The sequence below is a fragment of the Taklimakanibacter lacteus genome, assembly GCA_003576695.1.
Classification (GTDB): domain Bacteria; phylum Pseudomonadota; class Alphaproteobacteria; order Rhizobiales; family Aestuariivirgaceae; genus Taklimakanibacter; species Taklimakanibacter lacteus.
Window position 1 is genome coordinate 166,577 of record QOZQ01000011.1, and the last position, 52,519, is coordinate 219,095.

The window sequence follows — 52,519 nt, forward strand, 5'->3', positions numbered from 1 at the left end:
AGGCCCCTGTCGATTTCCGTGGGCAGGAAGAAACGCATGCAAGGCAGGAACAGGACGAGGCCAATGATCGAAGCAAGGAGGATGTGGCCAGTGCCATCCAGCAATCCCAGCAAAAGCGCGCCGAGCAGTGAGCCGACCATGGCGCCGATGCTGAATGCCGCATGGAGAAAGGACAGGGTGGCACGCCGCATGGCCTTTTCCACGGCGATGCCATGGGCATTCATGGCGACATCCATGCTGCCGATCGTCGCGCCGAAGACGATGGCGACCAGGATGAAGGTGAAAAGATCCGGGGCCAAAGGCGGCAGGATGAAAGCGAGGCAGAAAGCAATTCCGGTGACGGCGGTGACGCGGGCGCTGCCAAAGCGATTGATCAGTCCGCCCGAAAGCGGCATGGCGACAATGGCACCGGCCGCGATGGCCAGTAGCGCCACGCCAAAAATCCCGGTTCCAACATCAAGGCGATCCTTCGCCAGCGGAATATGCGGAATCCAGCTTCCCACGACAAAGCCGTGAACGAGGAAGGTGAGGGCGATGGCGCCGCGGGCGTGGCGAATGACTGAAGGTGACATGGCGTCGCGCGATTCGATGCTGGTTGAAAAGTTCCCCTATCACTTCGTCCGTGAGCGGCAAAATGCGGATTGCGCGCGCAGACGAATTATAGGAAAACCGGGCCGCGCCGGATGCAGTTCCGCAATGAGACAGCGAACGCCGCGCCACGAACGACAACGACAGATGGGTGAGTGAGGAACAACTGCATGATGCTGCGCAGCTTCGCTGCCGCCGCGATCGTTCTGGCGGCGACGATGTCGGGCCCGTGCATGGCAAGCGACCAGCGGCTTCTGGTGCTGGATGGCTCCTGGGTCAAATGGGGCGCTCCCAAATGGGGCGCGGGGGCCACGGTGACCTATGGCTTCGCCGATGCGGCAGTAAGGTCGCCCACGGCCCGCAATTGCGCTTCCCTGGTGGCGTTCGATGAACTGGCGAGACGGACCGGCCTGGCGGGTCCTCGCCTGCGCGCCGAAGCCGAGGCCGCCTTTGCCGCGTGGTCGCAGGTCACCGGCCTTGCCTTTGTCGAAGCGCCAGTTGCCGCCAGGGCCGACATCCTGATCGGCGCCCAGGGGAAGCCCACGGGCTGGGCCTTCACCAATATCGAGCTCGAGTCCGGACCGCAGGCGCAAGCGCCGGCGACCGAGAGAGGCCTCGCCGAAACACCGGAGCAGGCGACACCCGCCGCGGCACACAGCATAAGGTCGATCCGCCATGCCTCGATCTGCCTCAACCCGCTGGCGAAGTGGAAGATCGGCTTTGACGGGAATCTCAGGACCTATGATGTGCGCTACACTCTCATGCATGAGATCGGCCACGCCATCGGGCTCGATCATCCCGGTGCCGCAGGCGCATTGATGGGATTCCGCTATGACGAGAAGCTCACCGGTCCGACGCGGAGCGACGGCGAAGCTGCGCGGGCGCTCTACGGTCCGCACGTGAAGTGAGCCATTTATTTCTTGCTATGCTCAGCCCATGCCCTTGGTCTTGAGCGCCGTCGTGATCTCATCGAGGATCGCGGGGTCATCGATGGTGGCCGGCATCTTCCAGTCCTCGCGGTCGGCGATCTTGCGCATGGTGGATCTGAGGATCTTGCCCGAGCGCGTCTTGGGCAGGCGTCCGACGATCATCACGGTCTTGAAGCTCGCCACCGGACCGATCTCATCGCGGATCCTGGTGACACATTCGGCTTCGATTTCGGCCGGCGCGCGAGCGACACCCGCCTTCAGCACGACAAAGCCGACCGGCACCTGGCCCTTCAAGGCATCGGCGATGCCGATCACCGCGCATTCGGCGACATTGGGATGGCCCGCCAGGACCTCTTCCATGCTGCCGGTCGAGAGGCGATGGCCCGCCGTGTTGATGATGTCGTCGGTGCGCGCCATGATGTAGAGATAGCCGTCCTCATCCATGTAGCCGGCATCGGCGGTCTCGTAATAGCCGGGGAAATGCTCGAGATAGCTGGCGCGGAAGCGCGCGTCATTCCCCCACAGGGTCGGCAGGCAGCCGGGCGGCAAAGGCGTCTTCACGCAAATGGCGCCGAGATCGCCGCGCTTCACCTCATGGCCCCCTTCATCCAGCACCCGCACGTCGTAGCCCGGCATCGGAACGGTGGGCGAGCCATATTTGACCGGCAGCTGGCCGAGGCCCACCGGATTGGCGACGATCGGCCAGCCGGTTTCCGTCTGCCACCAATGATCGATCACCGGCACGCGCAACCGCTCTTCCGCCCATTTGACCGTGTCGGGATCGGCGCGCTCGCCGGCAAGGAAGAGCGTGCGGAAAGCCGACAGGTCATATTTGCGGATGAAATTGCCGTCCGGGTCTTCCTTCTTGATGGCGCGGAAGGCGGTGGGCGCGGTGAACAGGGCCTTCACGCCATGCTCGGAAATCACGCGCCAGAAGGTGCCGGCATCGGGCGTGCCGACCGGCTTTCCTTCGAACAGGATCGAGGTCGCGCCATGCAGCAGCGGCGCATAGACGATGTAGGAGTGGCCAACGACCCAGCCAACATCGGATGCGGCCCAGAAGGTTTCGCCGGGGGCGATGCCATAGATGTTCGACATCGACCATTTGAGCGCCACCATGTGGCCGCCATTGTCACGCACCACGCCCTTGGGCTGGCCGGTGGTGCCCGAAGTGTAGAGGATATAGAGGGGATCGGTCGCCTTGACGGTCACGCAATCGGCCATGTGTCCCTTCTTGCGGGCGGCGGCAACGAGGCCGGCCCAATCGTGATCGTGACCCTGAGCCAGATCCGCGGCCAGTTGCGGGCGCTGCCAGACGAGCCCCGCTTGCGGCTTGTGGCGGGCCAGCTCGATCGCCTTGTCGACCAGCGGCTTATAGGCGATCACGCGGCCGGGCTCGAGGCCGCAGGAGGCCGACATGATGAGCTTCGGCTTCGCATCATTGATGCGCGTGGCGAGCTCGGCCGGGGCAAAGCCGCCGAACACCACCGAGTGGATGGCGCCGATGCGCGCGCAAGCCAGCATGGCGAAAACCGCCTCGGGGATCATCGGCATGTAGATCAGGACGCGATCGCCCGCGGCGATGCCGAGATCGCTCAGCACCGCGGCAAGCGTGGCGACCTCGTCGCGAAGCTCGGCATAGGTGAAGCGCGTCTTGGCGCCGATAAAGGCGCTGTCATAGATGAGCGCCGTCCTGGCGCCGTTGCCCGCCGCGACGTGACGATCCACGGCATTCCAGCAGGTGTTGCACTCGGCGCCGACAAACCAGCGGTCGAGCCCATCGACTTTCGCATGGACCTGGTCCCAGGGCTTGATCCAGTCGACCTCCCGCGCCGCCGCCGCCCAGAATCCGGCCGGATCCTTCCGCCATGTCTCATAGGTATGGTGATAGTCGCTCATGCCGCCCATCATAGTTAACGCTTCGTGTCCAGTAACCGATATAATCCACGCAAAGCTTAACAGCTTTTCAAGGCCAAGCTGCCAGTCTCCCGATCCTTACGGACGGGATGGGACCATGCGCGATTTTGCGGCTTCAGCCAATGACTGCGAGTACGGGTGCGCCCATGGCTGACCTGGCCCAGGTCGCCCAGCCCGACCGCGAGGCCGTTGCGGCGGTCAAGGCGGCGTTTCGAAGCCTGCCGGGGAGTTTCGGCGCCCATCTCTCCTTCTTCGTCCTGTGCGCGGCATATATCGCGGCGTATCTTTTTGCCGCTTCCACCATCAATCAGGGTGGAATGATCTCGATCGTCAGCATGTTCTCGACCTTCATGCTGGTGTCAGGCCCCATCCTGCTTGCCGCCGCCATCCTCATCGAGCTCGATCGCGTCATCCGCCGCGAGCGGTCGCAACATCCGCTGGCGGATCTCGCAAAAGGGCTGCTGACCTTCTTCACGCGCGACGGCCGCTTCGCCAGGGGATTGCCCCTGTTCCTCATGCTGCCGCCCTTCATGTTCGTCTTCGCGCAAGTGAAGGCGCTGATACCCGTGTTCCAACCCTTCGCCTGGGACCCGGCATTCGATCATCTCGACCGTGTCATGCATTTCGGCAGGCTGCCATGGGAATGGCTGCAGCCCGTGCTCGGTTTTGCCCCCGTCACGCTGGTGCTCAACCTGAACTATAATTTCTGGTTCCTGGCGATGTGGATCTTCCTCGTTCATTTCCTGTGGGTCGAGCGCAGCGGCATCCATCGCACGCGGACATTGCTTGCCTTCTTCCTGACCTGGGTGATCTGCGGCAGCCTGCTGGCGGTGCTCCTGTCTTCGGCCGGGCCTGCCTTCTATGGCCGGCTTGGCCTGTCTCCCGACCCCTATGCCGGTCTCATGGCCTATCTCAGGGCCGCCAATGAGGCGCTGCCGATCTGGGCGGTGCCGGTCCAGGACATGCTGTGGGCCGGCTATACCGGCGAGGGGGGACTCCTGCGCGGCATATCGGCGATGCCGAGCGTTCACAATGCCTCGGCTCTTCTGCTGGTGCTCGCGGTCTGGAACAGGTCGATCTTCGTGCGCAGCGTCGCGATCGCCCATGCGGTGCTCATCTTCATCGGGTCCATCCATCTGGCCTGGCACTATGCCGTCGACAGCTATCTCGCCTGGGCGGTGACGCTGGCGATCTGGTGGGGCGCGGGGGCGGTGGCGCGCCGGTGGGAAGAGACGCCCCTGGCGCGGAATTTCAGCATGAGCCAAGCCGGGCATCGCCAGCCGGCCTAATCTGCGCACTTGGCTCACGGTCAAAGACTTGCTAGGGCGAAGCTCCTTTCCCTCTAGAGCAGGTCCTCATTGTGGCTCAATCGGCTAATCTCACCGTCATGATCAATGCCGTGCGCAAGGCGGCGCGCGGCGTGCAACGCGATTTCGGCGAAATCGCCAATCTCCAGGTCTCGGTCAAGGGGCCGGGAAACTTCGTCACCGCCGCCGACAAGCGCTGCGAGAAGGTCATCCGCGAAGAGCTCGAAAAGGCGCGTCCCGGCTACAGCTTCCTGATGGAGGAATCAGGCAGCGTGACCGGCAGCGATGCCGATCACCGCTGGATCATCGATCCGATCGACGGAACGACGAATTTCATTCATTCGATCCCCTTCTTCGCGCTGTCGGTGGCGCTCGAGCGCAAGGGCGATCTCCTGGCAGCCGTCACCTATAACCCGATCTCGGATGAGCTGTTCACGGCAGAACGCGGGCAGGGCGCCTTCCTCAACAACCGGCGCCTGCGCGTGGCGGCGCGCAAGCTCCTCGCCGACAGCGTGGTGGCCTGGGGCATTCCCTCGATCGGGGATGAGGATCGTCATGCCCAGTTCCAGCGCGAGATGGCTCAACTTCTGCCCAAGGTCGCGGCGATCCGCCAGATGGGCTCGGCGGCGCTCGAGCTCGCTTACGTCGCGGCCGGCCGCATCGATGTGATGCAAGGCCGCGGCCTCGAGCCCTGGGACAGCGCCGCCGGCATCCTGATGGTGCGCGAGGCCGGCGGCGTCACGATGTCGGCGGAAGGCGAGAAGGCGCCGTTCGAGACAGGCACGATCCTTGCCGGCAATGCCGATCTCGTTCCTCTGATCAAGGCGGAGATAGCGGCGGCTCGTAAAGCCGCCTGAGTCGCCCAGCAGGCTCACATGGAAAAGGCCGGGACTTGCCCGGCCTTTTTCGTCTCCGCGCTTGTGGCGCGAATTACGGCTTCACGACCTTCTTGGGGGCCGGCAACAGGCCTTCGCGCTGAAGGCGCTTGCGGGCCAGCTTGCGGGCGCGGCGAACGGCTTCCGCCTTTTCGCGGGCCTTCTTCTCGGAAGGCTTTTCATAGTGGCCGCGGAGCTTCATCTCGCGGAAAATGCCCTCGCGCTGCATCTTCTTCTTGAGGGCCTTGAGCGCCTGATCGACGTTGTTGTCGCGAACGATAACTTGCACGAGATTTGACCTCGGTTCCTTTGTTAACGGTTGTGTCCAGAAGGCGGGTCCGGATAAGCAGACCCATCGAAAGGGTTACCCCTCTCAAGCTGGCGGGCGAAATAGCACAGGGTTTCAGTCCTGTCGAGGGGTCAGCCTGTTCACATGGCCCATTTTCCGGCCGGGTCTCGATTCCGCCTTGCCATAGAGGTGGATAGCGGTCCGGGGCTCCCGGGCAAGATCCTGCCAGCCGGCAGCGTCATCGCCCAGGAGATTGGTCATGACGACGTCGCTATGGCGTTCCGGACCGCCCAGCGGCCAGCCGGCGACGGCCCTGATATGCTGCTCGAACTGCGAGATGAGGCAAGCGTCCATGGTCCAGTGGCCGGAATTATGGACGCGGGGCGCGATCTCATTGACGATCAGCCTCTCGCGACCGGTTTCCCGGGACAGGAACAGTTCGACCCCGATGATGCCGACATAATCGAGCGCCGCGGTGATCCGCCGGGCGATGTCGCGCGCCGCCTCCGCGGTCTCGGGGGCGATCGCCGCCGGCACGATCGACTGATGCAGGATATGATTCGCGTGCCGGTTCTCGGGCACGTCATAGACCGCTACCGCGCCGTCCCAGCCGCGCGCGGCGATGACGGAGACCTCCTTCTCGAAAGCGACAAAGCCCTCGAGAATGGCGGGCCTCCCGCCGGTCTGCGCCCAGGCGGCATCAAGCGCCGTATCGGCCCTGATCGTCGTCTGACCCTTGCCGTCATAGCCGAAGCGGCGGGTCTTCAGGATGGCCGGCCGGCCGATAAGGGCAACCGCCTCGGCAAGCCCTGCCGGATCATCGACAGGGGCGAAGGGCGCGGTTTCGAGACCAATGCGGGTGAGGAAGGTCTTTTCGACCAGTCGGTCCTGGCTGGTGGCGAGCGCTTCCGCGCCCGGCGCCAGGGGCTTCAGGCGGCCGAGGATCGCGGCGGTCTCGGCGGGCACATTCTCGAATTCATAGGTCACGACGTCGACAGCCGAGGCAAAGGCCTCGAGCGCGGCACTGTCGTCATAGGCGGCGCAAATATGGTGGGCGGAGACCTGGAAGGCCGGGCTGTCGGGCTCCGGCGCATAGATATGGCAGCGCAGCCCCAGGCGCGCGGCGGCAAGGGTCAGCATGCGGCCGAGCTGGCCGCCGCCCAGAATGCCGATGACGGAATTGGGCGGCAGAGGCCGCGAGAGCCGCATCAAGTCCCGTCCTTAGGGCGTTCTGCAACGGCAGCGGTCTGCTTTGCCCGCCAGGCCTCCAGCCGCTTGCCCAGCGCCTTGTCATTGAGGGCGAGGATACCGGCGGCGAGCAGGGCGGCGTTGATGGCGCCGGGCTTGCCAATGGCGAGCGTGCCGACGGGGATGCCGGGCGGCATCTGGACGATGGAATAGAGGCTGTCCTGGCCTTTCAGCGCCTGGCTCTCGACCGGCACGCCCAGCACCGGCAAGGTCGTCATCGAGGCGGTCATGCCGGGCAGGTGGGCGGCGCCGCCGGCCCCGGCGATGATGACCTGGAAACCCTCATCCCGGGCGCCCTTGGCGAAAGCGTAGAGCCTTTCCGGGGTGCGATGCGCCGAGACGATGCGGGCCTCGTGCGCAATGCCAAGCTCGGCCAGCGTGTCGGCCGCATGTTTCATGGTCGAGGGCCAATCGGACTGGCTGCCCATGATGATGGCGACCCTGGAGCGCCGTGCCGGCGCTTTAAGGTTTTGTTTCCGCGCATCGGCTTGTCCTGAACCTGCGCGCATTTTTCGGGCCGGTGCCTTGGCGCTCATGCGATGATGTCCGGGATCAGCTTGTCCTCGACCTTCTGGATCTCGTCCTTGATCTGCAGCTTCATCTTCTTGAGCCGGCGCAGCTGGAGCTGGTCGCCGGTGCCGGACGCTTCGAGCGAGGAAATGGCGGCATCCAGGTCGCGATGTTGCTGTCGCAGCGTCATGAGCCTCGTCTGCAGAAGATTCTCTTCAGTCCCGTTGTTCATTCCGGCGCCAGACCCCGTTTTCGCACCGATTTTTCCACACTCCCCTATGCCCTTGCACAGGGTTCGACAAGACCCCAAGTCTGTGTCACACTTATTTGGTCAACACAGAGGAGGCTTTGATGAGCGTTCAAGCGCATCTCGGTGAACTGGCGGCAAAACATAAGGCTCTGGAAGCCGAGCTTGAGGACTGCATGTCCCATCCGGCTTCGTCAGATGCCGAAATTGCCGAGCTGAAGCGCAAGAAACTCCGAATCAAAGACGAGATGAGCAAAATCGCCGTGCAGATGAAGCACTAGCTCTTGCGGCGCTGCCGGTCCGGCAGGCCGTCATGCGGCCCAAGCGGCCGCGGGGGATCGATTTTCCAGTGCCGTGCGCCGATTTCGGCGTTGCGATGCGGGTGGAGTGGATAATGTATCCTGCTCCGCGTGCGTGACGCTTCGCCGACCACCAGGAATCTGACATCCCGATCGGTGTTGTTCAGGATCGTGTGGGCGAGGCCCGTCCCGGCAGGGAAGGAAACGCCATCGCCCGGCTTGAGACGTTTCAGATAGCCGTCGGCCCAAAGATCCGGCTCGCCCTCGAGGACGAAGACGAATTCCTCCTCGTCGGCCTCGGCATGCGGCCACGACACGCGCCGGCCGGGCTGCAATCTCTCGTGATGGATGCCGAGCCGCATCAGCCCGAATTTTTCGCCGAAGGAAGCGCTGATCGATTGGAGCTCGTCGGAGCCCTCGTAATGATTGTCGTCCTCGCCCTCGATATCGCGCCAATGCGCGATGAAAGCCGAGTAATCGACAGGCCCGGTCATGACCAACCTCCCTCACAAGCAGGACGGCCTGCCCGAGGCAGCTGCGTGGCGGCCCTTCAGGCAGGACGGTTCAGCAGACAAGATTCTCAGGCAGCCTTTTCGAGCTTCTGCGACCACTTGCCGGCAGCCGCGAGCGCGTTCATCTCGGCGCGGTGGTTGAATGCCTTCTGGGCGGCGGTGACATTCTCCGCCTTGCCCTTCCAGGTTTTCAGAGCCGCCGCCTGCAGCGCCCGGCCATAGGAGAAGGTGAGCTTCCAGGGCAGGTTGCCGATGGCGTTCATGTAGTGGAGATGCGCGGTTGCGTCCTCGTCCGACTGGCCGCCCGAGAGGAAGGCGATGCCCGGCACCGCGCCCGGCACGCAGCGCTTCAGCACGGCGACGGTCTTCTCCGCCACTTCCTCGCGCGAGGCCTGCCTGGGGCAGTCCTTGCCGGACACGACCATGTTCGGCTTGAGGATCGTGCCTTCGAGCGCGACGCCGGCATAATAGAGCTCGCGGAACAGCTCGCTCAGCGCCCATTCCGAGACCTTCATGCAGCTATCGATGTCGTGATTGCCTTCCATGAGCACTTCCGGCTCGACGATGGGAACGAGGCCGCCTTCCTGGCAGAGTGCCGCATAGCGGGCCAGCGCATGGGCGTTGGCATGGATGGAATTGTGGCTGGGCAGGCCCGGGCCGATATCGATCACCGCGCGCCATTTGGCGAACTGGGCGCCCAGGGCCACATATTCCTTGATGCGGTCACGCAGACCATCGAGGCCCTCGGTCACCGTTTCCTTGGGTGACAGAGCCAGAGGCTTGGCGCCGGCGTCGAGCTTGATGCCGGGAATGGCGCCCGCCGACTTGATGACGTCGACCAGGGGCGTCCCGTTCTTCGCCTTCTGGCGGATCGTCTCGTCGAACAGGATGACGCCCGAAATATACTTCGACATTCCCTCCCTGGCGGAGAACAGCATCTCGCGATAGTCGCGGCGATTTTCCTCCGTGGACGGAAGATTTATCGAGTCGAAGCGCTTCTTGATCGATCCGGTGCTTTCATCGGCGGCAAGTATGCCCTTGCCGGGCGTCACCATCGCTTCGGCCACTTTCGCGAGTTTGTCGGTCATTCTCAAGCTCCTCTCAATGCCGTCACACCTGGCAGCGGTTTGCCTTCCAGCCACTCGAGGAAGGCGCCTCCCGCCGTTGAAATGTAGCTGAAGTCATCGGCCGCGCCCGCATGATTGAGGGCCGCCACGGTGTCGCCGCCGCCGGCGATCGAAACGAGCTTGCCGCGCCTGGTCAGCTCGGCCGCATGGCGCGCCGCCTCATTGGTCGCCTTGTCGAAGGGGGCGATCTCGAAGGCGCCGAGCGGGCCGTTCCACACCACCGTGCCGGCCTTGTCGAAAGCGGCCTTGATGGCGGCGACGCTCTCAGGTCCCGTATCGAGGATCATGTCGTCGGCCGCGACATCGGACACGTCCACCACGCGGCTCGGGCTGCCGGCCTTGAACTCCCTGGCGACGACGCCGTCGACGGGAAGCAGGATCTCGCAGGATTTCGACTTCGCGGTGGCGATGATGTCCCTGGCGGTGTTCGCCAGATCATGCTCGCAGAGCGACTTGCCGACCGGATAGCCGAGCGCCGCCAGGAAGGTGTTGGCCATGCCGCCGCCGATCACGATCACATTGGCGATGCCCGACAGGTTGCCGAGCAATTCGAGCTTGGTCGAGACCTTGGCGCCGCCGACGACGGCAACGAGAGGACGCTTCGGCTTTTCGAGCGCAGCGGCGAGCGCCTTGAGCTCGGCCTCCATGGCGCGCCCGGCAAAGGCCGGGATGACATGGGCAATGCCCTCGGTCGAGGAATGGGCGCGGTGCGCCGCCGAAAAGGCGTCGTTCACATAGGCATCGCCGAGGCTGGCGAAGAGACTGGACAGGCCGGCGTCGTTCTTCTCCTCACCCGCATGATAGCGGGTGTTCTCCATGAGGAGGCACTCACCGGGCCTGGCCGCTTTGGCAGCCGCGACCGCCTTGCCGTCCTGCCAGTCGGTGAACACGAAGGTCACGGGCCGGCCCAGCGCCTTTTCGAGCGCCGGCGCCACGGGCTTCAGCGACATCTCCGGCACGACCTTGCCCTTGGGACGGTCGAAATGGGCGAGCAGGATGACGGCAGCGCCCTTGTCGAGCAGCTCCCTGATGGTCGGCACGATGCGCTCGATGCGGGTCGCATCGCGCACTTCGCCATTCTCGATCGGCACATTGAGATCGACGCGCAGCACGACGCGCTTGCCCTTCGCGTCGAGCTGGTCGAGGGTCCGGAAGGCCGGCATCAGCGCAAGGCCTCCAAGATTTCCCCTTCTCCCGTCCGGAGGATGGGAGAAGGTGCCCGAAGGGCGGATGAGGGCTCTTTCATGAAGCGTGCAAAGAATTCAAAAACAGTTCCTTTTGCGGGCAAAGAGCCCTCACCCGGCCTTCGGCCACCCATTGCTTCGCAACGGGCGAGGGGGGAAGTTGGAGACATTTCCCTTGCAAGTCCAAAGGCAGCCATCAGCGCTTCTTCTTTTTGACCGCTTGCAGCACGTGCTTCGCCGTGATGCCGAAATGCGGATAGAGCTTCTCGATCGGGCCCGATGCGCCGAAGCCGGTCATGCCGATGAAGATGCCGTCGAGGCCGATGAAGCGGTCCCAGTTGTTGCGCAGCGCCGCTTCGATGCCGATGCGGATCTTCTCGGTGCCGAGCACCTTGTCCTTGTAGGCCTTGCTCTGCTTTTCGAAGAGATCCATCGAGGGCACCGAGACGACGCGGGTCGGGATGCCGGCCTTGTCGAGCAGCGCCTTGGCATCGATGGCGATCTCAATCTCCGAACCTGACGCGAAGATGACAGCTTTCGACTTCTTCGCGCTGGCGGCGATCTCATAGGCGCCCTGAGCGCAGAGATTCTTCGCCGAGAAGGTGAGCCGCGCCGGCCTCAGCTTCTGGCGCGTCAAAGCCAGGATGCTCGGGGTCTTCGCGGCCTGCAGCGCCAGCTGCCAGCATTCCGCCGTCTCGACCGCATCGCAGGGACGGAAGACATGGAGATTGGGGATGGCGCGCAAAGCCGCCAGATGCTCGACCGGCTGGTGGGTCGGACCGTCCTCGCCGAGGCCGATCGAATCATGCGTCATCACATAGATCACGCGCACGCCCATCAGCGCCGAGAGGCGGATCGAGGGGCGGCAATAATCGGTGAAGACCAGGAAGGTGCCGCCATAGGGGATGACGCCGCCATGCAGCGCCATGCCGTTCATCGCGGCCGCCATGCCATGCTCGCGGATGCCGTAATAGACATAGCGCCCGCCATAGTCGGCGGCATTGAGGGCCTTGAGATCCCTGGACTTGGTGTTGTTCGAGCCGGTGAGGTCGGCCGAGCCGCCAATGGTCTCAGGCACTGCCGCATTGATGACGTCCAGCGCATTCTGCGAGGAATTGCGCGTGGCGAGCGCCGGCGGCGACTTGGCGAGCTCCTTCTTGTAGCCCGAGACGATCTCGTCGAAATTCGCCGGCAGGGTGCCCGCCCGGGTGCGGTTGAATTCGCTCTTGGCCGAGCTGGCGGCGAGGCGCTTCTCCCAGGCCTCGCGCTCGGCGCGGCCGCGCTTTCCGGCGGCGCGCCAGAAATCCAGGATGTCGCCAGGAATGTCGAAGGGCGGGTGGTCCCAGCCCAGCGTCTTGCGGGCGAGCGCCACTTCGTCAGCACCCAAGGGTGCGCCATGGGTGGCGGCGGTGCCCTGCTTGTTGGGCGCGCCATAGCCGATGATCGTCTTGCAGGCGATGAGCGAGGGCTTGTCGCTTTTCTGCGCGGCCTCGAGCGCCGCGGCGATGGCGTCGGCGTCATGGCCGTCGATGCGGGTCACGTTCCAGCCCGAGGCCTGATAGCGGGTGAGCTGGTCGGTCGAATCCGCCATCGACACCTTGCCGTCGATCGAGATGCCGTTGTCGTCGAAGAGCACGATCAGGTGGTTGAGCTTGAGATGGCCGGCAAGGGTTATCGCCTCTTGCGATATGCCTTCCATGTGGCAGCCGTCGCCCGCCAGCACATAGGTCTTGTGGTTGACGAGATCGCTGCCATAGCGGGCATTGAGATGGCGCTCGGCGATCGCCATGCCGACGGCATTGGCGAGGCCCTGGCCCAAGGGGCCGGTGGTCGTTTCGATACCCTCCGCATGGCCATATTCGGGATGGCCCGCCGTCTTCGACCCGAGCTGGCGGAAATTCTTCAGCTGGTCGAGCGTCATGTCCTTGTAGCCAAGGAGGAAAAGCAGCGAATAGAGCAGCATCGAGCCGTGTCCGGCGGACAAGACGAAGCGGTCGCGGTCGGGCCAGTGCGGGTCGGCGGCGTCGAATTTGAGGAAGCGCGAAAACAGCACGGTCGCGATGTCGGCAGCGCCCATGGGAAGCCCCGGATGGCCGGAATTCGCCTTCTGCACGGCATCCATGCTCAGCGCCCGGATCGCATTGGCGCAGGTCCGGAGCTTCAGGCGCTCTTCATCCGAAGTGAGGGTGGCGCTGAGGGGGAGCGGCATAGGTGCCGCCATATCGGATGTCATGGGCTGCTCGCTTTCCGGTGATGCGGGGGGCCACAGATAGCATCCGAGCCCCCCGAGTCAACCTCCCGGGACGACAGTCGAGGCGGTTGCACGGATGGGCGGCTGCGCCTAATTTACAAGCAGTGCCGGAAGGGATTCGCTGAGGCCGGCCAGCAGTTGGGATGAAATGGCGGACACGCGCAAGCTTGACGAGGCGTTCAACCGGTTCGACGCAGCGCTCAGACAGTTCGAAGCCGCTGTCGAGCGGCAGAACGAACGCAAGTCGCAAGAGGAGTCGCTGGAGGCGGCGGCGGAAGCCTTGCGGCTCGACCGCTCGCGCCTCGCGCAGGAGCTCGATGGCGTGCGTGCCAAGGCCACCGACCTCGTCTCCACCAACCAGAAGGCCGTCGGCAAGATCGACGCGGCCATGTCACGCATCCGCGCCGTCCTCCACAGCAACAGCGGAGGCTCGTGACGGCGATGGCGCAAGTGATCGTCCAGGTCAATGACCGCCCCTATACGATGCAGTGCCCGGATGGCGAGGAAGACCATCTGCGCGAGCTGGCGAAGCTGCTCGACGCGGAAGTCTCGCGCATCAAGAGCAATGTCGGCACGGTGGGCGACATCAGGCTCCTGGTGATGGCGGGGCTCATGGTGGCCGACCGCCTGTCGGAATCGGTCAGGCGCATCGAGGAGCTTGAGGATCAGCTGCGTGGCGCACGCGAGGCGCGCAACGCCACCAGCCAGCAGGCCCGCGAAATGGAAGCCAAGTTCGCCGAACGTCTCGAAATGGCGGCGCAGCGCCTGATGGGCCTCACGCGCAAGATGGGCTAAGTCTTCTGCCGGCGGCGATAGGCCGCCTTCTTCACCTTGTTGCCGCAGCCATTCATGGCGCACCAGCGCCTTCTGCCGGGACGCGAATTGTCGACGAACAGGACCGAGCAATGCGCATCGGCGCATTTGCGCACGCGCGCGAGCGCGCTGCCGGACAGAAGATCGATCGCATCGCGCGCCACGGTGGCGAGAACAGCTTCATGAGGTGCGGCCGAAGACCAGGTGCTGGGCCGGCCAATGGAAGTGAGGGTGGGGACAAGCGGAGGCTTCTCGGCGGCGGCATTGACGAGCGCAAGATCGCTCTCATCCGGGGCTTTGCGGGCGAGGGCATCGGCAACGAGCCGATACAGCGCCTCGCGCAGACGGCGCGCCGCGTCGAGCTCGCCAGCCGATACCGCGACCTCGCGCGCAAGCAGCCGCGCCTCGACATACCAGCGGGCCAGATCGCGCGCGTTGCGCCAGCGGTCGAAGCCCAGATGATCGCGATCGCCCATGGTGGCGATGAAATCGAGGCACAGGCGGCCGGAACGGAAGCGGAAGTTCCAGTCCGACGGGTGGATGTCCTGGCGGGTGCCGTCATCTGCCATGGGTACTTGTATAACCGGTGCCCTCTTGCTAGTCTAGGCACCAGTTTTACCGGTTCCAAATGGAGATTGTCATGCTGCAGGCCTGTCTCAATGGCGCGCGCACGCGCCAGGATCATCCCCGGGTTCCGTTGAGCGCCGAGGAACTGGCGTTGGATGCCGAGCGCGTGGTTGGCGCAGGCGTGACGGAGCTCCATGTTCATCCGCGCGATGCGAAAGGAATCGAGACGCTGGCGCCCGACGATATTGCCGCGGCGGTGCAAGCGATCCGGGCCAAGGTGCCGGGCGTGCCGGTCGGGCTGTCGACGCGCGAAGGCATCCGCACCGACAGATCGCGCGGGTTCGATGCCCTGCGGGCCTGGTCGGTGCTGCCCGACTATGTCTCGGTCAATCTGAGCGAGGCCGATGCTCCCGAGATCATCGCGCTCATGTCGGAAAAGGGCGTTGCCGTCGAAGCGGGCCTCGCCACCGCGGCGGATGCCAGGAGGTTCGTCAAGCTTGCGACGGCGAAACAGGCGCTGCGCGTCCTGGTGGAGATCGACTTCGAAAAAGATGTCGCCGGCGCGCTGAGGCTTGCCGACGAGATCATGGGCATCCTGGAGGACAGCCGCTTCGGCCTGCCGATCCTGCTGCATGGTTTCGACGAGACCATGTGGCCTCTCTATCACCGGTCCCTCGAGCTTGGCGTCGATGCGCGCCTCGGACTCGAGGACGGCGTCACCCTGCCGGATGGCAGCCTTGCCGCCGACAACAGCGATATCATCCGAGCCATCGGCAAGGTGGCTTGAAGTCCTGCACCTCGCCGAAAGTTGCTCAGGCGAGGTTCTGGATTTCAGGATCGCTTGCGCCTAAATAGGGATCGGCGAGCTGCCCGGTGCGTGAGGAGATCTTTTCCCTGGGGCCTATACGATTCTCGCGGGAGCTGTCCCTGGGCTTGGCCGTGGCCTTGCCCACACGGCGCCCACCTACACTTGTAGGTACCCGGGATCGTCACTCTCCCACGGCCATGGCGGCCCGCCACACGATCACGATCATGTCAGATCGAATCGATGAGACATGATAGCTATGAGCATCGGCGTAAGATCGATGTGCACCAAAAGAATTTGAAACGAGGGTCTGACATGCAAGTTGCAAAACGCTCCGGCGATGTTGTCGATCAAAAGCGCCGGGCGAGAACGGCCGCCAATGCGGCGCGCACCCACGCCCACAAGACCCTCGGCGAAAGAGCCGGCCTGATGCTGGCGCAGCACGAGTTGCCGGTCAGCCGCGTGAATGGACAGGCTTCCGTTTCCGGCTTCTATCCCTATCAGGACGAGATCAACGTGCTGCCCCTGCTGGCGCGGCTCGTCAGCGAGGGCTGGCAGACGGCCCTTCCGGTGGTCATGGCGAAGGGGGCACCGCTGACCTTCCGCGCCTGGGCGCCCGGCGAGCCGACGGGGCGTGGCATATGGGACATCCATGTGCCGCTGGAATCGGCGCCCGAGCTCGAACCCGATGTGCTGCTGGTGCCGATGCTGGCCTTCGACCGGCGCGGCTATCGCCTCGGCTATGGCGGCGGCTTCTATGACCGTACGCTGACCGAATTGCGCAAGCTCAAGCCGGTCACCGCGATCGGCGTCGCCTATGCCGAGCAGGAAATCGACGAGGTTCCGGTCGCCTTCTATGACGAGCCGCTCGACTGGATCCTGACCGAGCGCGGCGTCATCGAGCCGAAACGCTGATCCCCCATGCGCCTCCTGTTTCTCGGCGACGTCGTCGGCCGCACCGGCCGTGAGGCGGTGGCGCGCGTGCTGCCGCAATTGCGCGAGCGCCTGGCGCCCGATTTCGTCGTGATCAACGGCGAGAATGCCGCGCATGGATTCGGCATCACCGAGGACATCCATCAGGGCCTCATCGATGCCGGCGCCGATGTGGTGACGCTGGGCAACCATGCCTTCGACCAGCGCGAGGCGCTCGTCTTCATCGAGCGCGTGCCCAATATGCTCCGTCCACTGAATTATCCGCCGGGAGCGCCGGGCAAGGGCGTCGGCGTCTTCACCACGAAGGACGGGCGGCGCGTGCTGGTGATGAACATCATGGGCCGGGTGATGATCGAGCCGCAGCTCGACGATCCGTTCCGCGCCGTCGACCGTGAGCTCGAATTGTGCCCGCTGGGCAAGGCCTGCGATGCGGTGATCATCGATTTCCATGCCGAGGCGACGTCGGAGAAAATGGCCTTCGGCCACTATGTCGACGGACGCGCCAGCCTGGTGGTGGGGACGCACACGCATGTGCCGACCGCCGACCACATGATCCTCAAGGGTGGCACCGCCTATATGAGCGATGCCGGCATGTGCGGCGATTATGATTCGGTGATCGGCATGGCCAAGGAAGAGCCGCTGCAGCGCTTCCTGCGCAAGCTTCCGATCGAGCGCATGCGCCCGGCGGAAGGCGAGGCGACGGTGTCAGGCGTCGCGGTCGAAACCGACGATGCGACCGGCCTTGCGGTCAAGGTCGCGCCGCTGCGTATCGGCGGCCGTCTCTCCGAAGCGCGGATCGATTTCTGGTAGGCGAAAGATCTGAATCAGCGCTTGCGCAGATAGTCCGGCCCGGATGCCGGGCGCGCCATGTGGCCGCCGCGGGCCTCGTGGACCATCTGGTCCATCACCTTGACGGCACGCGCCCATTCATTCTGCGCCTCGCGGCCATCGCCGCGGCTCAGCGCGTCATTTCCGGCCTTGAGATGGTTCTCGGCCGTCTGGGAGCAATCCGCAAGGGTGGCGATGGCCGCGAAAGCCCGCCCTGACGGCGCCGAGCTGGCCAGCGAGCGCACCTTTTTGAGGGCCGCCGCACAGGCGGTGCCGGTTACGCCCTCCGCCGCGAAAACAATGCCGTTTGCCGATCCTGGCTTCACCGTCATGGAACGCTCCTGTTACTCACAATATCGAGTCAAATTGGGCGATCCGCCTTAAGGACGGGTTAAGCCAGCCGGGGCGCTTGTTAATCTTGTCGGATGAGGTTTATAAGGCCTCAAAATTACGGATTTGAGACACTATGGCAGGTCATTCCCAGTTCAAGAATATCATGCACCGGAAGGGCAAGCAGGACGCCATCCGTTCGCGCCTGTTCTCGAAGCTCGCCCGCGAAGTGACGGTGGCGGCGAAGACCGGCCTGCCCGACCCCGAGAAGAATCCAAGGCTCAGGCTCGCGGTGCAGAATGCCCGCGCCGAGAACATGCCGAAGGACAATATCGAGCGCGCCATCAAGAAGGCGCTGGGCGGCGATGCCGATACCTATGAAGCGATCCGTTACGAAGGCTATGGGCCGGGCGGCGTCGCCGTCATCGTCGAGGCGCTCACCGACAACCGCAACCGCTCGGCCAGCAATGTGCGCTCGCTGTTCGCGAAATATGGCGGCAATCTCGGCGAGACGGGCTCGGTCGCCTTCATGTTCAACCGCGCCGGCGAAATCACCTACAAGACGCAAGCGGGCTCTGCCGATCAGATGATGGAAGCGGCGATCGAAGCCGGCGCCGACGATGTCCAGTCGGACGAGAACGGCCATATGATCCTGTGCGCCTTCGAGAGCATCGGCGAAGTGACGTCTGCGCTCTCGGCCAAGCTCGGTGATGCCGAGACGGTGAAGGTCGTGTGGAAGCCGCAGACGATGACGCCGGTCGATGAAGAGACGGCGCAGACCCTGATGAAGCTCATCGATGCGCTCGATGAGGACGACGACGTGCAGAACGTCTTCACCAATTTCGAAGTCTCCGACGAAGTGATGAAGAAGCTCACCGCCGCGTGAGCTATTTCAAGAACTCTAGGACGGCCTGGGTGAAGGCTTTCGGATCCTGCAGCATGGCGAAGTGGCTGACGCCCGGCAGGATGACGAGCCGGGCGCCGGGAATGGCTTTCGACATCTCGACATTGTGCTCCTGGCGGATCGCCTCGTCATGCTCGCCGTCGGCAATCGCTACGGGTGCTGTGATCTTGGCCAGTTGCTCCGGCGTGTAGTTCGGCTGCGTTGCCCACATCTGGCCGATCTGAGTGAGGAAGTCGTTGTACTCCTTGGGCGTCTTGGACAGCCTTTCATAATCCTTGCCGGCATTCTCGATGTATTTCGCGAAGGTCGGGTTCTTGTCGATATCGGGCTTGAGGCCTGAGACATTGGTATTGGCGCCGAAGGCAAAGAGCCGGTCGAGACGGTCGGGATAGTTCATGGCGATGTCGAGGCCGATGATGCCGCCATCGCTCCAGCCGACGATCGAGGCCTTGTCGATCTGGAGATGATCCATGAGGCCGATGACGTCCTTGGCCATGAGGGCATAGCTATAGGGCTCGGCATTGCGCGTCGACTGGCCGTGGCCGCGACTGTCCATGGCGATGACCTGATATTGCTTGGCGAGCTCCGCCACCTGGCCGCCGAAATATTCCATATTGCCCAGCCCGCCATGCAGCAGCAGGAGGGGCGAGCCGTCGCCCCAGACCGCATAATGGATGGTGATGCCATTGACCGGCGCATCGCCGGTTTCGCTGGCGGGCGGCAAGGGGAGCGGCGCGGGCAGCGTCTTCCACAGCTCCTCCGCCCGCGCCGGAAGGATGGCCAAGACAAGCACGGTGATGATGAACGCGAAGGACGGGAGAAATCTGCGCATGATTGATCTCCGTGAAGCTGCGATGATGGGCAAAGGATGCTATGCCTCGCCCCATGGCTCTGTCCACTGTTCGAATCATCGGCATCGATCCGGGCCTCCGGCGCACCGGCTGGGGCATGATCGCCTGCGAGGGCTCGCGTCTTTCGCATATCGCCGACGGGGTGCTGACCAGCGACCAGGCGCTGTCGCTGGCCGAGCGGCTGGTGCAGCTGCGCAGCCAGCTCGCGCAGGTCATTGCCGAATGGCGACCCGACGAGGCGGCGGTCGAGGAGACCTTCGTCAATACCGATGCGCGCGCCACGCTGAAGCTCGGCCAGGCGCGCGGCATAGCCCTGCTGGTTCCGGCGGAAGCGGGCCTCCCGGTCGCCGAATATGCGCCGAACCAGGTGAAGAAGACGGTGGTCGGCGCCGGCCATGCCGAGAAGGAGCAGATCCACCATATGGTGAAGATCCTGCTGCCGCGGGCGCAGCCCAAATCGGCCGATGCCGCCGACGCGCTCGCCATCGCCATCTGCCACGCCCATCACCGGGGTGCCCAAACCTTGGCCAAGCGGCTGGCGCGTTCTTGACTTGTTCCTAAGAACGCGCTATAAATGTAGCTACGTTTCTACATAACGCCCGACGGAGGCGGCATGACCATCACAACCTTGTCCAGCCGGGAATTCAACCAGGATACAAGCCGCGCCAAGAAGGCGGCCCAGAAAGGCCCGGTCTTCATCACTGATCGCGGCAAGCCGGCGCATGTCCTGCTCAGCATCGAGGAGTACCGACGGCTGACCGGCAAGGGGCGCAGCATCGTCGACATGCTTGCAATGCGGCCAGGCGAAGGTGATTTCGAGTTTGATCCGCCGCGCGTGGTCATCGCGGTCAAGCCGGTCGACTTTTCCTGATGTTTATTCTCGATACCAATGCCGTTTCAGAATTGCGTAAAGTCCAATTCGGAAAAGCGAATGCCCGCTTCGTACAATGGGCAGACAATACTTCCCCGTCCGATCTTTATGTCTCGGCCATCACCATCATGGAGATCGAGATCGGCGCTTTGCAGATGGAGCGTCGGGATGCCGTGCAAGGCGCTGCCCTGCGCCGCTGGCTGGAGAACCAAGTCCTGCCGAGCTTTGAAGAAAGGATATTGCCGGTCGATCTGGATGTCGCCCGGCGCTGTGCGAATCTTCATGTTCCCGACCGGAAGAATGAGCGTGATGCGCTCATTGCAGCTACAGCCCTGGTTCATAAAATGACCGTTGTGTCCCGCAATGTCGCTGATTTTGCTTCGACGGGCGTAGCGCTCGTCAATCCGTGGGATCATGCCTCATGATCAGCAAGCTCAAAGGCCGCATCGACGCGTACGGACCAGACTGGGTCGTCATCGATGTGAATGGCGTGGGCTATCACTGCGCCTGCTCGACCAAGACGCTGGCGCATCTGCCGGCGGCGGGCGAGTTCGCCGAGGTCCTGACCGAGATGCTGGTGAGCCAGGACATGATCCGCCTCGTCGGCTTCGCCACCCAGAGCGAGCGCGAATGGTTCAGGCTGCTGCAGACGGTGCAAGGGGTGGGCACCAAGGTGGCGCTGGCGCTGCTCTCGACACTGAGCACGGCCGAGCTCGGCAATGCCATAGCGCTCCAGGACAAGGCGATGGTGTCGCGGGCGCCCGGCGTCGGGCCCAAGGTCGCGCAGCGGATCGTCAGTGAGCTGAAGGACAAGGCGCCGGCCTTCGCGCCCGCCGATCCGGCATTGGCGAAACTGCAGGCCGAGCTTGGCGGACCGAAGCCCACGGCGGCGTCGGATGCGGTGTCGGCGCTGGTCAATCTGGGCTATGGCCAGACTCAGGCCGGGGCCGCGGTGAGCGCCGCGATGCGCAAGGCCGGCGAGGATGCGCAGACCGAGCAGCTGATCCGGCTCGCGCTCAAGGAACTGGCGCTGGCATGAGCGGGGTTGCTGCATCTGGCTCCGCGGGCCGTCCGCTCTGGGCCAGGCTGATCACGACCGTTCTGGTGACGGTCCTCATCGGTCCGCTGCTCGGTACGATCCTTGTTCTCCTCACCAACGCGATCGGCGCGGCGCCGGACGCGATCGTGACGATCCTGCAGGGCAGATCCCTATGGGTCGTGCTGTTCGAGGGCTATGTGGCGGGCGGCGTGCCGGCGTTTATCTGCGGCCTCAGTTTCGCCCTTTGCGGCTGGCTCTCGGGCAGGCTGTCGATATGGGTTCCGATTCTCGTTGCGCTGGCACTGGCATTCCTTTTCAAAATTGTTTTCTATGGCGTGGCGGGCGTCGGCATCGTCTTTAGCGTGATCATCCATATCGCGCCGGCGCTCGCGACCTGGTGGCTGGTGAAAGCCTTTTGGCAGAGAAGAGAAATATGACTGCGGCCTCCGACCGTCTGATAGACCGCGATCTGCGTCCCGAGGATCAACTCGACACGCATCTGCGCCCGCAGTTGCTGAAGGAATTCGTCGGCCAGACGAAGGCCAAGCAGAATCTGCATGTGTTCATCGAGGCGGCGAAGGGGCGCAACGAGGCGCTCGATCATGTGCTTTTTGCCGGCCCGCCCGGGCTCGGCAAAACGACGCTGGCGCAGATCGTGGCGCGCGAGCTCGGCGTCAATTTCCGTGCCACATCAGGACCGGTCATCGCCAAGGCCGGCGACCTCGCGGCCCTTCTCACCAATCTCGAGGAGCGCGACGTCCTCTTCATCGACGAGATCCACCGGCTCAATCCGGCGGTCGAGGAGATTCTCTATCCGGCAATGGAGGATTTCCAGCTCGATCTCATCATCGGCGAGGGTCCGGCGGCGCGCTCGGTGCGCATCGACCTGGCGAAATTCACGCTGATCGGGGCGACGACGCGAACCGGGCTTCTGACCACGCCACTCAGAGACCGTTTCGGCATTCCGGTGCGGCTCGATTTCTACACCGAGGAGGAACTGCTCGACATCATAAGGCGCGGGGCGCGCGTGCTCCAGGTGGCGATGGCGGAAGAAGGCGCGCGCGAGATCGCGCGACGCTCGCGCGGCACGCCGCGCATCGCCGGGAGGCTTCTGCGCCGGGTGCGCGATTTCGCCACCGTCGCCGGCACGGACATGATCGACGCCAGGGCCGCCGACAAGGCGCTGCGCAATCTCGAGGTCGATGCGAAGGGGCTCGATGCGCTCGATCACCGCTACCTCACCTGCATCGCCGTGAATTTCGGCGGCGGGCCGGTCGGCGTCGAGACCATCGCCGCCTCGCTTTCGGAAGCACGCGATGCGATCGAGGAAGTGATCGAGCCCTTCCTCATCCAGCTGGGCTTCGTCAATCGCACACCGCGCGGCCGGCTGCTGACGCCGCATGCCTTCCGGCATCTGGGCCTGGGGGTGCCGCAGCGCCCGGAGATCACGCAAGGAATCCTGCCGCTCGAGAATGGCGATGACTGAGGGAACGGAGATCGCCGGGCGCATCGCGGGCGACCATCACGTGCTGCCGGTGCGCATCTATTACGAGGACACGGATTTCTCCGGCGCCGTCTATCATGCCAACTATCTCAAATTCTGCGAGCGCGGCCGCTCCGATTGCCTGCGGCTCCTCGGCATCCATCATCACGAGATGCACTGGCATGAGACCGAAGGGCGCATGGGCTTCGTGGTGCGCCGGATGGTCTGCGATTTCCTGAAACCTGCCCGGATCGACGACCTGCTCGAGGTCGAGACCCGGTTCCGCGAGATGGCGGGGGCGCGCATGGAACTCGACCAGAGAGTGGTGCGGGGCGGCGAGACGCTGTTTTCGGCCCAGGTGACGGTGGTGCTGGTCGACGCGGCCGGGCGGCCAAAGCGGCTCCCCAAGGCCATGGCGGCGGCGCTCAAGACCTTTTGACGCAACCGATGTCCCGTTTGGGGCGGTGATCGTAACCATACCTTAACCATAGCTTGGTGTTCTCAAGGGTGTCCGGACTTCGGAATTGGCGTGAAAACGCCAGCTACGCCGCAGTTTGGACAGATTTAACCGTATTTACCTCGCTCTCTTCACCCAGAAGATCGGGCGGGGTTCGGGATTCGCCGGCGGTGGGAAAGAAAGCAAAGCATGGAAGTCGAGACGGTACAGAATGTGGCGGCAGGGGCGGGACAGCTCTCGCTCTGGCATCTGATCTGGAATGCGGGCTTTGTCGTCCAGCTGGTGATGATCGGCCTCGCCGCGGCCTCGGTATGGTCGTGGGCGATCATCTTCGAGAAATTCTTCGTCTATCGCCGCACCCAGGCGCAGGCCGAGAAATTCGAGCAGAATTTCTGGTCCGGGCAGTCGCTGGAAGACCTCTATATGGCGCTGGGCTCGCGCAACAATTCGGGGCTGGCGGCGATCTTCATGGCGGCGATGCGCGAATGGAAGCGCAGCCAGGGGGCGGCCACAAGGGCCGGCTTCCAGGGCGTGCAGAAGCGCATCGAGAAGGTGATGGATGTGCAGATCCAGAAGGAGATGGGCTATATCGAATCCAGGCTTTTGTTCCTGGCGACGGTCGGCTCGGCGACCCCCTTCATCGGCCTGTTCGGCACCGTGTGGGGCATCATGACGAGCTTCCAGGCCATCGCCAACTCGCAGAACACCAATCTGGCGGTGGTGGCGCCCGGCATCGCGGAAGCCCTCATCGCCACGGCGCTTGGCCTCCTTGCTGCCATACCGGCGACAATCTTCTACAATAAGTACGCCGCCGACGCGTCGAAGATCGGGGCCAGACTGGAGAACTTCGCCGACGAATTTTCCGCGATCATCTCGCGGCAGCTGGACGAGCGGGTGTAGGCATGGGTGCATCGGCAGGTGGAGCGAACGGAGGATATACGAGGCGCAGCAGCCGGCGGCGCTCCTCCTTCTCGGCCATGAGCGAGATCAATGTGACGCCGTTGGTCGACGTCATGCTGGTGCTGCTCATCGTGTTCATGGTCGCCGCCCCCCTGATGACGGTCGGCGTGCCGATCGAATTGCCGCAGACCAAGGCCAAGCCGCTGCAAGGCGACAGCGAGCCGATCACCGTGTCGGTCGACAAGGAAGGCAAGGTCTTCCTGCAGGAAACCGAGATCGACCCGGAGACGCTGATCGCCAAGCTCGAGGCGATTGCCGCCAACGGATATGACGAACGCATTTTCGTGCGCGGCGACACGGCGGTGAACTATGGCGCGGTGATGAGGGTGATGGGCGCCCTCAATGCCGCGGGCTACAAGAAGATCGGTCTCGTCACGGGCTCCGAGCCCGACAAGAAGGAACAGAAGAAGGCGCAGAAATAGGGAAATGCGGCGCAGCCTCACGATATCGCTCCTGGCGCATGCGGCGATCCTCGCCTGCGCCTTTATCGTGCTGCCCAATCCGGAAGAGTTCAAAGTCGAAGAACAGGAATCGATCCCGATCGATATCGTCTCGATCGAAGATCTGGGCAAGCGCCAGGCGACGGTGAAGACGCCGGAGAAGCCGGTGGAGAAGGCCGCACCCAAGCCGGTGGAACAGGTTCAGTCGGTGAAGCCAGCGCCAGAAGTGGCGCCCGAAGTGAAGACGGCGGCCAAGGAAGTGTCGGCGCCGCCGCCCGAGCCCAAGCCCGAGGTCAAGGAAGAACCGAAGAAGGAAGAGCCGAAGCCGGAGCCCAAGCCGGAAGAGCTTGCCGAGCTCATCAAGAAGACCGACGAGCCCGAGCCCGAGAAGAAAAAGGAAGAGCCGAAGAAGGCGGAAGTGAAGCCGGAAAAGAAGCCGGTCGAGAAGCAGCCGGAGAAGAAGCCCGACAAGAAAGCGAAGCCCAAGAAGGAATTCAACCTGGACGACATCTCCGCCTTCCTCAACAAGACGGATGAGAAGCGCACGGCACCACTGAAGCAACAAGCCGAAGCCGGTACGCCGAAACAGGGTGAATTCAATCTGTCGGGGTTGGATGATGGCGTCGCAGCGACCTTGAAGGATGCCTTGCAACAGCATCTGTATAAATGCTGGGACGTGCCCCCAGGGGCGCGTGAGGCTGAAATTCAGGTGAAGGTCCATTTCTTCCTCAATCCAGACGGCACGGTGAGTGGAGCGCCAGAAGTCGTGAACGGCAGATCAGATCCGCTGTTTGCTGCCACCGCTCAATCCGCCCTATCGGCGGTGATGAGTTGCCAAGCCTATACCTTCTTGCCGCAAGACAAGTATGACATGTGGCGGGAAATAACATTCACATTCAATCCGAACTTGATGAGCTAGATGAGGCGGCATGACCTTGAAGCGCGTTCCTGACCCACGTTTCCTCACGGCTGCCCTCGCTGCCCTCATATGGCTGGCGCTCCTGTCCCCGGCGCGCTCCCAGGGCCTTGAGGTGGACATCAACAAGGGCCAGATCGACCCGTTGCCGATCGCCATCACCGCCTTTGTCGGCACATCGCAGGACAGCGCCCAGGCGGGCGCCGACATCGCCGGCGTCATCGCCAACAATCTCGGCCGCTCGGGCTATTTCCGTCCGCTGCCGCCCGAATCCTTCATCGAGCAGATCAGCAATTTCGACCAGGAGCCGCGCTTCGGCGACTGGCGCCAGATCCAGGCCAAGGCGCTGGTGACCGGGCAGGCGATGATGGAAGGCGGCAGGCTCAAGGCGCAGTTCATCCTGTGGGATGTGGGCTCGCAGCAGAAGCTCGCCGGCTTCGAATTCGCGACCTCGCCCAGTAACTGGCGCCGCTTGGCGCATCTCATCTCCGACAAGATCTATGAGACGATGACCGGCGTGCCGGGCTATTTCGACACGCGCATCGTCTTCGTCTCCGAGTCGGGCCCCAAGGACAAGCGGATCAAGAAGCTCGCGATCATGGATCAGGATGGCTTCAATGTGCGCACGCTCACCGACGGCCGGCAGCTGGTGCTGACGCCGCGTTTCTCGCCCAACTCGCTCGAGATCACCTATATGGATTTCGGCACCGGGGCGCCGCGCGTCTATCTCTACAATATCGAGACCAAACAGCGCGAGATCGTCGGCGAATTTCCCAATATGAGCTTCTCGCCGCGCTTCTCGCCGGACGGCCAGCGCGTCATCATGAGCATGCAGGAAGGCGGCGCCGCCAATATCTTCGTCATGGATCTGCGCTCGCGCCGGATGCAGCAGCTCACCAATAGCGACGCCATCAACACGGCGCCGTCCTATTCGCCGGACGGCAGCCAGATCGCCTTCGAAGTGGGCGGCGACAATTCGCAGCAGATCTATGTCATGAATGCCGACGGCTCGAATCCGCGCCGCATCTCCTCCGGCAGCGGGCGCTATGCGACGCCGGTGTGGTCGCCCGACGGGAAATATATCGCCTTCACCAAGCAGGGCGGCGGCCGCTTCGCCATCGGCGTCATGAATCCGGACGGCAATGGTGAGAGAATATTAACCGAAGGTTTTCATAATGAAGGTCCGACATGGGCGCCGAACAGCCGCGTGATCATGTTTTTCCGCGACGAGCCGGGAGAAAGTGGTGGCCCCAGGCTCTATTCGGTCGACGTCTCGGGCTACAACGAGCAGCTCGTCAAGACGCCGAGCTTCGCGTCGGATCCGGCGTGGTCGCCGTTGTTGAATTGATCTGCCTACGGATTGAATCCTGAAGCAGTAACGAAGTTGGTTTCGGGGCTTGGGGGTCCTGCTTGCACCGGAGGTTTCTCTCGCGCAGGCGCCAGCGACTTAAAGGAGTGGGATAAGTCATGTTGCGTATGAGTGCGGGGTTCAAGGCCTTGGCCTTGTGTTTCTGTTTCCTGGCCCTTGCGGCCTGTTCCAAGAAGAGCACGCCCGATCTCGAGGCCGAGAACGGCCTCGGCCGGGCCGCGGTCGCGGGCTCGGAACAGCAGTTCAAGACCGAAGTGGGCGATACCGTCTTCTATCTGGTCGACCAGTCGACGCTGACGCCGGAAGGCCAGGAGACGCTGCGCAGGCAGGCGGCCTGGCTCAGGCAGTATTCGCACGTCATGATCCAGGTCGAGGGCCATGCGGATGAGCGCGGCACGCGCGAATACAACATCTCGCTGTCGGCGCGGCGCGCCACCACGACCCGTAACTTCCTGATCGCCCAGGGCATCGAAGCGAGCCGCATCTCGACGATCGCCTATGGCAAGGAGCGTCCGGCCGCGCTCTGCGATGCCGAACAGTGCTGGTCGCAGAACCGCCGCACCGTGACCGTCATCACGTCGGGCGCCAAGACGAGCTAGGCGTCTCATACATATCCTTATGAAACAGGGCGAGCATGGTTCCCATGCCCGCCTTTTTTCTGTTATTTCCTAGCCTAATTTCGCCACTGCGGCGGTAATGGTCACAGAATCGCCGCGCTGTTACGGTCATAAGCCAGTCAATCCGTGCTCCCTGGCGCTGCCGGGAAGGGAATTTTAACCCTGCTTGAGCACAGTGCGGTAGCAATTTGGTCCTGTGGTGGGTGAGCGGAGCGGCTCGGCCGGCCGCATGCACAGGGCGGGACATAGGAGTGGGACATCATGTTGCGTCGGTTGGCGGATCTCAAGATCGCTGTGATTTGTTGCTGTTTTCTGGCTTTGGCCGCGTGCTCGAAGAAGAATCAGCCGGATCTCGAAGGCGATGGCGCCGGAACGGCGGTTCCGGGGTCGGAAAAGGATTTCGCCATCAATGTCGGCGACCGCATCTATTTCATCGTCGATACCTCGACGCTGACGCCTGAAGCCCAGGAAACCCTGCGCCGCCAGGCCGCCTGGCTCCGGCAGTATCCCAATGTCACGGTGCAGGTCGAAGGCCATGCCGACGAGCGCGGCACGCGCGAATACAATATTTCCCTGTCCGCCCGGAGAGCCACGGCCACCCGCGAGTTCCTGATCGCCCAGGGCGTCCAGGGCAACCGCATATCCTCGATCGCCTATGGCAAGGAACGGCCGGTGGCATTGTGCGATGCGGAACAATGCTATTCCCAGAACCGGCGCGCCGTCACGGTGATCACCGGCGGGGCGGTTTCCGGATAGTTTACGGCCCGGGACCTGTGGCCTCTCGGCAACAGGTCCCAGATGTTTCGCAAGCCCCCTTGCCAAGCCTCATTTTCACCGCCTTTGAAGACCAAGCCCGTTCACGGGGTGCTGGGGACGGCTCGGCACAGCAGCGGTTTACGCGATGAAGACAGTATTGAAGTTCACGGTTCCGGCAGCCCTCCTGATGGCGTTGGCGGTCGGCGGCGCGCCCCAGTCCCTGGCCCAGTCCGACGGCGAGCTCGCCGACCGGGTGAGCCGGATGGAAGAGCAGATGCAGCAGCTCATGGGCCAGGTGGAGCAGCTGACCTTCGAAGTCAGGCGCCTGCAGGGCCAGCGCAAATCGGGCGATCTCAGCGCGCCGGTCCAGCAGAAGAAGCGCCAGGTCGCCTCACAGGACGCGGTCGAGAGCCAGGGCATCGAGCAGATCGAAGGCGATACCGAATATACCCAGCAGCCCATGCGCACGATCGGCGATGACGACCTGCCGGAAGGCCAGGTGCAGAAGGCGCCCGGCCCCAAGATCCTCGGCACGCTGCCCGGCACCGCCTATCAGCAGCAGAATGATAGCGGTTATCAGCAGGGCGATAATGGCGAATTCCAGGGCCAGGTCCTGGTGCCGCTCGGCCAGAATGACGGCGGCGGCCAGGTGCTGGTGCCGCCCGCCAATGACAATGCCGATGGCGGCAACAGTCTCGTGCCGGAAAAGGTCGAGACGGTGGCGCTGGGTACCGCGGCCTCGGCCGATCCGGAGGTCGTCTATGAGCGCTCCTATGAGAGTCTGCTCAGACGCCAGTTCGGCGATGCCGAGGTCGGCTTTCGCAGCTTCCTCGAGCAGCATCGCGACCACAGCCTGGCCGGCAATGCCCAGTACTGGCTGGGCGAGACCTATTATGTGCAGGGCGACTACAAGCAGGCGGCGCAAGCCTTCCTGTCGGGCTATCGCGATTTCCCGAAGAGCCGCAAGGCGGCCGACAGCCTCCTGAAGCTCGGCCTGTCGCTCAACCGCCTGGGCCAGAAGGAGCAGGCCTGTGCCGCCTATATGCAGGTCGGCACCCAGTTCCCCAAAGCGGCCGAGGCCAAGAAGCGGGCCCAGTCGGAGGTCAGGCGTGCCGGCTGCTGAGGCAGCCCGGCCGATCGATCTCGAAACGTCGAAAGGGTTGTTCGAAACCCTTTCCTTCCATGCCCATGTGGCGCTCGCCGTCTCGGGCGGCGGCGATTCAACGGCGCTCATGTGGCTCGCCGCGCGCTGGGCCGCCGCGCTCACCCATCCGCCCAAGATCAGTGTGCTGACGGTCGACCATGGCTTGCGGCCGCAGGCGGCGCTCGAATGCCGGCGCGTGGCGCAATGGGCCGAGGCACTCGGCCTCGCGGCGCATATCCTCACCTGGAAGGGGCCCAGGCCCGAGAGCGGTATCCAGGCCGGCGCACGGGACATGCGCTATGGGCTGATGCGCGACTGGTGCCGTGCCCATCAGGCCACGCTTCTGGTCACCGCCCATACGCTGGAAGACCAGGCCGAGACGGTGCTCATGCGGCTGGCTCGCGGCAGCGGCATCCGCGGCCTCGCGGCGATGCGGCCGGACAAAACGGGTGACATATTGCTGGAACGGCCGCTGCTGAGGACATCTCGCGCGGCGCTCAGGGCAACCCTCGCCGCCGCCGGCCATCCCTGGATCGAGGATCCGAGCAATGAGGACGAGCGCTTCGAAAGGGTGCGTTGGCGCAAGGCGCTTGCCGAACTGGGCGATCTCGGCCTGACGCCGCAGACCCTGGCGCGCTCGGCCGAGAGGCTTTCACGCGCATTGCTGCCGCTCGATGAGCTGGCGCGGGATTTTCTCGCCCGGCATGTCGATCTGCGGCCGGAAGGCTTCGCCATGATCGAGCGGGCCTCCTTCCACAAGCTCGATGACGAGATCGGCATTTCGGTGCTGGAGCGGCTGCTCGGGCATCTGGGCGGCGGCGGCGAGCCGCCCCGGCTGATGGCGGTGGAGGCGCTTCATCAATGGCTGCGGCGTGGCGAAAGCCAGGCGCGGACATTGGCCGGCTGCCGGATCGCGCAGCGCCAGCGCCAGCTCCTCATCGGGCGCGAGCCCGGCCGGATCAATGCGAGCCCGGTCGCCCTTGTCCCCGGCAAGAGCGTCCTGTGGGACAACCGCTTCCGGATCGCGATCGCCAAGGGCGGCCGACCGTGCCAGATCGTGCCGGTCAAGGCTTTGAAAATGGCCCGCAATCCCCATATCCCGGCTTTCGTTCAGGAGTCTCTGCCCGCCATTCTCCTCGATGGGGAAGTGGCGGCGGTTCCGGGGCTTGGATTCCTTGGAGAAAGAGCCCCGACAGGCTTGCAGGCCCAGGCCGAATTTCACAAACTTGGCCCTTAAATTGCTTCCCGGGAGGCGCTACGCTTGGCAATGACGCTGCGCATCCCTATGTTAGAATTAACTTTTGGGCGTCAGGATTGCCCAGGTTTTGGGCCATGCGCCTTGAGAGAGGAACGAAGTGAATAATTTCCGCAATTTCGCCGTCTGGATCGTCATCGCGATCCTGCTCTTTGCCCTGTTCAGCCTGTTCCAGGGCCAGGCGTCGCGCTCGAATTCCAAGGACATGGATTATTCGCAGTTCCTCGACAAGGTGAATTCGGGCGAGGTGCAGACGGTCACCATCACCGATGCCGGGAATGGCTCGAGCTATATCACCGGCAAGCTCTCGAGCAATGACAGCTTCTCCACCTATGCGCCCTTCGATGGCGACCTGATCAAGCTGCTCAAGGACAAGAACGTCACCTTTAACGCCAAGCCGGCGCAGAACGACTCGTTCCTCTCCAATGCGCTGTTCTACTGGCTGCCGACGCTGCTGCTGATCGGCGTGTGGGTGTTCTTCATCCGCCAGATGCAATCGGGCGGCGGCAAGGCCATGGGCTTCGGAAAGTCCAAAGCCAAGCTCCTAACCGAGCGGCATGGCCGCGTCACTTTCGAGGATGTCGCCGGCGTCGATGAGGCCAAGGAAGACCTGCAGGAGATCGTCGAGTTCCTGAAGGATCCGCACAAGTTCCAGCGCCTCGGCGGCAAGATCCCGAAAGGTGCGCTTCTCGTCGGCCCGCCCGGCACCGGCAAGACGCTCTTGGCGCGCGCCATCGCGGGCGAGGCCAATGTGCCCTTCTTCACCATCTCGGGCTCCGACTTCGTCGAGATGTTCGTCGGCGTCGGCGCGTCGCGCGTGCGCGACATGTTCGAGCAGGCGAAGAAGAACGCGCCCTGCATCATCTTCATCGACGAAATCGACGCGGTCGGCCGTCATCGCGGCGCCGGCCTCGGCGGCGGCAATGACGAGCGCGAGCAGACGCTCAACCAGCTCCTCGTCGAGATGGACGGCTTCGAAGCCAATGAGGGCGTGATCCTGGTCGCGGCCACCAACCGGCCCGACGTGCTTGATCCCGCTCTTCTGCGTCCCGGCCGTTTCGACCGGCAGATCACCGTTCCCAATCCCGACATCGTCGGGCGCGAGCAGATCCTGCGCGTCCATATGCGCAATGTGCCGCTGGCGCCGGATATCGATCCCAAGGTGATTGCGCGCGGCACGCCCGGCTTCTCGGGCGCCGATCTCGCCAATCTGGTCAACGAGGCGGCGCTTCTCGCGGCCCGGCGCAACAAGCGCCTGGTGACGCAGCATGAATTCGAAGACGCCAAGGACAAGGTGATGATGGGCGCCGAGCGCCGCTCGCTCGTGATGAGCGAGGAGGAGCGCCGCAACACCGCCTATCATGAAGCGGGTCACGCCATTGTCGGCCTGTCGGTTCCCTATGATCCGCTGCACAAGGTCACGATCATTCCGCGCGGCCGGGCGCTCGGCGTCACCATGAACCTGCCGGAAGGCGATCGCTATTCACGCACGCGCGAATGGTGCGAGGCGAGGCTCGCCGTCCTGTTCGGCGGCCGCGAGGCCGAGCTCATCCTGGGCGGCGAGAAGAACGTCACCAACGGCGCCACCGGCGATATCCAGATGGCGACCCAGCTGGCGCGCGCCATGATCACCGAATGGGGCATGTCCGACAAGCTCGGACGGGTGCGTTACAATGGCAATGAGCAGGAAATCTTCCTCGGCCATTCGGTGACGCAGACCAAGAATCTTTCCGACGAGACCGCCAAGCTCATCGATGAGGAGATCCGCAAGCTCATCGAGGACGGCGAGAAGAAGGCGCGCGACATCCTGCGCAAGGGCAAGGACAAGCTGCACCTGCTGGCCAAGGCGCTGCTCGAATTCGAGACGCTGTCAGGCGAGGAGGTGAAGCTGGTGCTCAAGGGCGAGAAGATCCAGCGCGACGATCATGGCGGCCACAAGAAGCCGGAGAAATCGGCGTCGTCGGTGCCCGTCACCGGGCGCCCGAAAGGCGGCGCCGCCACTGGCGACATGGAGCCGCAACCGCAAAGCTGAGGCGATGTTGCCCTCGCCCCGCTTCAGCGGGGAGAGGGCTATCTTTAGATGACCTCTTATCTTCGCCCGCTCAGCCTCGTCTATGGACCGGACGCCCGCCAGGCGGTCGCGGCCGGCCGCGGCGGCGCCTTGGGGGGATCCGCCTTCATCGCCTTCACCCAGGCCGAGATCATCGAGCGCCGCGGCGGGCGCATCGCGCGACATGTCATTTCCTACGCGGAAGCCCGAGAGCATCACCCGCTGCTCGATCTCATCGAGCGCAAGCGGCCGGATTTCGCCGGCCTCGCCATGGACCGGCCGAAGCTCATGGGCATCGTCAATGTCACCCCCGATTCCTTCTCCGATGGCGGGCTCCTTGCGGATAGGGATCAGGCGATCGCCCATGGCGTCAGGCTCGCCGCGGAAGGGGCCGACATCCTCGACATTGGCGGGGAATCGACACGGCCGGGCTCGGACGCCGTGCCTGCGTCCCGGGAGCTCGAGCGGATATTGCCGGTCATCGGCGCACTGGCGGGGCAGGGGCATTGCGTCTCGGTCGATACCCGCAAGGCCGCCGTGATGACGGCGGCGGTCGCAGCCGGCGCCGACATCATCAACGACGTCTCGGCGCTGGGCTTCGAGCCGGCGAGCCTCGCCACGGCCGCCCGGCTCGGCCGGCCGGTGGTCCTGATGCATGCCAGGGGCGATCCCAAGACCATGCAGGACAATCCCGCTTATGACGATGTGGCGCTCGATGTGTTCGACATGCTGGCCGGACGCATTGCCCGGTGCGAGGCGGCGGGGATTGCGCGCCAGCATATCGCCATCGATCCCGGCATCGGCTTCGGCAAGACCTTCGCCCATAACCTCGCTTTGCTCAGCCAGCTGACCCTCTTCCATGGGCTGGGCGCCGTGCTCCTGGTCGGCCTGTCGCGCAAGGCCTTCACGGGCGCCCTGACGGGGGAGAAAAGGGCCGGGGACCGGGTGTTCGGATCGGTCGGCGGCGCCGTCCAGGCCGCCCTTAATGGCGCCCAGATCTTGAGGGTTCATGACGTCAGGGCGACCCGGCAAGCGTTAACCGTGGCGCTGGCCGGGGCGGATCCCGAGGGCAGTGGCCTTTAACCCTTGGGCCAGCGAACTGGTGTAGACTGATAGGATTAGAGAGAAGGAAAGCCATGTCCCGCAAATATTTCGGCACAGATGGGGTGCGCGGCATCGCCAACAAGGCGCCCATGTCGCCCGACATGGTGATGAAGATCGGCCTCGCCGCCGGCAGCGTCTATTCCAAGGGCAGCCACCGGCATCGCGCCGTGATCGGCAAGGACACCAGGCTTTCGGGCTACATGATCGAGCAGGCGCTGACCGCGGGGCTCCTCTCGGCCGGCGTCGATGTGTTCCTGTTCGGTCCGCTGCCGACGCCCGCCGTCGCCATGCTCACAAGGTCGCTGCGCGCCGATCTCGGCGTCATGATCTCGGCCTCGCACAATCCCTATCACGACAACGGCATCAAGCTGTTCGGGCCCGATGGCTACAAGCTCTCCGACGCGCAGGAGCTCGCGATCGAGAAGCTCATCGACACGGCCGATGGCGCCAGCCTCGCTGCACCTCAGGACAAGCTCGGCCGCGCCAAGCGCATCGAGGACGCGCAGGCGCGCTATATCGAATTCGCCAAGCGGACCTTTCCCAGGGATCTGCGGCTCGAGGGTCTGCGTGTCGTCATCGACACGGCCAATGGCGGCGCCTACCGGGTCGCCTCCGCCGCCCTGTGGGAGCTCGGCGCCGAGATCATCCCGATCGGCAACGATCCCAATGGCTTCAACATCAACGAGAAATGCGGCTCGACGGCGCCGGAAGCGATGTGCGCCAAGGTGATCGAGACGCGCGCCGATATCGGCATCGCGCTCGATGGCGACGCCGACCGGGTCGTCATCGCCGATGAGCAGGGCAAGCTCGTCGACGGCGACCAGCTGATGGCGCTGATCGCCACGTCCTGGCATCGCCAGCAGCGGCTGGCGGGCGGCGGCCTCGTCGCCACCATCATGTCCAATCTCGGCCTCGAGCGGCATCTGACCGACAGGAAGCTGACGCTGGCGCGCACCAGGGTCGGCGACCGCTATGTGGTCGAGCATATGCGCCAGCACGGCTTCAATATCGGCGGCGAGCAGTCCGGCCATATCGTGATGTCGGATTTCTCGACCACCGGCGACGGGCTGGTGGCGGCGCTGCAGGTGCTGGCCGAAGTGGTGCGCACCGGCAAGCCCGTAAGCCAGGTCTGCCATGTGTTCGAGCCGGTGCCGCAGGTGCTGAAGAATGTGCGCTATGGCGAAGGCAGGCCGCTCGAGACGAAGACGGTCAAGCAGGCGATCGCCGATGCGACCTCGATGCTCGGCGCCTCGGGCCGCCTGGTGATCCGCCCGTCCGGCACCGAGCCTCTGATCCGCGTGATGGCGGAGGGCGACGATGCCGGGCTCGTCACCAAGATCGTCGATGACATCTGCACGGTGATCGCCAAGGCGGCTTAACCACCATTTCGTCACCCCGGCGAAAGCCGGGGCCCATTGAATTGGCGAAGCGCGCGAAGCGCTGCCCGGGTTTTCTTGTTCAGGGGGTCCCGGCTTTCGCTGGGATGATGGGTTTTCTGACGCGGCTGGCGGCGATGCCGGCGAGGATGAGCACGAGGCCGATGCCGACATTCATCGTCAGGGTCTCGCCGAGAATGACGGCGCCGAGGCCCAGCGCATAGACCGGCACCAGATAGTTCGAATAGGCGATGAAGCTCACGCCAGCCGAGCGCACGATGGCATAGACCAGCAAGGTGGCGATCGCGGTGGGCACGATGCCGAGGCCGACGACGCACAAATAAGCGACTGGCGTCGCTTGATCGAGGCCCTGCGGCGCATAGAGGCCCGCAAAGACGAGGCCCATGGCGCCGCCCGTCAGGCAGACGGCGGTTGCCTGCTCGACCGGGCCCTGGAAGGGGATGCGCCGCGCCAGCAGGCTGTGCACCGCATAGCAGATGCAGGCGATGATGATGGCGATCTCGCCGATGAGAGCCATGCCCTGGCCCTCGAAGCGCAGGAGCTTTTCCGGACCGAGGACGATCATGAGGCCGATGAAGCCGGTGATGAAGCCCACGGCTTTCATGCGCGTCAGCTTCTCGTCGGGCAGGAAGAAATGCGCAAGCAGGATGACGAAGAGCGGGATGGAACCCATGAGAACGCCGGACAGCCCCGAGGAGATGAACTGGGTTCCCCAGGAGATGAGGAAGAAAGGTGCCGCATGGCCGATGAGGCCCAGTCCTGCGAACCATCCCCAGAGTTCCCGGCCGCGCGGCCATTGCCGCTTGGTCATGAGCACGATGAGCGAGAGAAAAATCCCGGCGACGGACAGGCGCAACGCCATCACCCAGGCGGGATCGATCGACGCCACGGCAATCTTCGTCATCGCGAATGAGGAACCCCACGTCACGACAAGGGCCGCCAGCGTCAACCAGTCTCTTGCCGTAGGGGAGGAGTTCATGACGGCGCGGTGTAGAGCAAATCCCGCCAAAGTTGAAGACTTTGGCGACAGGGATTTGCTCAATATTTTATTGGCGATTCCTCTTCCGCAAAGTCAGATGACTTTGCGGGGAGACGCGCTTGCGATGGTCAGTGCACGGTCAATGACATGTCCCGTTCGGGCACAAAAAGCGTGATGTTTTTGCAACGGTCCTGAACTGCCTTTTTGCTGCCCGATTCGAGCCCGTGTCTCGTCACAGGTCGCTCCTATCTAGGAACCATCACGAGGGACGTGAGTTACCGGATATTCCGGCAGAGGAGAAGTGCTTATGAAATCTTTGAAGATCGCACTGCTGGCAACGGCGATGACGGCGGGAGTCGCCGCGGTGGCGCAGGCTGCCGATCCGTCGGTGCCGGTGGAAGAGACGCCGCCGGTGCAGCAGGAATACCAGGATTCGGGCTTCTATGTGCGCGGCGATCTCGGCTGGTCGTTCCTGAACTGGGGCGACGACGACGACGCGTTCACGCTGGGCGGCGGTGTCGGCTACCAGTTCAACGACTATCTGCGCAGCGATTTGCGCGTCGACTGGTCGGGCGACTATGAAGTGGCGCCGGGCGCCGATGCCAGCCTGACGACCGTTCTCGGCAACCTGTATTTCGACTGGAAGAACGACTCGATGTTCACGCCCTATGTCGGCGCCGGCGCCGGTTACGGCTGGGTCGATGCCGATGATGGCCTGAGCGACGACGGCTTCACCTATGCGCTCATGGGCGGCGTCTCGGTCGACATGTCGCAGAGCATCGCGCTCGATCTCGGCTACCGCTATCGCGAGTTGATGATCAATGGCGAGAATCCGTCCGATCACTCGGCGCTCGCCGGCATCCGCTTCAAGTTCTAGGCTCGATCGAGAGACCTCGCTTGAACGAGAGCGGCGGTGGAGAAATCCACCGCCGTTTTTTTCGTTTTGGACTATCTCCAGATATTTCCCTTCTCCCGTCCGAAGGATGGGAGAAGGTGGCCGAAGGCCGGATGAGGGCTCTTCATTTCGTTGAGCAGCAAGAGCCCTCACCCGCCCTGTCGGGCACCCTCTCCCATCCTGCGGACGGGAGAGGGGGGAATGGTGGTGAGCGGGGCGAGGGTATTTCTGTTGACGAAGACCCCTGTCTCGGGCATGAGCGTCGCCGGGACACCTCTCCCCACCGAGAGGCGGCCCATCTGAAAGGATGGAGCAGACATGACGACGATCGAGAAACCGGCTGTGCGGCCGGCCAATTCGCACTTTTCTTCCGGCCCCTGCGCGAAAATTCCGGGCTGGTCTCCTGAACTCCTCTCACAAGCACTGACCGGCCGCTCGCATCGCTCGAGCGAAGGCAAGGCGCGTCTCAAGCTGGCGATCCAGTTGACCCGCGAGGTTCTCGAAGTGCCGGACAGCCACCTGATCGGCATCGTGCCGGCCTCCGACACGGGGGCGGTCGAAATGGCGCTGTGGTCGCTGCTCGGCGCCCGCCCGGTCGATATGCTCGCCTGGGAAAGCTTCGGCGAAGGCTGGGTCAGCGATGTCGTCAAGCAGCTCAAGCTCAAGGACGCCCGCATCATCAAGGCCGGCTATGGCGAATTGCCGGATCTGGCGAGCGTCGATTTCAGCCATGACGTCGTCTTCACCTGGAACGGCACGACATCGGGCGTATGCGTGCCCCATGGCGACTGGATCGCCGCCGACCGTCAGGGCCTCACCATTTGCGACGCGACCTCGGCCGCCTTCGCGCAAGGGCTCGATTTCGCCAAGCTCGATGTCACCACCTTCTCCTGGCAGAAAGTGCTGGGCGGCGAAGGCGCCCATGGCGTCATCATCCTGTCGCCGCGCGCCGTCGAGCGGCTCGAGAGCCATGTGCCGGCCTGGCCGGTCCCCAAGATCTTCCGCATGACGCAGGGCGGCAAGCTCATCCAGGGCATCTTCACCGGCGAGACGATCAACACGCCCTCGATGCTGTGCGTCGAGGATTACCTCGTGGCCCTGAACTGGGCCAAAGGCATCGGCGGCCTCAAGGTGCTGCGCCAGCGCGCCAGCGCCAATGCTTCCGTCATCGACCGCTGGATATCGCAGCGCTCCTTCGCCCATCATCTGGCGAAAGACAAGGCGACGCGTTCCAACACCTCGGTGTGTCTCACCCTCGATGGCGGCGAGAACGTGCCGAAGACGATGGTCAAGATGCTCGAAGCCGAGCGCGCCGCCTTCGATATAGGCGCCTATCGCGACGCGCCGCCCGGACTTCGCATCTGGTGCGGCGCCTCGGTCGAGACATCCGATGTCGAAGCGCTCATCCCCTGGCTCGACTGGGCCTATGCGGAAGCCACACGCTAATTCTTCTTTTTGGGCGCGTGATCTTATCGGAAAACCGGCCTCCACTTTTCCGGATCACGCGCCGCCGAACCTTCAAACAGCAACATTTTTCCGGAGTTCTCACCATGAAACCCCGCGTACTCGTCTCCGACAAGCTTTCCGAAGCGTCCGTCCAGATCTTCCGCGACCGCGGCATCGATGTCGACTACAAGCCCGATCTCGGCAAGGACAAGGATGCACTGCTCGCCGCCATCCCCCGATATGACGGGCTGGCCATCCGCTCGGCCACCAAGGTCTCGCCGAAGATCATCGCCGCCGCGGCCAGGCTCAAGGTCATCGGGCGCGCCGGCATCGGCGTCGACAATGTCGACATACCGGCCGCCACGGCGCGCGGCATCATCGTGATGAACACGCCCTTCGGCAATGCCATCACCACTGCCGAACATGCGATCTCGCTGATGATGGCGCTGGCGCGCCAGATCCCGGAAGCCAATGCCTCGACCCATGCCGGCAAATGGGAGAAGAACCGCTTCATGGGCGTCGAGCTCTTCAACAAGACCTTGGGCGTCATCGGCTGCGGCAATATCGGCGCCATCGTCGCCGACCGGGCGCTGGGGCTCAAGATGAAGGTGATCGCCTATGATCCCTTCCTGTCGCCGGAGCGCGCCATCGAGATCGGCGTCGAGAAGGTCGAGCTCGAGGACGTGCTGCGCCGGGCCGACTTCATCACGCTGCACACGCCCTTGACCGACAAGACGCGCGGCATCATCGACAAGGCGGCGATCGCCAGGATGAAGAAGGGCGTGCGCATCATCAATTGCGCCAGGGGCGGTCTCGTCGTCGAGGACGCGCTCCATGAGGCGCTGAAATCCGGCCATGTGCTGGGGGCGGCGCTCGATGTGTTCGAGACCGAGCCCGCGACGCGACACCCGCTCTTCGGTCTCGAGAATGTCGTCGCCACGCCGCATCTCGGCGCCGCGACGTCGGAGGCGCAGGAGAATGTCGCGATCCAGATCGCCGAGCAGATGTCCGACTATCTGATCACCGGTGCGGTCTCCAACGCCCTCAACATGCCCTCGATCTCGGCCGACGAGGCGCCGCGGCTCAGGCCCTTCATCGCCGTCGCCGAAAGGCTCGGCTCCTTCGCCGGCCAGCTCACCGACGAGCCGATCACCGGCATCGTCATCGAATATGCGGGCGAGGTGGGCGACATGAACACGCGCGCTCTGACCTCGGCGGCGCTGGCGGGGGTGCTCAAGCCGATGCTGGGCGATGTCAACATGGTGTCTGCCCCGGTGGTGGCGAAAGAGCGCGGCGTCAAGGTCGACGAAGTGCGCCAGACCCAGCGCGGGGCCTATGAGACCTATATCCGCCTCACCATCAGGACGGAGAATATGGAGCGCTCGGTGGCGGGCACGGTCTTCTCCGACGGCAAGCCGCGCATCATCCAGATCAAGGGCATCGAGCTCGAATCGGAATTCGGACCGCATATGCTCTATGTGACCAACATGGACAAGCCGGGCTTCATCGGGGCGCTCGGCATGCTGCTGGGCAATGCCGGGGTCAATATCGCCACTTTCCATCTGGGCCGGCAGGCGCAGGGCCAGGATGCCATCTGCCTCGTCCAGATCGACGAGCCGGTGCCGGAAGCGGTGCTGACGGCGGTGGAGAAGCTGCCGCAGGTCAAGCAGGCGAAGCGGCTGGCGTTTTAAGCTTCTGTGCTCCAACGGGGAGGGGCTTCGATCCGCCTCACGCCTGACGCGATCCGGCCCAGAATTTGCCGCAGCGTCCATCTCTGATGGTTCCCGGGGAGGGAACCACGGAGCAATGCCATGCGTACAGCCACTGTCGCGCTTTTTCTAGCCACCACATCACTAACCCCGGCTTTTGCCGCCGATATCACCGCCGTCTCACATATCGATGCCGTCACGGTCTATCCGTTGGGGGCCGAAGTGACCCGCATCGCCGAAGCGCGCATCGCGCCAGGCGAACATACGCTGATCTTCGAAGGCCTTCCGGCCGGCCTCGCGCCCGAGACCTTGCGTGTCGAAGGTGCGGGCGATGCCCGCATCGAGATCGGCTCAGTCGATTCCAAGACCGCCTTCCTGCCGACCGGATCTAACGAGGAACGTAAGCGCATTGAAAAGGATATCGACATGCTTACGGATGAACGCGCCACACTCGACCAGGTGATCAGCGATGCCGAGTATCAGAAGAGTCTGATGCAGCAGCTCGCGGCGGCGACCCTCACCCAGAAACCCAAGGAGGGTGAGACGGTCATCCTCGATGCCCAGGGCCTTGGTGGCGTGCTCGACCTTGTTGGCGCGAAGCTCACGAGCCTCGGCAAGACAGTGCTCGATGCTCGCGCCCGCCAGCGCGAGATCGGCCGCCTGCTTCAGGATCTCAACAATAAGCTCACCCAGCTTGCGCCTGAAGAAGACCAGCGCATGCGCGTCACCGTGCATCTGACAGCGCCGGTGGAAACCCAAGGGACCTTCAGGCTCAGCTACCGAATCCTGTATGCCAGGTGGCAGCCTATCTATGAAGCGAGGCTTGGTGAGATTGACAAGGACGGCAAGGCCAGGATCGAACTGGTGCGTCGTGCCGAGGTCGAGCAGTCCACGACGGAGAGCTGGGACAATGTCAAGCTGACGCTCTCGACTGCTCGCCCGCGCGGGGCCACCGCGGCGCCCGATCTCTTGCCCATGCCGATCAATGGCTTCGTCGAGGGTAGACGCGAGAATTACACCGCGCGCGGCACGGACGCTGCTGGTCAAGAGCCTCTCGGTTCCATGTGGGACAAGCCGGGCATGGACTTCTCCGATGTCACGAGCGATGACGAGAAGAAAGATGCGGCGGTTCAGGCCCAGGCGAATGTCCAGATCGCGGGCTTCCAGGCGCTCTATGGCATCTCAGACCGAGTCAGCATCGACAATACCGGCACCGCCAAGAAAGTGCGGATCGCTACCGACGAGATCACCGCGAGACTGTCGGCGCTGGCGGCACCCAAGCTCGATCCCAATGCCTATCTGACCGCGGCCTTCACGCTGTCGGGCGAAACGCCGTTGTTGCCCGGCCCGGTGATGCTCTATCGCGACGGTGTGTTCATGGGGCAGGGCGCACTTCCCATGCTGTCACCGGGCGAGGAGGCCAGGCTCGGCTTCGGCGCCGATGACCTGATCAAGGTCAAGCGCATCGAAGTGAAGCGCCGCACCGCCGAGGAGGGGCTGATCTCGACCTCCAATGTCGATGAGCGCGCTTTCGACATCACGGTGAAGAACCTGCATCAGGGCCAGATCCCGGTGACCATCCTCGACCAGATGCCCTATTCGACCGACCAGAAGATCACGGTCGAGACGCTTGCCGGCATGACGCCGGCCAGCTTCAAGGACTATGAGCGCCGGCGCGGCGTGATGGCGTGGAGTTTCGATCTCGCCAGCCAGGGCATCAAGGTCATCAAGCATGGCTACAAGGTGAGCTGGCCGCAGGATCTGAAGCTCGGGCTCAATATGGAATGATGCGAAGCCTCCCTCCGCCGCGCGCAGCGCGGGGAGGGTGGCCGCCCGCCTTGCTCCGCCGAAGCGAAGCCCAGCTTCGCGTAGGCGAGAGGGCGGACGGGTGGGGTTTCTATGTCGGGCAGAGTTCAACTGTTGGTTTCTACAGATTGCAAATTCCTTTGCTTGAGAGATCTCCTCTGCAGAGACACCCCACCCGTCGCGCGTTCCGCGCGCCACCCTCCCCGCCTCTCGCCTTCGCGAAGCCGAGGCTTCGCTTCGGCGGAGCAAGGTCTGCGGCGGAGGGAGAACCTGTGCTAGCGGGGTTCCTTGCCGCTGGCGCCGAGGATCTTCTTCTCGAGATATTCGAGGCGGGCCGAGAGGTCGTCGGTCTCGCTCTGGAAATAGGCGACGATCAGGACGGCCAGGATGAGGCATGCATTGAACACGCCGATCGCTTCGGTGAGCCAGGGGCCGAGATAGGCGAGCACGCTCGCCATCACGATGACGATCGCGACGATCTTGAGCGCGCGGACCGGACTTGATTTCTGCTTTTTTGCCATGATCGGGCAGTTTAATCCGAGGCAAAGGTTCCCTCAAGTCATAGATTGTCGTTTTTCCGCTGGGAATCCGGCAAGTTAACAGTTTCACGGCTTCGGCGTTTGCCTTTGCCGCGATCCAGTGTAAAAGCCTGCAACGGCCCCGGCGCGCAAGCGCCTCGGGGCCGGTTTCATGTCTGGATAGGAATTCACAATTAGGAATCACAATGGCGAATGTCGCGGTGGTGGGCGCCCAATGGGGCGATGAGGGCAAGGGCAAGATCGTCGACTGGTTGTCGGAGCGCGCCGATATCGTCGTCAGGTTCCAGGGCGGGCACAATGCCGGCCATACGCTGGTCATCGACGGGGTGACCTACAAGCTCTCGCTGCTGCCCTCCGGCATCGTGCGCAAGGGCAAGCTCTCGGTCATCGGCAATGGCGTCGTCATCGATCCCTGGGCGCTGTGCGCGGAGATCGAGAAGCTCACCGGGCAGGGCGTCGCGGTCACCCGCGACAGTCTGCGCATCGCCGGCAATGCCACGCTGATCCTACCACTGCATCGCGAGCTCGACCAGATCCGCGAGGCGGCGGCGGGCGAGGGCAAGATCGGCACGACCGGGCGCGGCATCGGGCCCGCTTATGAGGACAAGGTCGGCCGGCGCTCCATCCGGGTGCATGATCTGTCCAATCTCGCGACGCTTGGCCCGAAGATCGACCGCCTGCTCACCCATCACAATGCGCTGCGGCGCGGGCTCGGACAGCCGGAAGTCAAGGCGTCCGACCTCGCGGCCCAGCTCGCCGAGGTGGCGCCCAGGCTTCTCACCTATTCCGATGCCGTCTGGCACCTGCTGGACGAGGCCCGGCGCGACGGCAAGCGCATCCTGTTCGAGGGTGCCCAGGGCGTCCTGCTCGATATCGACCATGGCACCTATCCCTATGTGACATCGTCCAACACGGTGGCGGGGCAGGCGTCGGCCGGGTCCGGCATGGGGCCGTCCTCGATCGGCTATGTGCTCGGCATCGCCAAGGCCTATACGACGCGCGTCGGCTCGGGCCCGTTCCCGACCGAGCAGCGCAACGAGGTCGGCGAGCTCCTCGGCCAGCGCGGGCGCGAATTCGGCACCGTCACCGGGCGCAAACGCCGCTGCGGCTGGTTCGACGCCGTGCTGGTCAACCAGACGATCAAGGTGTCGGGCATCCATGGCATCGCGCTCACCAAGCTCGACGTGCTGGACGGGCTGACCGAGATCAAGGTCTGCGTCGGCTATGAGCTCGACGGCAAGCGCATCGACCGGCTGCCCGCGGCGGAAGAGGCGCAGAAGAATGTCGAGCCCGTCTATGAGACGCTGGAAGGCTGGCAGGAGACGACGGCGGGGGCGCGCTCCTGGGCGGATCTCCCGGCGCAGGCGATCAAATACGTGAAATATCTCGAGGAGCTGATCGGCTGCCCGGTGGCGCTGCTCTCGACCTCGCCCGAGCGCGACGACACGATCCTGATGAAGGATCCGTTCGAGGATTGAAGATGGTGCGGCGCCTGATATTCCTCGCCGGCGCCGCCTTCGTCTTCGCGCTGCTGACCGCGCTTACCCAACCGGGCGGCGTCATCTTCCTTGTTGCGCTCTGTCTCGCCTCGACGCTGCGGCGGTGGAGCGGGGCGCTCGCTTTGTTGGCGGGATTGGCCTTCTTCATCATTGCCGTGCCGCTCGTCAATCTCCTTATCGTGCCGCCGCTGGCTGCTTTGAACGGACGCTTGCCGCTGCCCTGCGAGGCGACGGCACAGCGCCCCTATGCAGCCCTGTCGCCGGTCTACTGCCTCCTCGGCCGCAATTATGCGCGCGCCGAGGTCAAGACCATGTTGGAGGCGATGGCGCGCGACCTTGCCGCGCGATATCCGGATGTCGCGGTCGCCTATCTCGATTCGGGCTTTCCCTTCTTCGATGGCTTCCCGCTGCCGCCGCATCTGTCGCATGACGATGGCCGGCGCATCGATCTCGCTTATTTCTACAAGGACGATGCCGGCAGGCCGGCGCCGCTCGCGACACCTTCACCGGTCGGCTATTGGGGTTTTGAAACACCGCCCGCCGGTGAGCCGGCGCTGTGCGCGGACAAAGCGCGGTGGCTCACCTTCAGATGGGACATGGGCTGGTTACAGGCTTTCCTGCGCAAGGACCTCGTGCTCGATGATGAGCGCACGGCCGCGATGCTGCGCTGGCTCAGCGAGAAGGGGCCGCAATATGGCGTCGCGAAGATCCTGCTCGAACCCCATATGGCGAAGCGGCTCGGCGTCGCCTCGCCGATGATCCGCTTCCAGGGTTGCCGCGCCGCCCGCCATGATGACCACCTTCATGTGGAGGTTGGGCAAATGCAACCCTGACCCCCTCGACGGGATCGAGGTGCTGGGATATGGTCCTCATGGGGGAGGACGGCATGAAAGCATTATTGATCGAGGGGCTCAACGACGCCTGCCGCAATATCGGCAGCGCGCTTGGGCTGTTCTGGCCGCTGCTGGCCATGGTGGTGCTGATCTATGGCGTTTCCTTTCTGCTGGCGACCGCCTGGTTCTCCGCCGAGACAGCGGCGAGCGGTTGGGTGGTGGCGGCGGCGCTGACCGGCTTTTTCATCGTGCTTGTCTATCTGTTCTTTATTCTCTGCCAGGGCGCCGTAGGGTGGCATCGCAGGGTTCTGTTGAACGAGGCTCCGGGATGGATCTCGCCGATACCGAAGCGCCGCTCCCTGAAATATGCGTTGGCCGCCTCCCTGTTCATATTGATGTTCCTGATCGCTCACATGATCATCGGATCTTTCCTCCTGCCCATCGTCGCCCAGTGGATGGTCCCGATGATGCAGGAGGTCGATCCGGCAGGCACTGTTCCCGATCAACTCGATGCCATGTGGAAGATCATGCTGCCGATGCAGATTGGGATGTTTGTCTGGAGCGTCGTGATCTTCTCCCTGGTGCTGTGGCTGGCCCGGTCGTGGCTGCTTGTGTTTCCTCACATTTCCATACGCACGGTTCAGCCGGCCTATGGGAAGATCAAGGACAGACTCGATATCCCGCCGGGGCTGGTGAGCGCTTTGCTGGTCGTCTATTTCCTGCCATCGGTCATTGCCCTGGTCTACATGGCGGTTGTTCCCTTCAGAGTGCAGATGTCTCCCTGGGTGGCTGCGGCGACGACCATTGTTCAGATTGCGCTTTCGGTTCTCACTTTCCTGTGGGGCCTCAGCATCCTGTCCAAGGCCTATGCAATGGCGGCGGCGGATAAGGTGCTTTATGAAAAAATCGAAGATGGCGCTCCGGCATAGTCTCTGTTCAGTCACCATCCTTGCCTGCCTTGCAGCAGTTCCGGCCCAGGCGGCCGAAGTGCTTCGCGAGCAGACCATTTGGACCATAGGCGGCCTCACGATGGCCGAGCGCTACGAGTTGTTTGCGCGACGGCCGGTCACTGCGGATGACATTGCAATTCTCAAACGAGCCGATGAAATTCTGTCGAGCGAAGCTGCCTGGAATCACGCCGACGCTCGGAAATGCCGTCGCCCCGCCAGTTCATGGAGCCTGTTTTGCGCTCTCAAGGAAGCCTCGATCGAGGTTACGGGCAAATGGGACAACCGCCGCGTGGTGATGGAGGAGCTCAGGTTTGTCATCATCGAAGTAACGGGGCTTGACAATAAGAGACCAAATGTCCACCCGCTCATGATTTACAACAATCTGCCGATGACCCGGTTTGAGGACATCAAGAAGGTGCTGAGGATCGCAAGCGAGAGACTGGCTGCGAGAATCGCCAGATGACCGTCGATCATGACCCCGTCGCCGACGTTGAGTGCGCATGAATTGGGGCAAAGGTGACAGCTCCCTCCCTGCTTGTTAGTCTCGCTTGTGAATAATTTCAGGAGCCGGGCGGATGGACAAGAAGCAGCAGTTCAATCTGTGGTATGTGGCGCTCGCCATCGCCGCCATCTTCCTCATCCAGGGCTGGTGGCAGACCTATCGCACCGTCGAGCCGATCGAATATTCCGAGTTCCTGGGCCTGCTCAAGAAAGGCGAGATCACCGAGGTTTCGGTCAGCCAGAACACGATCGAGGGCAAGCTCAGGACGCCGTTGAACGGCAAGACCTTCTTCACCACCACGCGCGTCGATCCCGTCATCGCCAATGACCTCGCCCAGTATAAAGTGAAATTCTCGGGCCAGGCGAGCGACGGCTTCCTCTCCACCTTGCTCTCCTGGATCGTGCCGGTGCTGTTCTTCTTCGCGCTCTACATGTTCTTCTTCCGCCGGATCATCGAGAAGCAGGGGCTGGGCGGCATGATGAATGTCGGCAAGTCCAAGGCCAAGGTCTATGTCGAAAAGGATACCGGCGTCACTTTCGCCGATGTGGCCGGCATCGACGAGGCGGAGGCCGAGCTGGTCGAGATCGTCTCCTTCCTCAAGGACAAGGAGAAATATGCCAAGCTCGGTGCCACCATCCCGCGCGGCATATTGCTGGTGGGCCCGCCCGGCACCGGCAAGACGCTGCTGGCGCGCGCCATCGCGGGCGAGGCCAAGGTGCCGTTCTTCTCGATCTCGGGCTCGGAATTCGTCGAGATGTTCGTGGGCGTCGGCGCCGCGCGGGTGCGCGACCTGTTCGAGCAGGCGCGCAAGACGGCCCCCTGCATCATCTTCATCGACGAGCTCGATGCGCTCGGCAAGGCGCGCTCAGGCCCGAGCTTCGGCGGCAATGACGAGAAGGAGCAGACGCTGAACCAGCTCCTGACCGAGCTCGACGGCTTCGATCCGCGCGAAGGCATCGTGCTGCTCGCCGCCACCAACCGGCCGGAGATCCTCGATCCGGCCCTGCTCAGGGCCGGGCGCTTCGACCGCCAGGTCATCGTCGACCGGCCCGACAAATCGGGGCGCGCCGCCATTCTCAAGGTGCATATCCGGAAGATCAAGGCCGACAAGGATGTCGATCTCGAGCAGCTGGCGCAGCTCACCCCTGGCATGTCGGGCGCCGATCTCGCCAATCTCGTGAACGAGGCGGCGATCTTCGCCACCCGGCGCGGCGGCAAGAGCGTGACCATGAAGGATTTCGTCGAGGCCTTCGAGCGCATCATCGCCGGCACCGAGAAGAAGAGCCGCGTGCTCAACCCAATGGACAAGAAGCGCGTCGCCTATCACGAGATGGGCCATGCGCTCGCCGCCGCCTCGCTCGAAGGGGCCGACCCGGTGCAGAAGATCTCGATCATCCCGCGCTCGATCGGGGCGCTCGGCTATACGATGCAGCGCCCGACCGAGGACAAGTTCCTCATCACCTTGCAGGAGCTGAAGGACCGCATGGTGGTGCTGATGGCAGGGCGCGCGGCGGAGGAGATGATCTTCAAGGAGATCTCGACTGGTGCCGCGGACGACATCACGCGCGCCACCGACATTGCGCGCCAGATCGCGACGCGCTTCGGCATGGTGAAGGAACTGGGCCAGGCGGTGTTCGAAAGACAGGGCCAGAGCTATCTCGGCGACAATGTGGTGGGCATGCGCCAGAAGGATTATTCGGACGAGACGGCGGAGAGGATCGACCTCGCGGTGAAGCGGCTGATCGATGAGGCCTATGAGCGGGCGAGGAAGATTCTGACCGCCCGGCGCAAGGACCTCGAGGCGGGAACCAAGATCCTGCTCGAGAAGGAGACGATCACGCCCGACGACTTCAAGCCGCTCCTGCCGGCGAAGCGGAAGAAGCTGGCGGCGGGGTAGGAGCCCATTCCGTCATCCCGGCGAAAGCCGCTATCGGATTCACACATCGTAGAAGGATTGCGGCCTTGCCCTCTCCCCGCTGAAGCGGGGCGAGGGTGAAAGGCTCAACCGCGATGTGTGCACATGATAGCGGCGAAAGCCGGGATCCATTGAATAGAATCAACCGGGCGGCGCTGCCCGCGCTTCATCCATTTAGGAGGTCCCGGCTTTCGCCGGGATGACGGGTTATGATGTGGTTTCAGAACTCGCGGTTCTCGACGAAGAAGCCGTAGAGCGATGTCAGCACGGTGATGCTGAAGATCGTGAATACCCAGTTTATGACAAGCCCGACAATCACGGTGATGACGACGCCGAGCGCCGTGCTGACCAGGCTCAAGAGATAGGCGAGAAGAGCGGAAAGCAGAATGGCCGCCACCGCCACAACGAGCTCGAAAAGGACGATCAGGAAAACCGGCAGGTTGTTGCCTTTCGTCGCCGCCCATGCGTGCTTCATGGAAAAGTCCCGGCGACCCAGAGCGATCGCCGGAAACTTCACGCCAAACCGAAGGGCCATGACGCCGGCTACGGGCGCAACGAGGAGCGCCACGAGAACCGGCACGGTCTCGACTGCCCCGGAGAGTGCTGCGATGAAGCCGATCGGCGCCCCAATGACCACGCCGACGCCAAAAAGGATGAGGAACAACAGAAGCATGTTGCCGAAATAGCGCCAGGTCTTGTCGTCAAGCCGAAGGACCTGACTGCCTTGCGGGACTTCATCGAGCAGGATGTAGCGATGCCAGTTCACTGCAATGGAGGCAAATGCGACCAGGGTTATCAGGGTCCTGAACAGGTCGATCAGAATGGTCATGCCGGAGCCGGTCTCCGGATTGCCGCCAGCTGTATAATTGGCGAGGAGAACCAGGATGATGACGACTGGAGCCATGACGGCGTACCAGGGCCAGCTGATGCGGAAGGCATAGCCGATATTGTTGCGCACACTTCTGATGGCATGGCCGATGCAGGTTCCGGCCGAAAGCTGGCGGTTCATCATGTCTCTCTCTCTCCCTCGGCCCTCGCCTTAAGAAAGCCCCAAGCCCCCGTCAAGCGGAAGCCGCTGCTTTGTTAAGACAACCATGATATTCGATTGGCCATGACCCTGATCCGCTTCGTTTCGGCCCTGTTCCTGGCCGCCTTCCTCGGTCTTTCCGCCGGGATGCTGCCGGCAGGGGCCGCCGGCAATTATGCCCAATATGCGCGCGCGCTGCTGCAGAAGCTGCCGGAGAATTCAGGCGCCAGGCCCGATCTCGAGGCCTATCTCGACAAGCTCGTCTCCTCCTACCGCCAGGCCAATGGGCGCGAGGGGCTTGCCGCCTCCGACATGATGCGCGAGGCGGCACGGGCGCAGGCGGCCGACATGATGTTCGCCGGCAAATCCGGCCACAAATCGCGCGCCGGCCATTCCTTCGACCAGCGCTTCGGGGCTTTCGTCGAGCCGACCCTGATCTACAAGGCGCGCGGCGAGAATGCCGCGAGCGACCGCAAGAAGGGGCCGGCCGACAGGATGAAGGCCAAGGCCCTGTTCGATCTGTGGCTCGACAGCTCCGGCCACCGGCGCAACCTGATGAAGCGCGACTATGAATTCGTGTCGACCGGCGTGATCCAGCGCGGCGATGAATTATGGGCGGTGCAGATCTTCTGGTCGAAGCCGGTGCCGGCCGACAGCAACCCGCTGGTCATCGGCATCGGGGGATAGGGGCGGCTGTCGCCTCTCGATCCGTCATCCCGGCGAAAGCCGGGACCCCCTGAATTCACGCAGAACAAACATTGCCGCCTGCTTGCGCTTATTCAATGGGGCCCGGCTTTCGCCGGCATGACGGGTATTTGCGCTGGAAGGGCAAACAAAAAAGCGCCGCTCCTTGCGGAACGGCGCCCTTGAAATCGTCCGACTGATCAGGCGCGGGCTTCGACGGCGATCGCCGGCACCTTGGGGGCCAGCGCCTTCTGGGCGGCGTTCTTCACCGCCTTCTGCACCTTCTCGAAGGCCCTGACCTCGATCTGGCGGATGCGTTCGCGCGACACGCCGAATTCCTGGCTGAGGTCCTCGAGCGTCGCCGGATCCTCCTGCATGCGGCGCGCCTCGAAGACGCGGCGCTCGCGGTCGGTGAGCTTGTCCATCGCCTCGCTCAGGAGATCGAGGCGCATCTTCTTCTCCTCGCTCTCGACGAGCATGTCTTCCTGCGTGTCGCTGTCATCGACCAGCCAGTCCTGCCATTCGCCTTCACTCTCGGCGCGCACCGGCGCGTTGAGCGAGGCATCGCCCGAGAGGCGGCGGTTCATCGACACGACATCCTCTTCAGGCACGCCCAGCCGGCGGGCGATCTCCTTGACCTGGTCGGGCCTGAGGTCGCCCTCTTCCAGAGCCTGGATCTGGCCCTTCACCTTGCGCAGGTTGAAGAACAGCTTCTTCTGGCTGGCGGTGGTGCCCATCTTGACCAGGCTCCAGGAGCGCAGGATGAATTCCTGGATCGAGGCCTTGATCCACCACATCGCATAGGTGGCGAGGCGGAAGCCCTTGTCGGGCTCGAACCGCTTGACCGCCTGCATGAGGCCGACATTGCCCTCGGAAACGACTTCCGAAATGGGCAGGCCATAGCCCCGATAGCCCATGGCGATCTTGGCCACGAGACGCAGATGCGAGGTGACGAGCTTGTGCGCCGCCTCGCGGTCGCCATGCTCTTTCCACTGCTTGGCGAGCATGAATTCCTCGTCCGGCTGGAGCATGGGAAATTGACGGATTTCCTGCAGGTAGCGGCCGAGGCCGCCTTCGCTGGAAATGCTGGGAAGTGCCGAGGCAGGTCTTGCCATGATATATGCCCCCCTTTCACGGGCCGGGCGAAGGAGCGAGCCCTTCTCCGGTGATGAGGATATAGGGACCAATGTGCGAAATTTAAGACCGTTCCCCGAAAAAAGAAACTAAACAAGTTGCAATATATGATGTTTACGTAAGAGTGATTTTCCTGCGGATGCTAAGTATTTGATATGCAAGGAATTCTCTCTCACCGATCTTTTTGACCGTTGACCATGGACAAACCGCCGCGGTCCCTTAACACTATCACATTCGCGAGATGGACCTTTATCCATGCTGTGGCTCTATGGCCTGCCGCTCCCGGGACTCTTCCTGATCCTCAATGCCGTGACCGGCCTTGCCTGTCTCCTGGTCTGGTTTCTGCCCCGGCTTCCGGTCGCCGGGCCCTTCATGCGGTGGGGCAAGGGGGTGCAGCCCGTCATCCAGGGGGTTTGCGGCACGCTCTTCGTGCTGGCCACGACGTTCCTCGCCTCGACCGTCTGGTCGGCCGAGGACAAGGCCTATGAGGCGGTGGCGATCGAGGCCCGCCAGGTGCGCCAGCTGCGCACGCTCTCGCATCTCTTCGCCGAGCCGCGGCGCAGCGAGCTCGTCAATCTCGTCACCGACTATGCCGAGCAGTCGGCGGCGGAATGGCCGGCCATGGGCGACAGCGGCGGCAGCCGCGAGGCCGAGCGCGTGCTCGCCGCCCTCTATGGCGCCGCCGTGTCGCTGGCGCCCGCCGAGCAGATGCTGGCCAGCCAGTTCATCGGCGCGCTCAACCAGGTGGGCGAGGCGCGCGAGCGCCGGCTCGACCTCGCGCATGACAATGTGAGCGCCGACCAGTGGGCGGTGATGATGATCCTCGCCTTCATCCTCGCCGTCGCCGTCGCCTTCGTGCATGTCGGCGACGACAAAGCCCGCGCCATCGCACTCGGCCTCGTGGCGGTGATGGTGGCAACGGTGTTCTTCAGCCTCATCGCGCATGACCGGCCCTTCATCGGCCAGGACGCGATCACCGCCGCCCCGGTGATCGCCGCGGCAAAGGGGATGTGAGGAATTACCCTCGCCCCGCTTCAGCGGGGAGAGGGTAGGGGCCCACCGCGCAGCGGTGGGAAGGGTGAGGGGCCTCTTTCCGTGATACAGTGGTAACATGCGTGGCCCCAACCAGAAGCGCATTCCGGTGGCGCGGAAACTGCGGCGAGACTCGCTATTTCGGTGACAGCTATTTCGGTGACAGGTATTTCGGTGACAGTGCATTTAAATAGATTTGGCTATTTCGGTGACAGTGCACTTAATATGGTGTTTCGGTATTTCGGTTGTATTTCGGTGACAGTGCACTTAATAGGTGATAATTAAATGCACTGTCATGTCTGGACGGCGCCCTGTTGGCAAGAGGTTTGCGAAGCGATTTTTGTGGGCAGTGCGCAGGATGCAGTCATGTCTACGGCCTGTGGTGCAGTCTTGACCT

General features: G+C 63.5%; 56 protein-coding genes and 1 other RNA gene (1 of these 57 only partly in view). 40 read left to right on the plus strand and 17 right to left on the minus strand.

The window, feature by feature from the left end; all coding sequences use genetic code 11:
• A protein-coding gene (locus DT068_RS22045; RefSeq protein WP_119392048.1) for an MFS transporter crosses the window boundary here: on the minus strand, positions 1 to 572 show its 5' portion. It extends 574 nt beyond the left edge of the window; 572 of the gene's 1,146 nt are visible here — the first part of the coding sequence; it begins with the start codon at positions 570 to 572; its stop codon lies off the left edge, out of view.
• A 186-nt stretch (positions 573 to 758) separates the two neighbouring features.
• Here DT068_RS22045 and DT068_RS22050 point away from each other — a divergent pair, with 186 nt between their 5' ends.
• On the plus strand, positions 759 to 1,496 hold the full coding sequence (locus DT068_RS22050; RefSeq protein WP_119392049.1) for a matrixin family metalloprotease: 738 nt from the start codon (positions 759 to 761) through the stop codon (positions 1,494 to 1,496).
• 21 nt (positions 1,497 to 1,517) lie between these two features.
• Here DT068_RS22050 and DT068_RS22055 read toward each other — a convergent pair whose 3' ends face one another.
• Positions 1,518 to 3,416, minus strand: coding sequence for a propionyl-CoA synthetase (locus DT068_RS22055; protein ID WP_119392115.1), 1,899 nt, complete (start codon positions 3,414 to 3,416; stop codon positions 1,518 to 1,520).
• A 164-nt stretch (positions 3,417 to 3,580) separates the two neighbouring features.
• On the opposite strand from DT068_RS22055, the gene DT068_RS22060 reads away from it, so the two are divergent.
• Both DT068_RS22060 and DT068_RS22065 read left to right on the plus strand, forming a co-directional pair.
• Entirely contained in the window at positions 3,581 to 4,723 is a 1,143-nt protein-coding gene (locus tag DT068_RS22060; protein ID WP_162914369.1) for a phosphatase PAP2 family protein, read from the plus strand.
• A 71-nt stretch (positions 4,724 to 4,794) separates the two neighbouring features.
• Complete coding sequence (locus DT068_RS22065) at positions 4,795 to 5,598, plus strand: inositol monophosphatase family protein (RefSeq protein ID WP_368904993.1); 804 nt, start codon at positions 4,795 to 4,797, stop codon at positions 5,596 to 5,598.
• Between the two features lie 73 nt (positions 5,599 to 5,671).
• Here DT068_RS22065 and rpsU read toward each other — a convergent pair whose 3' ends face one another.
• The 4 genes from rpsU to DT068_RS22085 all read right to left on the minus strand — a co-directional run bounded on the left by rpsU (position 5,672) and on the right by DT068_RS22085 (position 7,895).
• Positions 5,672 to 5,905: a 30S ribosomal protein S21 gene (gene rpsU, locus DT068_RS22070; protein ID WP_119269428.1), complete on the minus strand. Its 234-nt coding sequence runs from the start codon at positions 5,903 to 5,905 to the stop codon at positions 5,672 to 5,674.
• Between the two features lie 114 nt (positions 5,906 to 6,019).
• Entirely contained in the window at positions 6,020 to 7,114 is a 1,095-nt protein-coding gene (locus DT068_RS22075; protein ID WP_119392052.1) for a 5-(carboxyamino)imidazole ribonucleotide synthase, read from the minus strand.
• Positions 7,114 to 7,662, minus strand: a complete 549-nt coding sequence (gene purE, locus DT068_RS22080) for a 5-(carboxyamino)imidazole ribonucleotide mutase (protein WP_119392116.1) — start codon at positions 7,660 to 7,662, stop codon at positions 7,114 to 7,116. The genes DT068_RS22075 and purE overlap by 1 nt, the downstream gene beginning before the upstream one ends.
• Positions 7,663 to 7,685: 23 nt before the next feature.
• On the minus strand, positions 7,686 to 7,895 hold the full coding sequence (locus DT068_RS22085; protein WP_119392053.1) for a YdcH family protein: 210 nt from the start codon (positions 7,893 to 7,895) through the stop codon (positions 7,686 to 7,688).
• A gap of 119 nt (positions 7,896 to 8,014) precedes the next feature.
• On the opposite strand from DT068_RS22085, the gene DT068_RS22090 reads away from it, so the two are divergent.
• Positions 8,015 to 8,191 carry a YdcH family protein gene (locus tag DT068_RS22090; RefSeq protein WP_119392054.1) on the plus strand — a complete coding sequence of 59 codons (177 nt, stop codon included), beginning with the start codon at positions 8,015 to 8,017 and terminating at the stop codon, positions 8,189 to 8,191.
• Here DT068_RS22090 and DT068_RS22095 read toward each other — a convergent pair.
• From DT068_RS22095 to tkt, 4 genes are all read right to left on the minus strand, one after another.
• Positions 8,188 to 8,703, minus strand: a complete 516-nt coding sequence (locus DT068_RS22095) for a cupin domain-containing protein (RefSeq protein ID WP_119392055.1) — start codon at positions 8,701 to 8,703, stop codon at positions 8,188 to 8,190. The two genes, DT068_RS22090 and DT068_RS22095, sit on opposite strands and share 4 nt — an antisense overlap.
• A gap of 86 nt (positions 8,704 to 8,789) precedes the next feature.
• Positions 8,790 to 9,809 carry a class I fructose-bisphosphate aldolase gene (locus DT068_RS22100; protein WP_119392056.1) on the minus strand — a complete coding sequence of 340 codons (1,020 nt, stop codon included), beginning with the start codon at positions 9,807 to 9,809 and terminating at the stop codon, positions 8,790 to 8,792.
• A 2-nt stretch (positions 9,810 to 9,811) separates the two neighbouring features.
• A complete protein-coding gene (locus DT068_RS22105) occupies positions 9,812 to 11,011 on the minus strand; it encodes a phosphoglycerate kinase (RefSeq protein ID WP_119392057.1) in 1,200 nt (399 codons plus the stop codon).
• 217 nt (positions 11,012 to 11,228) lie between these two features.
• Positions 11,229 to 13,241, minus strand: coding sequence for a transketolase (gene tkt / locus DT068_RS22110; protein ID WP_119392058.1), 2,013 nt, complete (start codon positions 13,239 to 13,241; stop codon positions 11,229 to 11,231).
• Positions 13,242 to 13,431: 190 nt separating this feature from the next.
• Here tkt and DT068_RS22115 point away from each other — a divergent pair, with 190 nt between their 5' ends.
• The gene (locus DT068_RS22115) at positions 13,432 to 13,719 is read left to right on the plus strand and encodes a DUF4164 family protein (RefSeq protein WP_119392059.1); all 288 of its coding nucleotides are present in this window, start codon (positions 13,432 to 13,434) and stop codon (positions 13,717 to 13,719) included.
• A 5-nt stretch (positions 13,720 to 13,724) separates the two neighbouring features.
• Entirely contained in the window at positions 13,725 to 14,078 is a 354-nt protein-coding gene (locus tag DT068_RS22120) for a cell division protein ZapA (RefSeq protein ID WP_119392060.1), read from the plus strand.
• Here the strand turns inward: DT068_RS22120 and DT068_RS22125 are convergent.
• Positions 14,075 to 14,665, minus strand: coding sequence for a CGNR zinc finger domain-containing protein (locus tag DT068_RS22125; protein WP_119392061.1), 591 nt, complete (start codon positions 14,663 to 14,665; stop codon positions 14,075 to 14,077). The genes DT068_RS22120 and DT068_RS22125 overlap by 4 nt on opposite strands.
• Before the next feature lie 71 nt (positions 14,666 to 14,736).
• On the opposite strand from DT068_RS22125, the gene DT068_RS22130 reads away from it, so the two are divergent.
• The 4 genes from DT068_RS22130 to DT068_RS22145 all read left to right on the plus strand — a co-directional run bounded on the left by DT068_RS22130 (position 14,737) and on the right by DT068_RS22145 (position 17,211).
• Complete coding sequence (locus DT068_RS22130; RefSeq protein WP_119392062.1) at positions 14,737 to 15,450, plus strand: 3-keto-5-aminohexanoate cleavage protein; 714 nt, start codon at positions 14,737 to 14,739, stop codon at positions 15,448 to 15,450.
• A 73-nt stretch (positions 15,451 to 15,523) separates the two neighbouring features.
• Positions 15,524 to 15,682, plus strand: a non-coding RNA gene (gene ssrS / locus DT068_RS22135) — 6S RNA.
• A 101-nt stretch (positions 15,683 to 15,783) separates the two neighbouring features.
• Positions 15,784 to 16,383, plus strand: a complete 600-nt coding sequence (locus DT068_RS22140) for a 5-formyltetrahydrofolate cyclo-ligase (RefSeq protein WP_119392063.1) — start codon at positions 15,784 to 15,786, stop codon at positions 16,381 to 16,383.
• A gap of 6 nt (positions 16,384 to 16,389) precedes the next feature.
• Positions 16,390 to 17,211 (plus strand): TIGR00282 family metallophosphoesterase, encoded by an 822-nt coding sequence (locus DT068_RS22145; RefSeq protein ID WP_119392064.1) that lies wholly within the window; start codon positions 16,390 to 16,392, stop codon positions 17,209 to 17,211.
• Between the two features lie 14 nt (positions 17,212 to 17,225).
• Here DT068_RS22145 and DT068_RS22150 read toward each other — a convergent pair whose 3' ends face one another.
• A complete protein-coding gene (locus DT068_RS22150) occupies positions 17,226 to 17,561 on the minus strand; it encodes a hypothetical protein (RefSeq protein WP_119392065.1) in 336 nt (111 codons plus the stop codon).
• Between the two features lie 134 nt (positions 17,562 to 17,695).
• Between DT068_RS22150 and DT068_RS22155 the strand changes: the two genes are divergently transcribed.
• On the plus strand, positions 17,696 to 18,445 hold the full coding sequence (locus DT068_RS22155; protein ID WP_119392066.1) for a YebC/PmpR family DNA-binding transcriptional regulator: 750 nt from the start codon (positions 17,696 to 17,698) through the stop codon (positions 18,443 to 18,445).
• A gap of 1 nt (position 18,446) precedes the next feature.
• Here DT068_RS22155 and DT068_RS22160 read toward each other — a convergent pair whose 3' ends face one another.
• Entirely contained in the window at positions 18,447 to 19,295 is an 849-nt protein-coding gene (locus DT068_RS22160) for an alpha/beta fold hydrolase (RefSeq protein ID WP_119392067.1), read from the minus strand.
• A gap of 53 nt (positions 19,296 to 19,348) precedes the next feature.
• Here DT068_RS22160 and ruvC point away from each other — a divergent pair, with 53 nt between their 5' ends.
• From ruvC to glmM, 18 genes are all read left to right on the plus strand, one after another.
• Positions 19,349 to 19,864 carry a crossover junction endodeoxyribonuclease RuvC gene (ruvC, locus tag DT068_RS22165; RefSeq protein ID WP_119392068.1) on the plus strand — a complete coding sequence of 172 codons (516 nt, stop codon included), beginning with the start codon at positions 19,349 to 19,351 and terminating at the stop codon, positions 19,862 to 19,864.
• A 63-nt stretch (positions 19,865 to 19,927) separates the two neighbouring features.
• The gene (locus DT068_RS22170; protein WP_119392069.1) at positions 19,928 to 20,185 is read left to right on the plus strand and encodes a type II toxin-antitoxin system Phd/YefM family antitoxin; all 258 of its coding nucleotides are present in this window, start codon (positions 19,928 to 19,930) and stop codon (positions 20,183 to 20,185) included.
• Positions 20,182 to 20,610, plus strand: coding sequence for a type II toxin-antitoxin system VapC family toxin (locus tag DT068_RS22175; RefSeq protein WP_368905015.1), 429 nt, complete (start codon positions 20,182 to 20,184; stop codon positions 20,608 to 20,610). Before DT068_RS22170 ends, DT068_RS22175 begins: the two co-directional genes overlap by 4 nt.
• Positions 20,607 to 21,224, plus strand: a complete 618-nt coding sequence (gene ruvA, locus DT068_RS22180; RefSeq protein ID WP_119392071.1) for a Holliday junction branch migration protein RuvA — start codon at positions 20,607 to 20,609, stop codon at positions 21,222 to 21,224. The genes DT068_RS22175 and ruvA overlap by 4 nt, the downstream gene beginning before the upstream one ends.
• The gene (locus DT068_RS22185) at positions 21,221 to 21,661 is read left to right on the plus strand and encodes a hypothetical protein (protein ID WP_119392072.1); all 441 of its coding nucleotides are present in this window, start codon (positions 21,221 to 21,223) and stop codon (positions 21,659 to 21,661) included. The genes ruvA and DT068_RS22185 overlap by 4 nt, the downstream gene beginning before the upstream one ends.
• The gene (gene ruvB / locus DT068_RS22190) at positions 21,658 to 22,710 is read left to right on the plus strand and encodes a Holliday junction branch migration DNA helicase RuvB (protein ID WP_119392073.1); all 1,053 of its coding nucleotides are present in this window, start codon (positions 21,658 to 21,660) and stop codon (positions 22,708 to 22,710) included. Before DT068_RS22185 ends, ruvB begins: the two co-directional genes overlap by 4 nt.
• Positions 22,703 to 23,146, plus strand: coding sequence for a tol-pal system-associated acyl-CoA thioesterase (ybgC, locus tag DT068_RS22195; RefSeq protein WP_119392117.1), 444 nt, complete (start codon positions 22,703 to 22,705; stop codon positions 23,144 to 23,146). The genes ruvB and ybgC overlap by 8 nt, the downstream gene beginning before the upstream one ends.
• A 207-nt stretch (positions 23,147 to 23,353) precedes the next feature.
• Positions 23,354 to 24,064 (plus strand): protein TolQ, encoded by a 711-nt coding sequence (gene tolQ / locus DT068_RS22200; RefSeq protein ID WP_119392074.1) that lies wholly within the window; start codon positions 23,354 to 23,356, stop codon positions 24,062 to 24,064.
• 2 nt (positions 24,065 to 24,066) lie between these two features.
• Positions 24,067 to 24,546, plus strand: coding sequence for a protein TolR (gene tolR / locus DT068_RS22205; protein WP_119392075.1), 480 nt, complete (start codon positions 24,067 to 24,069; stop codon positions 24,544 to 24,546).
• A gap of 4 nt (positions 24,547 to 24,550) precedes the next feature.
• Positions 24,551 to 25,483: a cell envelope integrity protein TolA gene (gene tolA / locus DT068_RS28130; protein WP_162914371.1), complete on the plus strand. Its 933-nt coding sequence runs from the start codon at positions 24,551 to 24,553 to the stop codon at positions 25,481 to 25,483.
• Positions 25,484 to 25,493: 10 nt separating this feature from the next.
• Complete coding sequence (gene tolB / locus DT068_RS22220; protein ID WP_119392077.1) at positions 25,494 to 26,828, plus strand: Tol-Pal system beta propeller repeat protein TolB; 1,335 nt, start codon at positions 25,494 to 25,496, stop codon at positions 26,826 to 26,828.
• A 119-nt stretch (positions 26,829 to 26,947) separates the two neighbouring features.
• A complete protein-coding gene (pal, locus tag DT068_RS22225; RefSeq protein ID WP_119392078.1) occupies positions 26,948 to 27,448 on the plus strand; it encodes a peptidoglycan-associated lipoprotein Pal in 501 nt (166 codons plus the stop codon).
• Positions 27,449 to 27,727: 279 nt separating this feature from the next.
• Positions 27,728 to 28,222 (plus strand): peptidoglycan-associated lipoprotein Pal, encoded by a 495-nt coding sequence (gene pal, locus DT068_RS22230; protein WP_119392079.1) that lies wholly within the window; start codon positions 27,728 to 27,730, stop codon positions 28,220 to 28,222.
• 145 nt (positions 28,223 to 28,367) lie between these two features.
• Positions 28,368 to 29,345, plus strand: a complete 978-nt coding sequence (gene ybgF, locus DT068_RS22235; RefSeq protein WP_119392080.1) for a tol-pal system protein YbgF — start codon at positions 28,368 to 28,370, stop codon at positions 29,343 to 29,345.
• On the plus strand, positions 29,332 to 30,603 hold the full coding sequence (gene tilS, locus DT068_RS22240) for a tRNA lysidine(34) synthetase TilS (RefSeq protein ID WP_119392081.1): 1,272 nt from the start codon (positions 29,332 to 29,334) through the stop codon (positions 30,601 to 30,603). Before ybgF ends, tilS begins: the two co-directional genes overlap by 14 nt.
• A gap of 118 nt (positions 30,604 to 30,721) precedes the next feature.
• Complete coding sequence (gene ftsH / locus DT068_RS22245) at positions 30,722 to 32,653, plus strand: ATP-dependent zinc metalloprotease FtsH (protein WP_119392082.1); 1,932 nt, start codon at positions 30,722 to 30,724, stop codon at positions 32,651 to 32,653.
• 48 nt (positions 32,654 to 32,701) lie between these two features.
• On the plus strand, positions 32,702 to 33,754 hold the full coding sequence (gene folP, locus DT068_RS22250) for a dihydropteroate synthase (protein ID WP_119392083.1): 1,053 nt from the start codon (positions 32,702 to 32,704) through the stop codon (positions 33,752 to 33,754).
• Between the two features lie 53 nt (positions 33,755 to 33,807).
• Positions 33,808 to 35,154 (plus strand): phosphoglucosamine mutase, encoded by a 1,347-nt coding sequence (gene glmM / locus DT068_RS22255; RefSeq protein ID WP_119392084.1) that lies wholly within the window; start codon positions 33,808 to 33,810, stop codon positions 35,152 to 35,154.
• Positions 35,155 to 35,233: 79 nt separating this feature from the next.
• Here the strand turns inward: glmM and DT068_RS22260 are convergent, their stop codons facing one another.
• Positions 35,234 to 36,151 (minus strand): DMT family transporter, encoded by a 918-nt coding sequence (locus tag DT068_RS22260; protein ID WP_119392085.1) that lies wholly within the window; start codon positions 36,149 to 36,151, stop codon positions 35,234 to 35,236.
• Between the two features lie 307 nt (positions 36,152 to 36,458).
• Between DT068_RS22260 and DT068_RS22265 the strand changes: the two genes are divergently transcribed.
• The 4 genes from DT068_RS22265 to DT068_RS22280 all read left to right on the plus strand — a co-directional run bounded on the left by DT068_RS22265 (position 36,459) and on the right by DT068_RS22280 (position 41,989).
• Complete coding sequence (locus DT068_RS22265; RefSeq protein ID WP_119392086.1) at positions 36,459 to 37,028, plus strand: outer membrane protein; 570 nt, start codon at positions 36,459 to 36,461, stop codon at positions 37,026 to 37,028.
• A gap of 336 nt (positions 37,029 to 37,364) precedes the next feature.
• The gene (locus DT068_RS22270; RefSeq protein WP_119392087.1) at positions 37,365 to 38,492 is read left to right on the plus strand and encodes a phosphoserine transaminase; all 1,128 of its coding nucleotides are present in this window, start codon (positions 37,365 to 37,367) and stop codon (positions 38,490 to 38,492) included.
• 104 nt (positions 38,493 to 38,596) lie between these two features.
• Positions 38,597 to 40,183, plus strand: a complete 1,587-nt coding sequence (gene serA, locus DT068_RS22275; RefSeq protein WP_119392088.1) for a phosphoglycerate dehydrogenase — start codon at positions 38,597 to 38,599, stop codon at positions 40,181 to 40,183.
• A 120-nt stretch (positions 40,184 to 40,303) separates the two neighbouring features.
• A complete protein-coding gene (locus DT068_RS22280) occupies positions 40,304 to 41,989 on the plus strand; it encodes a mucoidy inhibitor MuiA family protein (protein WP_119392089.1) in 1,686 nt (561 codons plus the stop codon).
• A gap of 293 nt (positions 41,990 to 42,282) precedes the next feature.
• Here DT068_RS22280 and DT068_RS22285 read toward each other — a convergent pair whose 3' ends face one another.
• A complete protein-coding gene (locus DT068_RS22285) occupies positions 42,283 to 42,528 on the minus strand; it encodes a hypothetical protein (RefSeq protein WP_119392090.1) in 246 nt (81 codons plus the stop codon).
• A gap of 203 nt (positions 42,529 to 42,731) precedes the next feature.
• Here DT068_RS22285 and DT068_RS22290 point away from each other — a divergent pair, with 203 nt between their 5' ends.
• From DT068_RS22290 to ftsH (DT068_RS22310), 5 genes are all read left to right on the plus strand, one after another.
• Positions 42,732 to 44,024, plus strand: coding sequence for an adenylosuccinate synthase (locus DT068_RS22290; RefSeq protein ID WP_119392091.1), 1,293 nt, complete (start codon positions 42,732 to 42,734; stop codon positions 44,022 to 44,024).
• Positions 44,025 to 44,026: 2 nt separating this feature from the next.
• Positions 44,027 to 44,878, plus strand: coding sequence for a hypothetical protein (locus DT068_RS22295; RefSeq protein WP_119392092.1), 852 nt, complete (start codon positions 44,027 to 44,029; stop codon positions 44,876 to 44,878).
• A 53-nt stretch (positions 44,879 to 44,931) separates the two neighbouring features.
• Positions 44,932 to 45,807 carry a hypothetical protein gene (locus DT068_RS22300; protein ID WP_119392093.1) on the plus strand — a complete coding sequence of 292 codons (876 nt, stop codon included), beginning with the start codon at positions 44,932 to 44,934 and terminating at the stop codon, positions 45,805 to 45,807.
• Positions 45,776 to 46,291 carry a hypothetical protein gene (locus tag DT068_RS22305; RefSeq protein ID WP_162914373.1) on the plus strand — a complete coding sequence of 172 codons (516 nt, stop codon included), beginning with the start codon at positions 45,776 to 45,778 and terminating at the stop codon, positions 46,289 to 46,291. Before DT068_RS22300 ends, DT068_RS22305 begins: the two co-directional genes overlap by 32 nt.
• Before the next feature lie 112 nt (positions 46,292 to 46,403).
• Complete coding sequence (ftsH, locus tag DT068_RS22310; protein WP_119392095.1) at positions 46,404 to 48,227, plus strand: ATP-dependent zinc metalloprotease FtsH; 1,824 nt, start codon at positions 46,404 to 46,406, stop codon at positions 48,225 to 48,227.
• Positions 48,228 to 48,465: 238 nt separating this feature from the next.
• On the opposite strand, the gene DT068_RS22315 is transcribed toward ftsH (DT068_RS22310), so the two are convergent.
• Positions 48,466 to 49,257, minus strand: coding sequence for a hypothetical protein (locus tag DT068_RS22315; RefSeq protein WP_119392096.1), 792 nt, complete (start codon positions 49,255 to 49,257; stop codon positions 48,466 to 48,468).
• A gap of 99 nt (positions 49,258 to 49,356) precedes the next feature.
• Here DT068_RS22315 and DT068_RS22320 point away from each other — a divergent pair, with 99 nt between their 5' ends.
• The gene (locus DT068_RS22320) at positions 49,357 to 49,959 is read left to right on the plus strand and encodes a CAP domain-containing protein (RefSeq protein WP_368905007.1); all 603 of its coding nucleotides are present in this window, start codon (positions 49,357 to 49,359) and stop codon (positions 49,957 to 49,959) included.
• Positions 49,960 to 50,156: 197 nt separating this feature from the next.
• On the opposite strand, the gene rpoH is transcribed toward DT068_RS22320, so the two are convergent.
• Positions 50,157 to 51,071: an RNA polymerase sigma factor RpoH gene (gene rpoH / locus DT068_RS22325; RefSeq protein ID WP_119392098.1), complete on the minus strand. Its 915-nt coding sequence runs from the start codon at positions 51,069 to 51,071 to the stop codon at positions 50,157 to 50,159.
• A gap of 274 nt (positions 51,072 to 51,345) precedes the next feature.
• On the opposite strand from rpoH, the gene DT068_RS22330 reads away from it, so the two are divergent.
• Complete coding sequence (locus DT068_RS22330) at positions 51,346 to 52,104, plus strand: bestrophin-like domain (RefSeq protein WP_119392099.1); 759 nt, start codon at positions 51,346 to 51,348, stop codon at positions 52,102 to 52,104.
• Positions 52,105 to 52,519: the final 415 nt, after the last annotated feature.

What these genes read in the sequence shown, in the direction of transcription:
- DT068_RS22185 (WP_119392072.1), top strand. Translation starts at nt 21,221, where the DNA reads ATGAGCGGGGTTGCTGCATCTGGCTCCGCGGGCCGTCCGCTCTGGGCC.
- serA (WP_119392088.1), top strand. Translation starts at nt 38,597, where the DNA reads ATGAAACCCCGCGTACTCGTCTCCGACAAGCTTTCCGAAGCGTCCGTC.
- DT068_RS22075 (WP_119392052.1), bottom strand. Translation starts at nt 7,114, where the DNA reads ATGCGGCTCTCGCGGCCTCTGCCGCCCAATTCCGTCATCGGCATTCTG.
- DT068_RS22270 (WP_119392087.1), top strand. Translation starts at nt 37,365, where the DNA reads ATGACGACGATCGAGAAACCGGCTGTGCGGCCGGCCAATTCGCACTTT.
- tolQ (WP_119392074.1), top strand. Translation starts at nt 23,354, where the DNA reads ATGGAAGTCGAGACGGTACAGAATGTGGCGGCAGGGGCGGGACAGCTC.
- tkt (WP_119392058.1), bottom strand. Translation starts at nt 13,241, where the DNA reads ATGCCGCTCCCCCTCAGCGCCACCCTCACTTCGGATGAAGAGCGCCTG.
- DT068_RS22060 (WP_162914369.1), top strand. Translation starts at nt 3,581, where the DNA reads ATGGCTGACCTGGCCCAGGTCGCCCAGCCCGACCGCGAGGCCGTTGCG.
- DT068_RS22150 (WP_119392065.1), bottom strand. Translation starts at nt 17,561, where the DNA reads ATGACGGTGAAGCCAGGATCGGCAAACGGCATTGTTTTCGCGGCGGAG.
- DT068_RS22115 (WP_119392059.1), top strand. Translation starts at nt 13,432, where the DNA reads ATGGCGGACACGCGCAAGCTTGACGAGGCGTTCAACCGGTTCGACGCA.
- ruvA (WP_119392071.1), top strand. Translation starts at nt 20,607, where the DNA reads ATGATCAGCAAGCTCAAAGGCCGCATCGACGCGTACGGACCAGACTGG.
- DT068_RS22130 (WP_119392062.1), top strand. Translation starts at nt 14,737, where the DNA reads ATGCTGCAGGCCTGTCTCAATGGCGCGCGCACGCGCCAGGATCATCCC.
- DT068_RS22140 (WP_119392063.1), top strand. Translation starts at nt 15,784, where the DNA reads ATGCAAGTTGCAAAACGCTCCGGCGATGTTGTCGATCAAAAGCGCCGG.
- DT068_RS22050 (WP_119392049.1), top strand. Translation starts at nt 759, where the DNA reads ATGATGCTGCGCAGCTTCGCTGCCGCCGCGATCGTTCTGGCGGCGACG.
- DT068_RS22285 (WP_119392090.1), bottom strand. Translation starts at nt 42,528, where the DNA reads ATGGCAAAAAAGCAGAAATCAAGTCCGGTCCGCGCGCTCAAGATCGTC.
- DT068_RS22330 (WP_119392099.1), top strand. Translation starts at nt 51,346, where the DNA reads ATGCTGTGGCTCTATGGCCTGCCGCTCCCGGGACTCTTCCTGATCCTC.
- DT068_RS22290 (WP_119392091.1), top strand. Translation starts at nt 42,732, where the DNA reads ATGGCGAATGTCGCGGTGGTGGGCGCCCAATGGGGCGATGAGGGCAAG.
- ruvC (WP_119392068.1), top strand. Translation starts at nt 19,349, where the DNA reads ATGGCTCTGTCCACTGTTCGAATCATCGGCATCGATCCGGGCCTCCGG.
- pal (WP_119392079.1), top strand. Translation starts at nt 27,728, where the DNA reads ATGTTGCGTCGGTTGGCGGATCTCAAGATCGCTGTGATTTGTTGCTGT.
- DT068_RS22095 (WP_119392055.1), bottom strand. Translation starts at nt 8,703, where the DNA reads ATGACCGGGCCTGTCGATTACTCGGCTTTCATCGCGCATTGGCGCGAT.
- DT068_RS22085 (WP_119392053.1), bottom strand. Translation starts at nt 7,895, where the DNA reads ATGAACAACGGGACTGAAGAGAATCTTCTGCAGACGAGGCTCATGACG.
- ruvB (WP_119392073.1), top strand. Translation starts at nt 21,658, where the DNA reads ATGACTGCGGCCTCCGACCGTCTGATAGACCGCGATCTGCGTCCCGAG.
- DT068_RS22315 (WP_119392096.1), bottom strand. Translation starts at nt 49,257, where the DNA reads ATGATGAACCGCCAGCTTTCGGCCGGAACCTGCATCGGCCATGCCATC.
- ybgC (WP_119392117.1), top strand. Translation starts at nt 22,703, where the DNA reads ATGACTGAGGGAACGGAGATCGCCGGGCGCATCGCGGGCGACCATCAC.
- tolR (WP_119392075.1), top strand. Translation starts at nt 24,067, where the DNA reads ATGGGTGCATCGGCAGGTGGAGCGAACGGAGGATATACGAGGCGCAGC.
- ftsH (WP_119392095.1), top strand. Translation starts at nt 46,404, where the DNA reads ATGGACAAGAAGCAGCAGTTCAATCTGTGGTATGTGGCGCTCGCCATC.
- DT068_RS22125 (WP_119392061.1), bottom strand. Translation starts at nt 14,665, where the DNA reads ATGGCAGATGACGGCACCCGCCAGGACATCCACCCGTCGGACTGGAAC.
- ybgF (WP_119392080.1), top strand. Translation starts at nt 28,368, where the DNA reads ATGAAGACAGTATTGAAGTTCACGGTTCCGGCAGCCCTCCTGATGGCG.
- DT068_RS22120 (WP_119392060.1), top strand. Translation starts at nt 13,725, where the DNA reads ATGGCGCAAGTGATCGTCCAGGTCAATGACCGCCCCTATACGATGCAG.
- pal (WP_119392078.1), top strand. Translation starts at nt 26,948, where the DNA reads ATGTTGCGTATGAGTGCGGGGTTCAAGGCCTTGGCCTTGTGTTTCTGT.
- DT068_RS22170 (WP_119392069.1), top strand. Translation starts at nt 19,928, where the DNA reads ATGACCATCACAACCTTGTCCAGCCGGGAATTCAACCAGGATACAAGC.
- DT068_RS22265 (WP_119392086.1), top strand. Translation starts at nt 36,459, where the DNA reads ATGAAATCTTTGAAGATCGCACTGCTGGCAACGGCGATGACGGCGGGA.
- rpoH (WP_119392098.1), bottom strand. Translation starts at nt 51,071, where the DNA reads ATGGCAAGACCTGCCTCGGCACTTCCCAGCATTTCCAGCGAAGGCGGC.
- DT068_RS22160 (WP_119392067.1), bottom strand. Translation starts at nt 19,295, where the DNA reads ATGCGCAGATTTCTCCCGTCCTTCGCGTTCATCATCACCGTGCTTGTC.
- DT068_RS22090 (WP_119392054.1), top strand. Translation starts at nt 8,015, where the DNA reads ATGAGCGTTCAAGCGCATCTCGGTGAACTGGCGGCAAAACATAAGGCT.
- tolB (WP_119392077.1), top strand. Translation starts at nt 25,494, where the DNA reads ATGACCTTGAAGCGCGTTCCTGACCCACGTTTCCTCACGGCTGCCCTC.
- DT068_RS22300 (WP_119392093.1), top strand. Translation starts at nt 44,932, where the DNA reads ATGAAAGCATTATTGATCGAGGGGCTCAACGACGCCTGCCGCAATATC.
- DT068_RS22260 (WP_119392085.1), bottom strand. Translation starts at nt 36,151, where the DNA reads ATGAACTCCTCCCCTACGGCAAGAGACTGGTTGACGCTGGCGGCCCTT.
- folP (WP_119392083.1), top strand. Translation starts at nt 32,702, where the DNA reads ATGACCTCTTATCTTCGCCCGCTCAGCCTCGTCTATGGACCGGACGCC.
- DT068_RS22320 (WP_368905007.1), top strand. Translation starts at nt 49,357, where the DNA reads ATGACCCTGATCCGCTTCGTTTCGGCCCTGTTCCTGGCCGCCTTCCTC.
- purE (WP_119392116.1), bottom strand. Translation starts at nt 7,662, where the DNA reads ATGCGCGCAGGTTCAGGACAAGCCGATGCGCGGAAACAAAACCTTAAA.
- glmM (WP_119392084.1), top strand. Translation starts at nt 33,808, where the DNA reads ATGTCCCGCAAATATTTCGGCACAGATGGGGTGCGCGGCATCGCCAAC.
- DT068_RS22295 (WP_119392092.1), top strand. Translation starts at nt 44,027, where the DNA reads ATGGTGCGGCGCCTGATATTCCTCGCCGGCGCCGCCTTCGTCTTCGCG.
- DT068_RS22305 (WP_162914373.1), top strand. Translation starts at nt 45,776, where the DNA reads ATGAAAAAATCGAAGATGGCGCTCCGGCATAGTCTCTGTTCAGTCACC.
- DT068_RS22155 (WP_119392066.1), top strand. Translation starts at nt 17,696, where the DNA reads ATGGCAGGTCATTCCCAGTTCAAGAATATCATGCACCGGAAGGGCAAG.
- DT068_RS22105 (WP_119392057.1), bottom strand. Translation starts at nt 11,011, where the DNA reads ATGCCGGCCTTCCGGACCCTCGACCAGCTCGACGCGAAGGGCAAGCGC.
- DT068_RS22280 (WP_119392089.1), top strand. Translation starts at nt 40,304, where the DNA reads ATGCGTACAGCCACTGTCGCGCTTTTTCTAGCCACCACATCACTAACC.
- tolA (WP_162914371.1), top strand. Translation starts at nt 24,551, where the DNA reads ATGCGGCGCAGCCTCACGATATCGCTCCTGGCGCATGCGGCGATCCTC.
- DT068_RS22100 (WP_119392056.1), bottom strand. Translation starts at nt 9,809, where the DNA reads ATGACCGACAAACTCGCGAAAGTGGCCGAAGCGATGGTGACGCCCGGC.
- DT068_RS22055 (WP_119392115.1), bottom strand. Translation starts at nt 3,416, where the DNA reads ATGAGCGACTATCACCATACCTATGAGACATGGCGGAAGGATCCGGCC.
- DT068_RS22145 (WP_119392064.1), top strand. Translation starts at nt 16,390, where the DNA reads ATGCGCCTCCTGTTTCTCGGCGACGTCGTCGGCCGCACCGGCCGTGAG.